The sequence below is a fragment of the Streptomyces sp. NRRL S-37 genome (assembly GCF_000721605.1).
Taxonomy (GTDB): Bacteria; Actinomycetota; Actinomycetes; order Streptomycetales; family Streptomycetaceae; genus Streptomyces.
The window spans coordinates 57,179-98,415 of record NZ_JOIZ01000032.1 but is presented as its reverse complement, the minus strand read 5'-3'; the positions used below and the strand labels follow the sequence as shown (position 1 = coordinate 98,415).

The 41,237-nt window shown below is 73.6% G+C and carries 36 protein-coding genes and 1 pseudogene (1 of these 37 cut by a window edge); 12 read left to right on the top strand and 25 right to left on the bottom strand.

The window, feature by feature from the left end; all coding sequences use genetic code 11:
• The 13 genes and pseudogenes from IH50_RS41830 to IH50_RS0134145 form a co-directional block, all read right to left on the bottom strand.
• Nucleotides 1-312 (bottom strand): annotated as a pseudogene (locus IH50_RS41830) (hypothetical protein); the annotation flags it as partial.
• Between the two features lie 498 nt (nucleotides 313-810).
• Complete coding sequence (locus tag IH50_RS0134200) at nucleotides 811-1,374, bottom strand: phage tail protein (protein WP_030871431.1); 564 nt, start codon at nucleotides 1,372-1,374, stop codon at nucleotides 811-813.
• Nucleotides 1,371-3,332, bottom strand: coding sequence for a putative baseplate assembly protein (locus tag IH50_RS0134195; RefSeq protein WP_030871427.1), 1,962 nt, complete (start codon nucleotides 3,330-3,332; stop codon nucleotides 1,371-1,373). The genes IH50_RS0134200 and IH50_RS0134195 overlap by 4 nt, the downstream gene beginning before the upstream one ends.
• Nucleotides 3,332-3,754 (bottom strand): GPW/gp25 family protein, encoded by a 423-nt coding sequence (locus tag IH50_RS0134190; RefSeq protein WP_030871424.1) that lies wholly within the window; start codon nucleotides 3,752-3,754, stop codon nucleotides 3,332-3,334. The genes IH50_RS0134195 and IH50_RS0134190 overlap by 1 nt, the downstream gene beginning before the upstream one ends.
• On the bottom strand, nucleotides 3,751-4,071 hold the full coding sequence (locus IH50_RS0134185) for a PAAR domain-containing protein (protein WP_030871421.1): 321 nt from the start codon (nucleotides 4,069-4,071) through the stop codon (nucleotides 3,751-3,753). Before IH50_RS0134185 ends, IH50_RS0134190 begins: the two co-directional genes overlap by 4 nt.
• Nucleotides 4,072-4,114: 43 nt before the next feature.
• Nucleotides 4,115-5,944: a VgrG-related protein gene (locus IH50_RS0134180; RefSeq protein WP_030871418.1), complete on the bottom strand. Its 1,830-nt coding sequence runs from the start codon at nucleotides 5,942-5,944 to the stop codon at nucleotides 4,115-4,117.
• Nucleotides 5,941-6,663, bottom strand: a complete 723-nt coding sequence (locus IH50_RS0134175; protein ID WP_030871414.1) for a LysM peptidoglycan-binding domain-containing protein — start codon at nucleotides 6,661-6,663, stop codon at nucleotides 5,941-5,943. The genes IH50_RS0134180 and IH50_RS0134175 overlap by 4 nt, the downstream gene beginning before the upstream one ends.
• Nucleotides 6,664-6,719: 56 nt before the next feature.
• Nucleotides 6,720-7,145, bottom strand: coding sequence for a phage tail protein (locus tag IH50_RS0134170; protein WP_030871410.1), 426 nt, complete (start codon nucleotides 7,143-7,145; stop codon nucleotides 6,720-6,722).
• A gap of 29 nt (nucleotides 7,146-7,174) precedes the next feature.
• Nucleotides 7,175-10,381, bottom strand: coding sequence for a hypothetical protein (locus tag IH50_RS0134165; RefSeq protein ID WP_030871407.1), 3,207 nt, complete (start codon nucleotides 10,379-10,381; stop codon nucleotides 7,175-7,177).
• A 4-nt stretch (nucleotides 10,382-10,385) separates the two neighbouring features.
• Complete coding sequence (locus tag IH50_RS42210) at nucleotides 10,386-10,544, bottom strand: DUF6760 family protein (protein WP_199822185.1); 159 nt, start codon at nucleotides 10,542-10,544, stop codon at nucleotides 10,386-10,388.
• Nucleotides 10,541-11,041, bottom strand: a complete 501-nt coding sequence (locus tag IH50_RS0134155; RefSeq protein WP_030871404.1) for a hypothetical protein — start codon at nucleotides 11,039-11,041, stop codon at nucleotides 10,541-10,543. The genes IH50_RS42210 and IH50_RS0134155 overlap by 4 nt, the downstream gene beginning before the upstream one ends.
• Nucleotides 11,038-11,478, bottom strand: coding sequence for a phage tail protein (locus IH50_RS0134150; protein WP_030829861.1), 441 nt, complete (start codon nucleotides 11,476-11,478; stop codon nucleotides 11,038-11,040). The genes IH50_RS0134155 and IH50_RS0134150 overlap by 4 nt, the downstream gene beginning before the upstream one ends.
• Nucleotides 11,479-11,513: 35 nt before the next feature.
• The gene (locus IH50_RS0134145; RefSeq protein ID WP_030871402.1) at nucleotides 11,514-13,076 is read right to left on the bottom strand and encodes a phage tail sheath family protein; all 1,563 of its coding nucleotides are present in this window, start codon (nucleotides 13,074-13,076) and stop codon (nucleotides 11,514-11,516) included.
• 240 nt (nucleotides 13,077-13,316) lie between these two features.
• On the opposite strand from IH50_RS0134145, the gene IH50_RS42205 reads away from it, so the two are divergent.
• Nucleotides 13,317-15,083 carry a DUF4157 domain-containing protein gene (locus tag IH50_RS42205; protein WP_063759520.1) on the top strand — a complete coding sequence of 589 codons (1,767 nt, stop codon included), beginning with the start codon at nucleotides 13,317-13,319 and terminating at the stop codon, nucleotides 15,081-15,083.
• Between the two features lie 52 nt (nucleotides 15,084-15,135).
• On the opposite strand, the gene IH50_RS0134135 is transcribed toward IH50_RS42205, so the two are convergent.
• From IH50_RS0134135 to IH50_RS0134120, 4 genes are all read right to left on the bottom strand, one after another.
• The gene (locus IH50_RS0134135; RefSeq protein WP_234328300.1) at nucleotides 15,136-17,241 is read right to left on the bottom strand and encodes an ATP-binding protein; all 2,106 of its coding nucleotides are present in this window, start codon (nucleotides 17,239-17,241) and stop codon (nucleotides 15,136-15,138) included.
• Nucleotides 17,238-17,945, bottom strand: a complete 708-nt coding sequence (locus tag IH50_RS0134130) for a DUF4255 domain-containing protein (RefSeq protein ID WP_030871396.1) — start codon at nucleotides 17,943-17,945, stop codon at nucleotides 17,238-17,240. The genes IH50_RS0134135 and IH50_RS0134130 overlap by 4 nt, the downstream gene beginning before the upstream one ends.
• A complete protein-coding gene (locus IH50_RS0134125; protein WP_037873413.1) occupies nucleotides 17,942-21,169 on the bottom strand; it encodes a DUF11 domain-containing protein in 3,228 nt (1,075 codons plus the stop codon). Before IH50_RS0134125 ends, IH50_RS0134130 begins: the two co-directional genes overlap by 4 nt.
• A 169-nt stretch (nucleotides 21,170-21,338) precedes the next feature.
• Nucleotides 21,339-22,076, bottom strand: coding sequence for a LuxR C-terminal-related transcriptional regulator (locus IH50_RS0134120; RefSeq protein ID WP_078914195.1), 738 nt, complete (start codon nucleotides 22,074-22,076; stop codon nucleotides 21,339-21,341).
• A gap of 189 nt (nucleotides 22,077-22,265) precedes the next feature.
• Here IH50_RS0134120 and IH50_RS0134115 point away from each other — a divergent pair, with 189 nt between their 5' ends.
• On the top strand, nucleotides 22,266-23,624 hold the full coding sequence (locus IH50_RS0134115) for a hydrolytic protein (protein WP_234328299.1): 1,359 nt from the start codon (nucleotides 22,266-22,268) through the stop codon (nucleotides 23,622-23,624).
• Nucleotides 23,625-23,775: 151 nt separating this feature from the next.
• On the opposite strand, the gene IH50_RS0134110 is transcribed toward IH50_RS0134115, so the two are convergent.
• Both IH50_RS0134110 and IH50_RS0134105 read right to left on the bottom strand, forming a co-directional pair.
• Nucleotides 23,776-24,651 carry a hypothetical protein gene (locus IH50_RS0134110; protein ID WP_199822184.1) on the bottom strand — a complete coding sequence of 292 codons (876 nt, stop codon included), beginning with the start codon at nucleotides 24,649-24,651 and terminating at the stop codon, nucleotides 23,776-23,778.
• A gap of 267 nt (nucleotides 24,652-24,918) precedes the next feature.
• Nucleotides 24,919-25,536, bottom strand: a complete 618-nt coding sequence (locus tag IH50_RS0134105) for an RNA polymerase sigma factor (RefSeq protein WP_030871380.1) — start codon at nucleotides 25,534-25,536, stop codon at nucleotides 24,919-24,921.
• 474 nt (nucleotides 25,537-26,010) lie between these two features.
• Here IH50_RS0134105 and IH50_RS0134100 point away from each other — a divergent pair, with 474 nt between their 5' ends.
• A complete protein-coding gene (locus IH50_RS0134100) occupies nucleotides 26,011-28,716 on the top strand; it encodes an FG-GAP-like repeat-containing protein (RefSeq protein ID WP_030871378.1) in 2,706 nt (901 codons plus the stop codon).
• 85 nt (nucleotides 28,717-28,801) lie between these two features.
• Here IH50_RS0134100 and IH50_RS43225 read toward each other — a convergent pair whose 3' ends face one another.
• From IH50_RS43225 to IH50_RS0134075, 5 genes are all read right to left on the bottom strand, one after another.
• On the bottom strand, nucleotides 28,802-28,933 hold the full coding sequence (locus IH50_RS43225; protein ID WP_267883286.1) for a hypothetical protein: 132 nt from the start codon (nucleotides 28,931-28,933) through the stop codon (nucleotides 28,802-28,804).
• A 100-nt stretch (nucleotides 28,934-29,033) separates the two neighbouring features.
• Nucleotides 29,034-29,429: a hypothetical protein gene (locus IH50_RS0134090; protein ID WP_030871376.1), complete on the bottom strand. Its 396-nt coding sequence runs from the start codon at nucleotides 29,427-29,429 to the stop codon at nucleotides 29,034-29,036.
• Nucleotides 29,430-29,502: 73 nt separating this feature from the next.
• On the bottom strand, nucleotides 29,503-30,060 hold the full coding sequence (locus IH50_RS0134085; RefSeq protein WP_030871374.1) for a hypothetical protein: 558 nt from the start codon (nucleotides 30,058-30,060) through the stop codon (nucleotides 29,503-29,505).
• Nucleotides 30,061-30,166: 106 nt separating this feature from the next.
• Nucleotides 30,167-30,673 (bottom strand): hypothetical protein, encoded by a 507-nt coding sequence (locus tag IH50_RS0134080; protein ID WP_030871371.1) that lies wholly within the window; start codon nucleotides 30,671-30,673, stop codon nucleotides 30,167-30,169.
• Between the two features lie 105 nt (nucleotides 30,674-30,778).
• A complete protein-coding gene (locus tag IH50_RS0134075; RefSeq protein WP_030871369.1) occupies nucleotides 30,779-32,392 on the bottom strand; it encodes a beta-N-acetylhexosaminidase in 1,614 nt (537 codons plus the stop codon).
• 173 nt (nucleotides 32,393-32,565) lie between these two features.
• On the opposite strand from IH50_RS0134075, the gene IH50_RS0134070 reads away from it, so the two are divergent.
• The 9 genes from IH50_RS0134070 to IH50_RS0134030 all read left to right on the top strand — a co-directional run bounded on the left by IH50_RS0134070 (nucleotide 32,566) and on the right by IH50_RS0134030 (nucleotide 39,444).
• Nucleotides 32,566-33,228: a 2-oxo-4-hydroxy-4-carboxy-5-ureidoimidazoline decarboxylase gene (locus tag IH50_RS0134070; RefSeq protein ID WP_078914194.1), complete on the top strand. Its 663-nt coding sequence runs from the start codon at nucleotides 32,566-32,568 to the stop codon at nucleotides 33,226-33,228.
• A gap of 178 nt (nucleotides 33,229-33,406) precedes the next feature.
• Nucleotides 33,407-33,787, top strand: coding sequence for a succinate dehydrogenase, cytochrome b556 subunit (gene sdhC, locus IH50_RS0134065; RefSeq protein ID WP_030871364.1), 381 nt, complete (start codon nucleotides 33,407-33,409; stop codon nucleotides 33,785-33,787).
• 5 nt (nucleotides 33,788-33,792) lie between these two features.
• Nucleotides 33,793-34,275, top strand: coding sequence for a succinate dehydrogenase hydrophobic membrane anchor subunit (locus IH50_RS0134060; protein WP_030871363.1), 483 nt, complete (start codon nucleotides 33,793-33,795; stop codon nucleotides 34,273-34,275).
• Nucleotides 34,276-34,294: 19 nt separating this feature from the next.
• Entirely contained in the window at nucleotides 34,295-36,049 is a 1,755-nt protein-coding gene (gene sdhA, locus IH50_RS0134055) for a succinate dehydrogenase flavoprotein subunit (protein ID WP_030871361.1), read from the top strand.
• Nucleotides 36,049-36,828: a succinate dehydrogenase iron-sulfur subunit gene (locus tag IH50_RS0134050; protein WP_030829816.1), complete on the top strand. Its 780-nt coding sequence runs from the start codon at nucleotides 36,049-36,051 to the stop codon at nucleotides 36,826-36,828. Before sdhA ends, IH50_RS0134050 begins: the two co-directional genes overlap by 1 nt.
• 156 nt (nucleotides 36,829-36,984) lie before the next feature.
• Nucleotides 36,985-37,596 (top strand): Uma2 family endonuclease, encoded by a 612-nt coding sequence (locus IH50_RS0134045; RefSeq protein ID WP_030871357.1) that lies wholly within the window; start codon nucleotides 36,985-36,987, stop codon nucleotides 37,594-37,596.
• Between the two features lie 126 nt (nucleotides 37,597-37,722).
• Complete coding sequence (locus IH50_RS0134040; protein WP_030871355.1) at nucleotides 37,723-38,139, top strand: hypothetical protein; 417 nt, start codon at nucleotides 37,723-37,725, stop codon at nucleotides 38,137-38,139.
• The gene (locus IH50_RS0134035; RefSeq protein ID WP_030871353.1) at nucleotides 38,136-38,639 is read left to right on the top strand and encodes a thiol-disulfide oxidoreductase DCC family protein; all 504 of its coding nucleotides are present in this window, start codon (nucleotides 38,136-38,138) and stop codon (nucleotides 38,637-38,639) included. Before IH50_RS0134040 ends, IH50_RS0134035 begins: the two co-directional genes overlap by 4 nt.
• Nucleotides 38,640-38,670: 31 nt before the next feature.
• Nucleotides 38,671-39,444 carry a TetR/AcrR family transcriptional regulator gene (locus IH50_RS0134030; RefSeq protein ID WP_030871352.1) on the top strand — a complete coding sequence of 258 codons (774 nt, stop codon included), beginning with the start codon at nucleotides 38,671-38,673 and terminating at the stop codon, nucleotides 39,442-39,444.
• Here IH50_RS0134030 and IH50_RS0134025 read toward each other — a convergent pair.
• Nucleotides 39,437-41,237: the 3' portion of an MMPL family transporter gene (locus IH50_RS0134025; RefSeq protein WP_030871349.1), read on the bottom strand. Its footprint extends 617 nt past the window's final position; the window shows 1,801 of its 2,418 coding nt (coding positions 618-2,418); the start codon falls outside the window, past its right edge; its stop codon occupies nucleotides 39,437-39,439. The genes IH50_RS0134030 and IH50_RS0134025 overlap by 8 nt on opposite strands.

The window sequence follows — 41,237 nt, the reverse complement described above, 5'->3', positions numbered from 1 at the left end:
GGTACGGGGAGCGGCCCCGGGTGCGGCGGGGGACGAGGGGGCGGTGGCCGCGGGCCGGGAAGGGGTGGCGCCCTGTCCTTCCGACGTGCCGGGCTCCTGGTCCGTACGGGCCGTGTCGTCGGCGTCGGCGGCGGCGTCCGGGGCGCTCGCCTCGTCGGACCCGCGGCCGGTGAGGCGGGAACGCAGTGACGCGCCGAGGGCACGCGCGGCCGACAGGGGTCCGCCCTCCGCCAGGGCCGCCCCGGACACCTCCGGCGGGATGACGTCGGGGAGGGCGGGGGGCGCCGGGACGGCCGGAGGGTCCAGGGGCACGGGGAGCTCGGGAGGTGCCGGTACGGCCGCCGAGGGGGCGTCGGGAATCCGCTCCGCCTCCGGTTCCGCCGCGGCCGGCCGGCCCGAGCCCCTCGACGCGGCCGGCGAGGCATCGGAGGACACCTGCCCCGCCCCGGACTCGGCGGCCGGGCGAGCGGCCCGCCGACCCGGATCCGCCGATGCGCCCGACCGATCCGGAACGCCGTCAGCCGCCGAACCCGCCGGCCCGGCGGTCACCGAGGCATCGGAGGGGACCGGCCCCGTCCCGGACTCCGCGGCGGCCGGGCGCTCCGGGGCGGTGGCGGGCCCCGCGGGTGGTGCCGGGGGCGTCGGGGGGTCCGTGACGGCGGGGGGCTCCTCGGGTGCCGGGGCCGCCGGAGTCGTCGCGCGGCCCGGGGCCGACGGTGTGTCCGACCAGCCCAGGTAGGTGCCGCAGTTGCCGCAGAAGTCGTCCGTGGGGTCGTTGGACGCCCCGCAGGCGGGACATGCGCGCATGCGTCAGCTCCCTTCCTCGGCGGGCGGGCCGGAGAGGACCTCCACCCGGAACGCCGTGTGCACCGGGCACATGGCCCGGACGATCTCGTGGACCCTGTCCACGTCCACCGGTGCGGCGCCGTCCGCCCGGACCCGGACCAGCACCTCCGCGGGCGGCTCCGGCGGCAGGCCGGAGCCCGCGGTGTGCGACCACACCGCACCCCCGTCGCCGGTCACCTCGGCGTGCACGCCGAGCGCCAGCCGCAGGGCCTCGACCAGCCCGCGCCGGGTGCCGCGCCACCGGTGCAGCTCCACCGCGCGGACGACGGCCTCACGGCGCCGCTCCACCGGCCACTGCGGGTCGTCCCCGGCCCCCACCCAGGACGCCAGCCACACCAGGAAGTCGACCGGCGTCACCCGGGGGTCGAGATAGGCGGGCAGGTTGTCGAGGGTGGAGAACACCGGGGCGAGGACCGTGTCGAGCCCGGCGGTGAACCGCTGCGCGAAGTCGTCGTCGGCGTACAGCGCGGGCAGTTGCCCGCCGATCGGGTGTCTGCTCGGCAGGCCGGGTATCGCGGCCCTGCTCATCCCCGGCCCTCCGCCCCGGCCGGCGTCACGACCACCTGGTGCTGGTACGAGAAGACCAGCGCGCCCGCCGCCAGGTCGATGCGGTCCGTCGGGGCGCCGCGCCGGCCGGTGACGGGGTCGGCGGGGAACAGCCGGACCTCCTCGACCAGGGCGTTGCCGGCGGCACGTTGCAGCACGCCGAAGATCTCGCCGTACTGGACGGGCCGCCCGAAGGGCCAGCCGGTGCCGTCCGGGCCGCCGGCGAGCGGGTTGAGGTGGGCGTAGAGCGCGTCGAGGGCGGCGGCGCGGACCCGGTCGGTGTCGCCGGGGGCCGCGGAGAGCCGGGCCACGACGGTGACGCCCTGGTAGACCGGCGGCTCCACCACCAGCCGGGTGCCGATCAGCCGCCGTTCGTCGAGGCTCGCGGTGATCGCCGCGAGCACCTGGTCCGAGGGGATCAGCTGCTCGAAGCGCAGCCGGTCGTCGCCCTCGTCGGCCACCGCGTCCGGCACCACCAGCACCCGTACCGCGCCCGGCGCGTCCGCGGCCGGCAGGCAGCGCACCCGGCGCACCGAGGGCGCGGCCTGGCGGCTGATGATCTCGTAGTCCTCGGCGGTCACCGCGCGGTCCTGCATGCGCAGCGCCTCCGGGGCGCGCCGCCTGGCGTTCTCGACGGTCTCCCCGGCCACCCCGCCGCGCGCCGCCTCCCTGTTGGTGACCTGGGCGATGTACGGCACGGAGCTGAGCAGGACGGAGATCGCACCGCGGGCCACGTTGCCGGCGGGGCCGCCGCCGGTGCGGTAGCGGGCCACCCGGATCCGGGCGCCCTTGGGCGGCACGGCGCCGCACTGCCGCAGTGTGCCGTCGGGTTCGCGCAGGGCCGGCGGGAAGAGGAACTCGCCGGTGGTGGCGTCCACCCGGACGTGCCGGTCGGCGGGTCCGGAGCGGCCGAAGTGTTCGACCACCTCCCAGCGCTGCCACCCCTCGTCGGAGGAGACCTCCACCACGGGCGGCCCGGCGTCGAGGAGGACCGGCGGGCGGCCGAGCCGGAAGGTCTGTCCGGCGACGCCCTCGGAGGTGCCGAGGGGCACGTCGGTGACGGTCTCGGCGTGTTCGACGGACATGGTGCCGCCGACGGTGAACACCTCGGCCTCGCGCACCGTCGGGGACTCCGAGTAGAACGGCTGGCCCGGCTCCGCCTCGGTGACCCGGCAGCGCAGCCAGCCGGCCCGGGTGCCGCCGATCACCGACGCGGTGTGCCCGGCCGGTACGTACACGATGACCTCGCCGGGCCGGTTCAGGCCGCCGGTGGTGTCGGTGCCGGTCTCGCACGTCCGCCAGCCGCCGCCGTCCCAGGCCTCCCACACCAGCGGGGGCTGGCGCGGGTCGACGCCGATGCCCTCGACGCGGCTGTCCAGGCGGACCGCGACGATGCAGCGCGGCACCGCCGTCGGCAGTCCGAACAGCAGCGCGTCGCCCGGTTCCGGCGTGGTCTGGAAGCAGCGGATGTCGAGGCCGTCGGCGAGCATGCCGGTCCGGTCGCTCTGCTCGCCGGTCCGCGGCGCGGTGACCAGGCGGGTCAGTTCGCTGGGCAGGACGCGCAGTTCGCCGGTGGTGGTGAAGACCACGGGTTCGTCGGACTCGCCGCCCGCGGTGGTCACCTCGGTGCCCGGGGGCAGGACGACCGTGTCGGGCTGCGGCGCCGACAGCCAGAAGTCGACGTCGGCGGAGGCGGCCGTCGGCGGGAACAGGCCGATGCCCAACAGGTCGAGGAACGCGGTGTAGTTCTTGTCCGGGACCCGGTTCAGCCGGTACAGCAGCTGGTCCACGAGGTAGGCGAACGTCTCGATCAGGGTGACGCCCGGGTCGGAGACGTTGTGGTCGGTCCACTCCGGGGCACGCTGCTGCACGTACCGCTTGGCCTCGTCGACGAGTTGCTGGAACCGCCGGTCGTCCAGGTTCGGGGAGGGCAGGGCCATCAGTCCGCGCCCGCTTCCTCGGTCCCCTCCTCGGAGGGGATCGTGTAGAAGGGAAAGACCAGGTTGCGCCGGTCGTTGGTGGATCGCAGGGTGTAGTGCACGTCGATGTAGAGGGTGCCGTCCTCGACGGCGTCGAAGGCGACGACCACGTCGTCGACCGCGATCCGCGGCTCCCACCGTTCCAGGGCCTCGCGCACCTGCTGCGCGATGCGTCCGGCGGTGGCACCGTCGCCGGGGGCGAAGACGTAGTCGTGGATGCCGCAGCCGAACTCCGGGCGCATGGGGCGTTCGCCGGGCGCGGTGCCGAGGACCAGCCGGATCGCCTCCTCGATCTCCCGTTCCCGTTCGACCAGGGCGATCCCGCCGGTGGGCCCGACCCGCAGCGGGAACCCCCAGCCGCGGCCGATGAACCGCTCGCTCACACCGCACCGCCGATCACGACGTTCAGGGCGCCGGGCAGGACCGTCGCGCCGCACGCGGTCCGGTCGCGGGCCCGCGCGGCGGGCAGCCCGCCGATGAGGACCTGTCCCGAGGCGAGCCCCGCCGGGTTGGGCAGGATCACGTTGGCGGGCCCCATGACCGCGTGCTGGGGCATCACGCAGACGTGCAGGCTGCCCACGACGGCGGCGGGGCGGCCGCCGATCAGGACGGTCGCCACCGACCGCGCGGCGGCGGGCGGCGGGGTGGTGATCCGGCCGCCGTGGTCGGTGGGGTCACCGGTACGGGCTGCGGCTGGCATGCGGCTCTCCTCGGAGGATGTCGGAAGACGGCGGCGGGCGGGGTCAGTTGATGCGGATGAGCTTGGCCTTGAGGACGCCGAGCAGACCGCCGTCGACGGTGACGCCCGAGCTGCCGGTGACGTTCACGTTGCGGCCACCGACCTTCACGTCGACCCGGCCCTGGATGTCCACATTGCGGCCGGACACGCTCACGTTCCCCCGTCCCGCGTCCAGGGTGATGCCCTTCTTGTCGAGCACGACGGAGCTGAGGGGCTTGCGGGCCGTGCCCTTGCCGGAGTACACGGTCAGCTCGATCCGGTCCTGGCGGTCGTCGAGGAACACCTCCATGTGCTCGTCGGCGGTCAGCAGCCGTACCCCCGAGCGGCCGGGCGCCCGCGCGTCCAGCAGTTCCACCCGATGCCCCGAACGCGACACGACGGACCGGCGGTTGACCTTCCCGGTGGTCTTGTCGATCAGCGGCACGTCGTGCGGCGAGGGCTTGTCCACGCCGTTGTAGAGCCCGCCGATGACGTACGGGCTGTCCAGCAGGCCCTGTTCGAAGCCGACCAGGACCTCGTCGTTGACCTCGGGGCTCACCACTCCCCCGCCGCCCTTGCCGCCCCACTGCACGGTGCGCACCCAGTCGGTGACGTAGGTGTCGTCCAGCCAGGGGAACGTGAGCTTCACGGCGCCGCTCTCGGCACCGCCGGGCTCGCGCACGTCGGTGACGACGCCGATCGCGAGACCGGGGATGCGCGGGCCGCGGGAGGGCGCGTTGGCGCCGGTGACCAGGCCGGTCAGGGAGCGGTCCGGGCTGGCGCTCACCCACACCGTCGTACGGTAGCCGCCGTGCGGTTCGAGGACGTGCTGCACGGCCGTCGCCGTGTACTTGCCGCTGAAGGCCTGCCCCACGTTGCCGAGCGCCACGGGTTTGCCCGCCCGCAGCTTCGGATTGCCCTCGGCCAGCACCTCCAGCTCGCCGAAACCGGCGCTCACCTGGTCCGCCACCGCGTCCGCGACCGCCTTCGTCTCGGCCTGGGTGCGGTACGGGGTGTCGGTGACCGTCAGCTTGGCTTTCCCGAACCGGGCGGCGAACGCCGGGCTCAGTCCCGGCACCACCACGTCGCTGTCCACCGAGGGCCGGGAGGCCACCAGCGGCCGCTTCGTGGTGACGTCCCAGCCGCGCACCTCCACCTGCTGCGCCCCGTCCGCGGCCGACAGGGAGGCCCGCAGCGCCAGCAGGTTCCGCCCGTACTCCAGCACCATCGGGTTGCGGGTGGCCGACGTGGACGGCGAGGGCGCGCCGGACGCCTTCTCCGGCTTGGTGAACTGGAGCAGGCCCTGGTCGTCGACGCGCACCTGCGCGCCGCTCTCGGCGGCCAGGAACTGGAGGAAGTCCCAGTCGGACACGTTCGCCTGAGAGAGCTGTTTGTAGGTGACCGGCGCGGCCTGCACGGTGCCGCAGGTCAGGCCCGCTCCGGCGGCCACCTTGCGGACGATGGCCGCCGCCGTCATGTTCCGGTACGCCACCACCTTCCGGCCGCGCTGGAGTCGGTGCGCCTTGGAGTAGGCGCGCACCACCGTGAACGAGCCGGTGCGGTCCCGGTCCAGTTCCAGGGCCGTCACCTCGCCGCTGAACAGCCGCTCGCGCGCCTGCCCGGACACCGTCTCCACCGACACCTTCAGCGGGGTGCCGATGGTGATGCCAGTCTTCTGGAGGAACTCGTGGTCGGGGTCGCGGAAGGTGAGCACCGCCGCGTCCGGCAGGCCCACGTTCTCGTCCACCACGCAGCTCACCAGCTGGGCGGCCCAGATCTGCGGGAGTTCGCCGGGCGTCTCCACGATCGGGTCCGCGGCGAAGGACCGGCCACCCCGTTCCACCGCTGTGCTCACTGCTCCTCCTCACCGTCCGCGTCCCGCAGCCCGGGCACCACCAGTTCGGTGCCGGGCACGAGGGCCATCGGATCGTCGATCCCGTTCGCCTCCGCGATGACCCGCCAGGCCGTCGCGTCGCCGTACTCCCGCCAGGCCAGCAGGGCCAGGCTGTCGCCCGCCACGACGGTGTGCGTGCTGCGGGCGGTGCGGGAGCCGGAGGTCGGGTTCTGGCCCGCCGGGTCGACGCTCGCCTCCTCGATGGACAGCTGGCAGGTGGCCCGCAGCGGCTTCCCGTCCACGTCGAACAGCGTGTACGACACCGACAGGCTGGAGAGCACCCCGTCGAACGAGGTCGTCCGCGCGGTCCCCCACTCGAACCGCACCCACGGACTGGCCGGCTTCTTGCGGCCGATGCTCGCCGGGGTCGGCACGCACCCCTTCATCAGCTTCTCCACCGCCTGCTCCACGGAGTTGTCGTGCTTGGCGGTGGCGTCCAGGAACACTTCCAGGGACAGCGTGCGCGGGCCGCTGCCGACGAACTCGGGCAGCGCCGACTGCCCCGCCATCCGGGACGGGGTGCGCCGCCACTCGGTGGTCTTCTGCAACTGGAGCGTGTTCGGGTTGAACTGGAGGTTCAGCCGCGCGATCGTCCCGCCCGGCTTCGCCCCGACGGACGCCGGGGGCTCCTTCAGCGTCAGCTGGGCCCTGGCCCGACTGGCGCGGGACACGGTGGACATGCCGGGACTTCCTTTCCGGGACGGGTGCGGGTGACGGCGCGGGACGGGCGCGGTGGTCAGGAGGGGCGCAGTCCCTCGTGGGCGATCTCCAGGGTCTCGATGGCCGCCTGCGAGTTACTGGGATCGAAGGACGGGCCCTGCCAGCGCACCGGCACGATCCCGAACACCTGCCAGCTGATGATCCGGCTGAGGTTCGGCTTCAGCGCCACGATCTCGCCGTCCTTGGGCTCCACCCGCTTCAGCGTCTCGTCCAGCCAGCGGCCGATCTTCGCCGTGTCGGCGGTGACCGGCCGGGTGAGCGTGATGTTCGACCAGGTCACACGGCCGGGCAGCTGCCAGGAGAAGCCGTTGTTGCCGCCCTCCGCGAAGCTCTCGATCTCCACCTCGGCGCCCATGCCGGAGCAGGTGTTGAAGGCGCCCAGGTCGTTGCCGCCGATCGTGAGCTGGAAGAACACGCTGCTCGCGAAGATGTTGTCCGTCATCCGTCCGTCATCCGTTCCGTGCCGTGCCCTCAGCGGCGTCCGTCGTAGGGGCGGCCCGTGCGTTCCCGGCCGCGCCGCAGTTCGGTGCGCAGCAGGCGGGCCAGGGGGTCGAGCAGGCGGCGCGCGAGGTCGTCCAGGTCGGCGCCGGGGGTCTGCGGGTTGTCCGCCGCCCGGTGGGCCTGCGTGCCGGGCCTCTCGGGTACGGCGAGGTCACCGGCGGCGGAGACCGAGGAGGAACGGGCGGGCGCCGGGCGCGACGTGACCGGTACGCCGGTGACCCCCGCGAGGTCACCGGCGGGAGAGGTGTCGCGCTGGACCGGGGTCGCCGCGCGGCCGGTTCCGCCGCGCGCCGCCGGTCCCGGCGTCACGGTCCTCGGGCGGACCACGGGGACGGGTCCCGCCGGTGTCGGGGCCGACGGGCCGTGGGCGAGCGGTGCCGTCTGCACAGCGGTCACGGGGAGGGACCGCGCCGGTGCGGGGGCGGGCGCCGTACCGGGAGCCGTGCGGGGCGGCTCGGGTTTGACGACGGGGACGGGCCGGCCGGCGCCGGTGCCCCGAGAGCCGGTACCGGTGCCCTGAGGGCCGGTCGGTCCGCCGGCCCGTGCCGCGGGGCCGGGTCGCCGCGCGCCCGGATCCTGCGGCCGGTGCGTCGTCACGGCCCGCTGGACGTGCGGCGGGGTCGCCGGGGAGCCCGGCGACGGGGCGGGCGCCGGGCGCGCGGGCGCGCCGGTGGGCGCGGCGGGGCCGGTGCCGGGGACGGCCGGGGTCGTGGTCCAGCGCGCGGCCACGACGGGACGGCCGCCACCGGTGCGGGACGCGGCCGCCGGTGCCGCGCCTTCGGGGGGCCGGGTGTTGAGGCCGAGCGGGCGGGCGGGGAGCAGCGCGAGGGTGCGGGGGGCCGCGAGGGTGGAGGGGGTTCCGAGGCGCGGACCGGCGCCGGGGATGGGTGTAGGTGTGGTGACGGGCCGGGCCGTCGCGGTGCTCCTGGCCGTGGGACGGGTGGCTCCTGGGCCGCCCGTCGTGGAACCCTCGCTCGCCGTGGAGCCCGTGTTCGCCGTGCCACCGGGCGTGGTGCGGGCGCCCGTGGGGGTCGCTCCCACGGCAGGGCTCATGGCACGGGCGACGACGGGACCCGGACCCGGTCCGGCCGACGCCGACGCCGTCGTCGGCGTGGGGCGTACGGCGTTCCCGGCCGGGCCTTCCGGTGCCGGAGCCGGGGACGCGGCGGACGGAGCCGGCGTCACCGGCGGTGTGGCCGGCCCGCTGCCGTGAGGACCGGCGGGACCGGGTGACGGGGTGCTCGGCGTACTCGGTGGGGTGGAGTGGTCCGCGAGGCTGCGCTGAACGCCGGTGGTCCCCAGCAGCGGTGCGGCCGCCGCACCCCCTCCCCGTGCCGGGGACGCCTCGGCGGGCGTCGTACGGGGGGTCAGGGTGCCGGACGCGGTGGCGCCGGGCAGGTCGGCGCTGGGGGGCAGCGCGGGCAGGGGCGCGCCCAGACCGCCGCGGGCTCGGGCACCGGAACGACGGGGAACGGAACCCGGCTCCGGGGGACGGCTGTCGGGGCCGGTGCCCGGAGCCGTTCCCCGTACGCCCCTGTCGGACGGGGCGCCGGCCGTGTCCTCGGCCTGGCGCTGGACGACGGGGAGCGCGGGGCCGGAAGCGGGCCCCGTGGCGGACACGGCGGGAGCGTCCTTCGCCAACGGTGTCGCCGTAGGCGGCAGTTCGGTGAGCGGGGCGCCCAGGGGCGGCCGGCCGGCCGCACGTTGGACGGGGGCGGCCGGGGGTGCCTGGGAGGCGGCCGGGGCGGTCGGGGCGGGGGCGGGGGCGGCCGAGCCGGATGATGCGGAGATCGTGGCGTCGCCCGGCGCAGGGGCGGCGGCGGTGACGGCGGTGGCGGGGCGCAGGGCGGGTACACGGCGTACGGGCACGGCCACGCGGCGGGCGACGGTCAGCCGGGGGCCCACCGGTCGCGGCCGGGCGACCGGGCGGGACGCCTCGGCGTCGGGGGCCCGGGAGGCCTCCGGGCGGCCGTCGCCGCTCCGTTCGGGCGACGCCCCCGTGACGGTGCGCCGCACGGACGGCCCGGACGCGGACCCGGGGTTCGCGACGTGTCCCCCGGAGGGAGTCCGCGAGGAAGCGGAGGAGGCGGCGGCGCCGGAAGCGGGCCGGGCACCGGCTCCCCCGGCGGACGCACCGGGGACCACGGAGACGCGTCGTACGAGCGGAATCGGTGGAGTGGCCGACGGGCGGCCGGAATCGGAGGGGGTCACGACCGGGGGGTTGCCCGGTGCCGCGGCCCGCTGCACGGCGGGAGCCGACGAGGAGAGCACGGCGGGGGACGTCGTGGACGTGATGCCGCGGGTCCGCGGGGCGCCGCCCGGACTCCCCGTGCCAAAACCGCTGCCGGTGCCGTCGGCGGAACGGGCCACCACGCTCTCCGCCCCGGAACCCGCACCCGCCGCCCGCGCACCACCCGAGCCGCCGCGGGACGCCCCCGGACCGGAAGACGCCGAACCGGAAAACACCGGACCGGAGGACACCGGACCGGAGGACACCGGACCGGAGGACACCGGACCGGACGGCTCGGGACCAAAGGCCCCGGAGCCGGAAGACGCGGAGCCCGAGGTCCTCGAATCCGAAGGCCCGGAGCCTGAAGACCTCGAACCCGAAGATCCGGAGCCCGAGGACCCCGAACCCGAAGACCCGGAGCCCGAAGACCCCGGACCGGACGAGCGCACCCGGCGCGCGACCGGCGTGGCCGACGCCGCGCCGTCCGTACGCACCGTGTCCGGCCGCACTGCGTCCGGCGCACCGTCCTGCGGGCCGTCCCCCTCCCTCCGTACCGCACGGAGCAGCAGTGGCCCCCCGCCGGTGCCGGTGGCCCGCGGGGCGGCCGGACGTGTGACCCCCCGTACCAGGCCGGTCGGGGCGTCGGGCAGCAGGGCGTGGCCGAGGCCGCCGTCGAAGGACGGGTTCTGCCAGGCGGCGAGCCCCGCGCGGAAGGAGAGGCCGTCGCTCACGCCCAGCGGGGCGCGGGAGACGGTGAGCGGGGGCGCGGCGGTGCGGCGCCAGCCGCCGTCCCAGTCGGCGGGCACGGCGGGACCGGAACCGCCGGGCGCGGCGGGACCCGGGCCGTCACCGGGCACGGCAGCGGCCGGGACGCCGTCCGCGCCCCGGTCCGCGCCCGCGCCGGACGGGCCGGCGGCCCGGCGGCGCAGCCTGTCCCGCCATGCCATGCGCTCAACCGCCTTCGTTCATGCGTGTGTTGATACGGGCGATCTCGGCCACCCACTGCTGCCGCTCGCCGTGGGTGAGGTCGAGGATCTCCTCGCGCGGCCAGTGGAAGTGGTAGGCGACGTACGCGATCTCCTCCCGGAGCCGGGGAAGCGCGTACGTCACGATTCCCCCAGGCGCCCACCCGAGAGGTCGACCTCGAAGGCGCCCTCGCAGTGCGGGCAGGTCACCGCCGCACGGGTGTGGCCCTCGCTGTTGATGCGGCGGTAGAAGTCCTGGAGGAAGGCGACGTCGGTGGCGTACATCCGCTCCACGACCCCGGCGTGCACATCGGTGACCGAGCCGAGCCGGGTGATCACCTGGCTCAGCAGCACCACGCTCAGATACGCCGGGTTCTCCTTGACCCGCAGATCGATCTGCGGCCGCAGTTCGTCGCGGGCGGTGGCCAGGCGCATCGTGCCGTGCCGGTGCACCGTGCCCTCGTCGTCCACATAGCCGCGCGGCAGCTCGAACTCGAACTCGGTGCGCAGCCCGTGGTCCTCCCGGCGCGGCGGGGCGGCCGCGGCCGGGGGGTCCGCCACCGCCTGCTCGGACGCCTGGGCGGGCGCCGTCGCCTGGAGGAGCTCCTCCAGGTTGCCCGCCGTGACCGTACGACGCCTCATTCGACGACGATCTCCTCGAACACGATCGTGACGGACTCGGTGGCCGGGGAGGACTCGCCCGCCTTCAGCGAGGGGCCCTCCCACTTGGAGGCCCAGCCCTGGAGCAGCTGGATGCGGCGGACCGTGTTGCCCTCGGTGTCCTTGATCTCGATCGTGAGGTTCTGGCGCGCGGAGTTCACGGCCCCGTTGTTCAGGGTCTCCTTGATCCAGTTGGTGAACTCGCTGCTCTGGTCGAGTCCCCGGGTGATCGTGATCTCGCCGGCCTGCCGGGCGCCCGGCTGCTTGCGGATGATCTGCTTGCCCTCCGAGGTCACCTGCTTGACCTCGACGACATCCTCCTCGACGGTGAACCCGCTGATCTCCTGGATCGATTCGACCAGGTACCCGCCGAGCTGCACGCCGAAGACGTGGGTGGAAAGAGCGTCGCCCGTTGCCATGACTGTCTGTCAACCTTCCCTTGCGGACCCGCGGGTCACTCGTCGATGAGGCTGGTGGTGTCGGAGAACTGGGCCAGCCGGAACACCACGAACTCCGCGGGCTTGACCGGCGCGACGCCGATCTCGCAGACGACCCGGCCCTGGTCGATGGACTCCTGCGGGTTGTTGTCGCGGTCGCACTTCACGTAGAACGCCTCGGCGGCGGTCCGGCCGAACAGCGCGCCCCGGCGCCACTCCTCCTGGAGGAACGCGGTGACGTTGCGCCGGATGCTCGACCACAGGCGGTCGTCGTTCGGCTCGAACACCACCCACTGGGTGCCGAGCAGGATGGACTCTTCGAGGTAGTTGAACAGACGGCGCACGTTCAGGTAGCGCCAGGCCGGGTCGGAGGAGAGGGTGCGGGCGCCCCAGATCCGGATGCCGCGGCCGGGGAAGGCCCGGATGCAGTTCACGCCGATCGGGTTGAGCAGGTCCTGCTCGCCCTTGCTGAGCCGCAGCTCCAGGTCGACCGCGCCGCGGATCACCTCGTTGGCGGGCGCCTTGTGCACCCCGCGCTCGGCGTCGCTGCGCGCCCACACACCGGCGACGTGACCGCTCGGCGGGACGGTGGTGTTGCGTCCGAGGGCCGGGTCGAAGACCCGCACCCACGGGTAGTACAGGGTGGCGTAGCGGGAGTCGTAGCCGGCCTCGTCGTTGCGCCAGGTGCGCACCTGCTGGGCGGACATCCCGGGCGGGGCGTCGAGGACGGCGACCCGGTCGCCCATCTGCTCGCAGTGCGAGATGACGGCGAGCTGCACGGTGCGCACGCCCTCGGCGTCGATGTCACCGCGCTGGTAGGCGCCCATCAGATCCGGCACCGCGACCATGGTGATCTCGTCGATGGTCTCCAGGCCGCCGAACCCGGTGCGGGCGGAGGCGTCGCCGACGTACTCGGCGGGGTCGAGGCGGGCCGGTTCGCCGGAGCCGTTCACGGCCGGCGCGCCCGGGGCGTCGGGGACCGCCACGGTCTGCGCGGCGGGCTTGGTCTGGCCGGCGCCGCGCTGCTCGGTGACCTCGATCAGCGCGGAGGAGCGGGCCTGGGTGACCAGGTACCCCTTGACGTTCTTGCGGGTGGAGGCCTCGTAGGTCTCCACCACCTGGTCGCCGCGGCGGACCAGGACCTTGAAGCGGTCCTCCGGCGGGTTCTCGCCGTCCGCGTCGGCGATCTCCACCGACACCCCGGTCACGCCCGGCCTGGCCGCGATCAGGAAGCCGCCGAGCTCCACCGGCTGCACGGCCCGACCGGCTCCGCGCGGACGGCCGTCGCCCGCCGCCGGGGCGGAGGTGTCCTCGGCGGACCCGCCGATGCGCACCACGTACGCGGCGCCGCCGCCGTTGGCGAAGTACCCGTAGACGGCGTGGGCCAGATAGGTGCCCTCGGTGAAGCCGCCGAACAGCTGGGAGTACTGGTCCCAGCTGGTGACCAGCGTCGGCGCGTGGAACGGGCCCTTCTCGGCGAAACCGACGAACGCGGCGACGGCCGTGCCGACCCCTTCGATCGGCCGGGCACCGGACTGCACCTCCTCCACGTACACGCCCGGGGTGAGGTACGTCGGCATGCTCGCTCCTTAACGTCCTTGCGGTCACCTGTGTCCAGGCCGAGTCTGCGCGGCGCGCCGGGCGGGACGGCAGGGACCTGCGGACCTGAACAGGGGCAGGACCGCTGCCTTTCCGGGCTTCCCGACCGCCCCGCCGTCACCCGGTGTTGCCCTCGCGCTGCCCGCGCCGCCCTGGACAGGGCGGCCGGCCGCGCGGTCCACTGGAGCGGCCGCGAAGGTGTACGGACGAGGAGGCACCAGGTGCAGACGCCCAGACCGCGCACCGAGCGGGCCGGAAACCGGCAGCCGGGGCGTGAGGTGTCCCCCGCCCGGCGGGAGACCTCCGCGGGCGCCTCCGTGCCGCCGCCGCTCACCGCCGTGGCGCTGCGCACCGCCCAGCGCGACGCCGGCAACGCGGCCGTGACCCGTATGATCGCCCGCCGGGTGCGCCCCGCGCCCGCCCCGGAGCAGCACGACACCGGGGTGAACGAGGTCCTGAAGTCGGGCGGCACGCCGTTCGCCGGGCCGGTGCGCCAGGAGATGGAGGCGCGGTTCCGGACCGACTTCTCCGGCGTACGGCTGCACACCGGTCCGGCCGCCGCCCGTTCGGCCCGTGCCATCGGGGCCCGTGCCTACACCTCGGGCAGTCATGTCGTCCTCGGTGACGGCGGCGGTGACAAGCACACCCTCGCCCATGAACTCACCCACGTCGTCCAGCAGCGCCAGGGCCCGGTCTCCGGCACCGACCACGGCAACGGCCTGCGGATCAGCGACCCGGGCGACCGCTTCGAGCGGGAGGCGGAGGCGAACGCGCACCGGATCATGTCGGGGCCCGCGCCGGTGCAGCGGGCGGAGGAGTGCACCGGGGAGCACTCCCCTCCGGTGACCGCGGCTCCCGGCGTCCCGCAGGGGGCCGAGGCGCAGGTGCAGCGGAAGGTCGGCTTCGAGTTCGAGGTCACCGACACCAACTGGAAGTTCCGCGAGAACGGGCGCCTCAAGAAGGACACCAAGAAGTCGCTCATCGACCTGCCCGGCAATCTGGCGTACGTCGCCGCCGACAACGGGAACGTCGAGTTCGTCACGCACCCGCTGGCGACCCTCGGGGACGTGCGGAAGGCTCTGCTCTCGATCGTCGCGTTCCACGACAAGGCCTCCGCGGCCGGGAAGTACACCGAGGGCGCCTATGAGATCGAGGCGCGCGGACCGGGTCAGGCGAAGCCGCAGGCCACTTTCGGCATCGGCATGCAGAGCGTCAACCAGCTGGTGGCGAAGCTGGAGACCCTGGAAGGGCAGGCGAACGACGACAGCCTGCCGACGAAGCGCCGGCGCGTCCGGAACGCCGACGACGGGCTCGAGAGGGAGAAGGACTTCAAGAAGCGGGTGACCGGAATGGTGCCCGGTCTCGGCCAGGCCCGTGATCACGCCGGTGCGGTCCTCGACCGGCTCGCCGCCACGGCCGCCGAACCGCTGGACGCGTCCTTGCGGGAAGAGGTCTCCGGGTTCCTGACGGTGATCCTGAAGACCCTCTACGACCTGGAGGGCAAGAGCGCCGCCGGCGAGGACCCGAAATACTTCTTCTCGATGATGCCGCGTACGGACTTCGTGAGCATGCGCGGCACTCTGGCACCGGCGGCGCAGGCGTGGCTGGGCAGTCATCTCCAGGGCCTCTACACGGCCCTGCACGACGTCGCGGACGGGGGGATCGACGGCCCCGTGTTCCCCGGCCGGTACAAGGAGAAGCCGGGCGGTGCCGCCCTGACCAGGCGCCAGTGGCTGGACTCGGTCTTCCAGGGACCGGACGCCTCGGACCCCAAGGATCTGCTCTCTCCCCCGCCCGGCTATCCGCGGCACCACGAGACCACGGAGCGGGAGGGGGTGGGCGCCATGGGCACGGACGGGCCCCTGTCGCTCTTCGAGATGCGCGATCTGGGCGGGCCCCTGGAGAAGGAGAGCTGGCTGGGTCTGGCCGAGCTGATCGCCCGGACGGTCGGCGAGGTCACCGGGGACGAGGCGCTCACCGAGGAGTGACGGAGCACGGGCCGCGCCGTGACCTTCCCGGCCGGGCGGCGGCCCGTCCCCGTCACGCGCCGGCCGCCTCCGCCGTGTACGGTCCGAACTCGCTCTCCAGGACCAGGCGTCCGAGCTTGCGGTACTCCTGGGCGATCGCGGTCACCGTCTGCCGCATGGTGAGCGGGGCGCCGGACTCGGCCGCGAGGTAGGCCGCGGTGACGGCGCAGGCGCGGATGGAGCCGCCGGCCAGTTCGAAGCGGTCCGCGCAGAAGGCGAGGTCGAGGTCGTCGGCCCGGGGCAGCCGGTCGCCCAGGCACCGGTCCCACAGGGCGAGCCGCCGGCCGGCGTCCGGCATCGGGAAGTCCGCGACCACGTCCAGGCGGCGGGTGAACGCCTCGTCCAGGTTGGCCCGCAGATTGGTGGTCAGCACGGCGATGCCGTCGAACGACTCCATGCGCTGGAGCAGGTACGCCGACTCGATGTTGGCGTGCCGGTCGTGGGCGTCCTTCACCTCCGAGCGCTTGCCGAAGATCGCGTCGGCCTCGTCGAAGAGCAGCACCGCGTTGACCGCCGACGCCTCGGTGAAGATGCGCTCCAGGTTCTTCTCGGTCTCCCCGATGTACTTGTCCACGACCGTGGACAGGTCGACGACGTACAGGTCCATGCCGAGGTCCGCGGCGACGACCTCGGCGGACATGGTCTTGCCGGTGCCGGACTCGCCGGCGAACAGGGCGATGACGCCGCGTCCCCGGCCGCCGCCGGGCCGCATCCCCCACTGCCCGAGCACCCGCTCGCGGTGCCGGGCGCGCAGCGCGAGTTCCCGCAGCCGCCGGTGGGTGGTGGGCGGCAGCACCAGGTCGTCCCAGCCGACGCCCGGCTCCACCCGCCGGGCGAGCCGGTCGAGGCCCGCGCCGTTCTGGGCCCGTACGGCGAGGCGCAGATCGTCCGGCCCGACGGGACGGCCGTCGAGGGCGGCCGTCCGCACCGCCACGTCGGCGGCCCTGCGCAGCTGCCCCGAGTCCAGCCGGTGCGCGGCGACGGCCTGTGCGAGCGCCTCGACGTCGGGGGGAACCCTGCCGGGGTCGCCGGCCGCGCCGGCGGCCCGGGTGAGGGCGTGGTGCCAGCGGCCGGCCCGGAGTCCGGGGGCGGGGGGCGGGACCGTGAGGGTGACGGGGGTGTCGGGGGCCCACCTCGGGTCCCAGGGCGTCGTGTCGTGGGTGACCAGGGGGATGCCCCGCAGTGCGGTGCAGAGCGCCCGGAGCGTACGGGTCCGTTCGGCGGGTTCCCCGGGCAGCGCCGCCAGCGGCCCGAGCACCACGCCGGCGCCGGTCAGCCGGGCTTCGAGGGCGACGACCCGGGCCAGTGCCGGCACGTCGGCCGGGCGGCGGGCGAGGGCCGCCGGGTCCAGGACGAGGGGGCGGGGACCGGCCAGGCGCAGGGCCGCGACGGCCAGTCCCTCGGCGTCGCCGCCCCGGCTGCGCAGATGGACGAGGCCGGTTCCGGTCCCGGCCGCGGCCGCCGCCCGGCGCACCTCCGCCGGTTCGGCGGTGGGGTCCTCCCGTACGTCGTCGAGCACACCGGTGAGCCGGGCGTCGGGCCGCGGGTCGCCCAGGAGGTGGGCGGTGACCCGGTCGGGGACCACCAGGACCCGGGAGAGCGGGGGCCGTTCCGGTTCGGTGACCTCCAGCAGGCCGCCCGCGATCAGCGGGGCGCCGGGGGCGAGGCGGAACCGGGCGGGGGACGCGCCGCCGAGCCCGCACAGCTCCAGTGCCAGCCCGACCGTGGGCCGGCGGCGGGTCAGGTCGTCGTTGAGGTAGCCGTACAGCCGCTCGAACCGTGCGTCCAGGTCGGGCGCCACGGCGACCAGCAGCAGGTCGAGGTCGAGCGGCGACAGGCCGAACCGGCGGGCGAGCGTGCCGAGCACGGAGTCCGCCGGCGGCTGCCAGGGCCCCTGCGCGGGCATGTCGAGGCCGCCCGGCTCGTCCAGGATCCGCGCCGCCGCCTCCGGGGTGAGGTACTGGCCGCGGTAGGGGTCGTCGGGGTCCGGATCGGCGTCCCGGCGTACCGCCACGGCCTCCCGTACCCGCCGCTCGACCGCTCCCAGCCGCACCCAGAGGTCGTCGGGGACGGAAGGGGCGTCGGGGGCGTCGAGCGGGGGCTCCACGGTGTGCGTCACGGCTGGCGGTCTCCCTTGCGGCGGCGTCGGGCCGGGGCCGGCGGGCGTTCGCGCGGGCCGGTGAAGCCCTCCGGGCCGGGGTCGTCGACCTCCGTGTAGCGCAGCCGGCGTCCGGGGCCGGCCTGTCCGCCCTCGCGCGCGGCGGCGGAGCGCACGACGAGGCCCTCGGTGACCGGGGGCGCGGCGACCCGGGTCACCCCGGCGAGCGGCGCCCGCACCCGGACCCCGAGGGACGCCTTCAGCTCCCCGCCGAGCGCCGACCACACGTCGGCGGCGGCCGGCGCGTCCATGCCCGTCCCGGCGGTGTCCAGGCCCACGGTCAGGCCGAGTTCGGCGAGCGATCCGGTGAGCAGCGCCGGGGGCAGCACGTCGTGGGCCACCAGGGTGCCGAGCACCTGCGACAGCAGCCGGTGCTCGTCCTGCGGGCGGTTCGCCCACGCCGTGACGAGGTACGTCAGCTGGAACCAGCGCGGCGGGGAGCGCCGGGCGACGACGTGCCCGTCCTCGTCGTACACCTCCCCCGCGCCGCTGCCGCGCCGCAGGGCGTCCTCCCGGATGTCGTACAGGAAGACGCAGACGGTCGGGGCGCTGCGCCGGGCCGCCCAGTCCCGGGTGGGGGCGTCGAAGACCACGTCGACGCCCGACGCCTCCAGGCCGCTCCCGGCGAGCAGTCGGCGCAGCCCCTCGTCGACCTCGTGGATCACCGGCGGGTCACCTCGTCCGGGGGCTGCACGCTGCCGTTGACGACCAGGAAGTCGGTCTTCACCGGGGAGAATCCGGGGCCGCTCGCCGTGATGACGCGCGGTCCGGTCTGGTCCTTGGCGAGGATCAGCAGCTGGCCGATGAACGTGCCGTCGGCCAGCGGGACGGTCGGCGCCGCGGCCGCGGTGATGCCCGGCTTCCACTTGAAGCGCACCGGCACGCCCGGCGGGAAGTCCTCGCCGCGCACGGAGGTGACGAAGCCGGGCTTGCCGATGTCCGGCACCGCGACGATGCGCGGCTGGAGGATACGCAGCCGCTGCCGGGCGGTGTTGTCGCTGCGGTCGGCGTCCGTGCCGGTGGTGGTGAGCACGCCGGTGACCTGGCCGGTCATCGCCTTGTCGGGCCTGAGCACGACCCGTACGACGGTGCTCGCGCCGGGCGTGAGGTCGGGCAGCGCGCACACCCAGTTCCGGTCGCAGCCGGCCGGGCGCCCGCTGTCGGGGATGCCCGCGGGCAGGCCGACGCGCAGCCGCAGTCCGGTGGCGAGCGCGTTGCGGCCGTTGCGGACGGTGTACGTCACCACGACGCGCCCGCCGACGTAGCCGGGGTTCGGCTGGGCGGTGACCCGCACCCCGGGACCGGCCTCGGGCTCCGCCGGCTCCGGAGGCACCGTGGGGGTCGGCGTCGGGGCGGGGGGCGCGGGCGGCGCGGGAGTCGGGGACGCGGGCGGCGTGGGCGTCGGCGTCGGCGTGGGGGGCGGTGTGGGCGTCGGCGTGGCCTCGGCCACCGGCACCACGGTCCGGCCCGCGTTGTCGCTGGGCTGCGGGTCGATGACCGTACCGTCGACCGACCAGTCGACCGGCGCGTCGCCGGGGACGACTCCGGTGAGCGTGACGTCCACCGGGACGGTGGTGCCGGGTTCCACCACGTCGAGGCCGCACTGGAGGGAAGCGGCGTCGCAGGTGCCGTCGGGCCGGCTGATCCGGGTGACCCGCACGCCGGCCGGCGGGACGACGGTCAGACGGGTGCCGGGGGAGACGGCGGGGCCGTTGTTGACCACCTCCACGGTGACCGTGGTGGTGTCGCCGACGGTGACCCGCGGGGCGGTGCCGGGCGCCCGGACGGCGAGGTCCACGGACTGCTGGACGGCGGGTTCCTTCTGCCGGCCCGCGAGGTCGCCGGTGAGCGTGGTGACGTCGCCGGAGGCGAGGTCGAGGCGGTTCAGCTTCTCGGGGCTGTTGACCGCGGCCGCGGTGCGGGAGCTGAACACGAGCCCCTTGCCGTCGGCGGTCCAGGCGGCGTCGCGGGGCTGGTGCGGGCCGGTGACCGAGGTGTCCGGCAGCTCCCGGCCGCAGGCGCCGGGCACACCGCGGGCGGCGGCCGGCAGCAGCACCCGGCAGGTGCCGCCGGACAGGGAGGTGAGCAGGATGCCGTTCTTCTCGTCGATCAGGCCGGCGCCGTTCTTGCGGTTGAAGGCGATGGAGCGGCCGTCCGGGGAGAACGCGGGGCTGTCGTCGATGACCTCGCAGTCGCCCGGGCAGTTCTCCTTGCTCAGGTCGTCCTGCTGGGACAGGCCGTCCTGCTGGGACAGGTCGTCCACCGACGCGGTCCACACGTGCTTGTTGCCGCCGGCCCCGTTGATCTCCTCGGCGCGGGTGAAGGCCAGGGTGGTGCCGTCGGGGGACCAGGTGGGCTGGGCGTCCCGGCCGGTGAGCTCTCCGTCCGGCGGGACGACCTCGCCGGCGATCTCGCCGGAGGCGGCGTCCGCGATGAGGATGTGGCCGGCTCCGCCGACGCCGCCGGGCGAGGTCCGGGTGAAGGCGAGGTACTTGCCGTCCGGGGAGAACGTCGGGTCGGTGTCCCAGTCCGTGTCGGCGCGTCCCTCGAGCTCCATGGGCTGCGGCTTGGAGCCGTCGGCGTCCACCGTCCAGATCCGCTGGATCCGCTGTCCGGCGGCGTTGTCCTCGAAGCGGGTGACGACGATCCGGCGGCCGTCGGGCGTGTAGCTCTGCCGTTCGGTCCACGGGTCGTAGCCGGGCCCGGGATCGAACAGCGGGTCCTTGGCGGTGTCGATGTTGGTGTCGGCCTCCGGATCCTCGTTGAGGATCGTCAGCCCCAGGTCGCGGGGGTCGGAGCCGTCCGTCCGGGCGTCCTGGAGCGTCACCACGTGCGGGCCGGCCGCGGAAGTGCGCTCGACCACCGCTTTGCCGCCGTCGAGGGGGCCGAGCCAGGTGGGCGAGAGGACGTCCCGGTTCTCGTTGAGCACCAGCGAGGGGACCTGGTCGGAGTGGGCGGTGGACCGGAACACGTGGTCCCAGTCGCTCTGGCACTCACAGGTGTTCTCGGGGCTGAGGAACACCAGACCGTCCCCGTCGGGCAGCCACGCCGCCCCGTGGGCGCGCCAGCCGGCCCTCGCGCCCCCGAACAGCGGCTCGTCGACCCTCCCGTCGGTGATCCGCAGCCGGCGCTTGGACTCCCCGTCCTCGGTCGTGGTGGCGGTGTACGCGATCCATTCGCGGTTGACGCCGTCGTCGACCGGGTTCCACGCCGGTTCGGAGGCGGTGCCGTTCGCGGGATCGGTGATCCGGGTGGCGGTGCCGCCGTCCAGGTCCCGTACGTAGATCTGCCGGCCGACCGACGGGCCGCCGTCGGAGACGTACGCGATGCGCTTCCCGTCGGGGGAGACCGTCGGGTCCTCCTCGTCGTCCGGGGTGTCGGTCAGCGGGGTCAGACCGGTGCCGACGGTGCCGTCGGTGCGCACCAGCCACAGGTCGCGCTGCGTCCCGCCGCCCGCGGTGGGCTCGGCCGCGTCGAACACCACGAACCGCCCGTCGGGCGTCAGCTGGGGGTGTGCCGCGTCCATGCCCTCGGTGAGCCGCCGTATCTTGCCGTCGGCGGCCCGCAGATAGATCTGCGGGTTCTTCTCGTCGCGGCGGCTGGCGAAGACCAGCTGGTCGTCGAGGGCGGACGGCTGCACGTCGTAGTGGGCCGGACCCTCGCCGGACAGCGCGGTGCTGGAGGTGGTGGTGGTGACCTCGCCGAGACTGCGGTGCCCGGTGCCGGCGTACGCGATCCGGGTCTGGGCGGCGTCCGCCGCGGCCGTCGGCCGCGGATCGGCGCTGCCCGGGCCGGCCGCCGCCGTCACCCCGAGGAGGGGGACGACCAGCAGCAGCGACATGCCGAGTCTCCCCAGGCGGTACCGCCCGCCGGAGCCAGCGGTTTCCATCACGGTCCCCTTCACAGTCTGGTGCGGCAGCTGGATGTGCCCTCCCCACCGTGCACCGGCCGCGCGCACGGCGGCAGGGCGATGGGGCCGCACCCGGGGGAAGCACCGGGTGTGCTTTCGGGCAGCGCGGGGTTCCCCGGCGCCGTCGGCGGGGTCGCCCGGCCGGCCCTCAGATCAGCCCGTTGCGCAACGCGTAGCCCACGGCGTGGGCCCTGTTGCGCAGTTGCAGCCGGGTGATGACCTCGTGCAGGACGTTCTTGACGGTGCGTTCGGAGTACGAGGTCTTGCGGGCTATCTCCGCCGTGTCCAGGCCCTCCGACACCAGGCGCAGCATGTCCGCCTCGCGCGTGGTGAGCGTGGACAGGGACAGGGCACCGGGGTCGAGCGCGGAGCGCTGGAGGCTGCCGACGTGGCTGAGCAGTTCGCCCAGCAGGTCGCCGGGCAGCATCCCCTCGCCGTTGCCGGTGGCCAGGACCAGACGGAGCAGCTGGTCCTGATCGGCCTCGGCGCGGCGCAGCACCGCCGCGACACCGCACTCGATGACGCGTTGCAGCCCGCCGGCCCCGAGGGTGCCGATCACCAGTCCGGTCCGGGTGGCGCTGTTGTGCCGCAGCCGGTTGAGAAGGGCGGCCACGTCGTCGTCGACGGTGTCCGCGACCACCAGGGACACCCGCGCCGAGTCCACGTCGTCGGTGTCGACCAGGTCGATCTCGGGGCGGTGCCGTAACTGCTGGACGACGCCCACGCGCAGCACCGGGTCGGCGGCGTAGACGGCCAGGGACACCCGGGCCGGGGGGCCGGAGGGTGAGGCGCGGTGGATCCAGCCGGCCCGGACGGGATCGGGGGGCGGGGTGTCGGGCGGGGCGAGTCTGTTCTCATCTGCGCGGAACACGGTTACCTGTTTCATGAGTCGGTGGGGGGTTACCGGGGAAGACGTGAGGTGACCACGGGCACGGTGGTGCACGCGAGGCTGCTCGCCACATTAAGAGCCAGCCATCAATAGGGAGTTGACGGCGCCTTGACGGGCAGCACCACTGCCCGCGCATTGCCCTCGCGTTCCTCGCCGCGTTCCCGGGCGCGCTCCTACGGTGAGAGCGTGACGCCTTCCGCAGCCTCTTCCCGTCCCGGTGCGCCCGGCCTCGACATACCGGCCGTGACGGTGACTCCGGGCGACATCGCCACCACCACCCTCACGGTGCGCAACGACAGCGACATCGTGGAGGCGTACGACCTGACGGTCGTCGGCGACTGCGCCGCCTGGACCACGGTCGAACCGGCGCGCGTCTCCCTGTATCCCGGCACCTCCGAGACGGTGACGCTCCGCCTGGAGCCGCCGCGTTCGCCGGAGATCCGGGCCGGTGAGATGCCCCTCGGTGTGCGGGTGCTGCCGAACGAGCACCCCGACGCCGTACGGGTCCTCGAGACCACGGTGCACGTCGGAAAGTTCCGTGAACTGCGGACCGAGCTGTCCCCGCGCCGCCGGCGCGGCTGGCTGCGCGGGCGCTATCTGCTGGCCGTACGCAACCAGGGCAACACCCCGGTGCGGGTGCGCTTCACGCCCGGTCAGGCGGGCGAGGAGCTGGCGTTCGCCTTCGACCCGGCGCAGCCGAAGCTGGAGCCCGGCGAGTCGGCGGAGGTCCGGCTGCGGGTCCGTACCGCCAAGCCGGTGTGGTTCGGCGCCCCCGCGGTGTGGCCGTTCACCGTGGACGCCACGGAGGCCGTCGAGCAGGAGGAGCCGGCGGAGGCCCGCGGGGACGATCCCGTCGTACGGCCGCCGCTGGACGCGGAGTTCGTCCAGATCCCGATCTTCCCCAAGTGGCTGCTGGTGCTGCTCGCCGCGCTGCTCGCGCTGCTGCTCGCCTGGTTCGCGCTGGTCCGTCCCGCGGTGCGCAGCGCCGCCGAGGAGGCGGCGACCGAGGCGGTCCAGCCCCGGCCGACACCGGCCGGGGAGCAGGAGGCAGGCGGGGAAGGGGCCCCGGGGACCGGTGGCGCGACGGACAGCCCCGGGGGCGGCGGCCAGGAGCCGGGGGCCGCGGCACCCGGGACGGGCGGCGGCGGAAGCGGCTCGGCGGCCGGGGGCGGTATCGCGGCCGGCGGGCGGCAGAGCTCGGAGACGATCGACCTGAAGACGCGTACGGGGGCGACCGAGTCCGGCACCTACAAGGTGCCCGAGAACAGTGTCTTCGGGGTCACCGACATCGTCGTCGCCAACTTCCAGGGCGACGAGGGCGTACTGACGATCAGCTTCGGCGACCGCAAGATCACCACGATCGCGCTGGAGACCTTCCGCAATCAGGACTACCACTGGGTCACTCCCATCGAGATCCCGGAGAACGACACGGTGACCATCAGCGTGACCTGCGCGAAGCCCGGTACGCCGGCCACGGGACGTCAGGCGTCGGAGTGCCATGAGGTCCTGAACGTGAGCGGAGTACTCGGCACCACCGCGCGATGAATCGGACGCGCCGCTTCCGACTTCATCCTCAATCAGTGGCTACTGCATTCGGAAAGTTCCGAAAGCCTTTCGGCCGGAAATGAATAACCTTGGTCTCAAAACCGGCATCCGGCCCCAGGGGTCCCGTGGAACACGGGGCCCCTGACGGACGTCAGGGGCGACCGGCGCCCGAGTTGTCGGACTTCTCCGGCTTCCCGGGCCTGCCGCCGCCGGAGACCTCACTCCCGCCGCGCGTGGCGCTGTCGCTCCCGTTGCGCGTGGCGTTGTCGCTCCCGTTGCGCGTGGCGTTGTCGCTCCCGTTGCCCGTGGAGCCGTTGCCGTTCCGCCCGGCCGAACCGTTGCCGTTCCGCGCGCCCGAACCGTTGCCGTCCTGCCCGGCCGAGTCGTCGCCTTCCTTCTCCGGCCGCCGCGCCGTACCGGTCCCCGCCGGCCGCTCGGCGCAGTAGGCGTCGACGTTCGCCGCACCGCCCGCCGCCTCGACGAGCCGCTTCCAGGCCGTCGAGTCCAGCGCCCCGCCCCGCCCCCGGACCCGGTCGTAGGCACGGCAGTGGGCCTCGGTGTCCCCGGCCGTGCCGGGACGGCCGGGCAGGCCGGAGCCGGTCTCCAGGCCCGCCGAGTCACCGGCGGACGGGCCGGTGGTACCGGGCGACGGGGCATGGGTGCCCTTGACGTCCTCCGCCGGTTCGTCCGTGGACGAGCCGGCCGCGCCGATGCCGGCGACCGCGACACCGCTCAGGGTGAGACCGGCGACCAGCACGGACAGCGTCGCCTTCAGCGAGTGGCGGCCGAGCCGGCCGCGCCGGGTCCGCCAGTCGTCCCGGCGCCGGGTGCGCGCGCCGAGCGCCCCCGCCTCCCGGGCGGCCAGGAACGCGGCGACGGCCCGCTGCTCGGCCCCGGCGTCCACGCCGCGGCGGATCAGCGCGGCGGCGAGCAGCGCCTCCAGGTCCGCGGCGTCGACGACCCGGCGCCCGCCCGTGATGGAGTCCGGACCGCCGGACCTGGGCGGCGCGCCCCTCTCAGGGTGCACACGCCGACGGCCGGCCGGCCCGCCGTCGTTCTGCCGTTCACCCATGCCCGTTCCCGTTCCTGCTCGTTCCGCTTGATACCCACGCCCGGCCCGCCACGTCCGTGCGGAGCGGCCGCACCAGCGGTACCGCCCGGACCGACGGATACGTTCCGGATGTCCGCCCCGTTCAGCCGGTGGCCCTCGGGGGCCGGCGTGGGCCGCCGGGTGCGGCCGGCCCGGGCCGGACGCCGTCGCGCCGCCCGCCGTGTCCGCCGTCCCGGCCGACGTTCATGTCGACTCACCCAGCGTCCGCGAGGCCTCATCCGTCACACTCCCGGCGCCGAGCTGCTTCGCCAGACGCTTCAGCCCCCGGTACGCGGCCGTCCGTACCGCGCCCGGCCGCTTGCCGAGGACGCGGGCGGCGGCGGGACCGTCGAGGCCGACGACCACCCGCAGCAGCACGGCCTCGGCCTGGTCCCGCGGCAGGCCGCCGACCAGTTCGAGGGCGTACTCGGTGGACAGGGACTCCATGGCCTGGTCGTAGGTGCTGTGCGGTCCGGGCAGGTCCAGGACGTCCTGTTCCAGCGTGGAGGGCCGGGGCCGTACCCGCTGCCGGCGCAGGTGGTCCAGCGCCCGGTGCCGGGCGATGGTCGCCGTCCAGCCCCGGAACCCGGCCCCGTCGCCCTTGAACCTCCCCAGGTCGCGGGCGATCTCCAGCCAGGCGTCCGACATGACGTCCTCGGCGTCGTCCCCGACCAGCCCGCGCACATAGGCGAGCAGGCCGGGCTGTACGAGCCGGTAGGCCGCGGCGAAGGCGGCCTCGTCGCCCTGCTGGGCCCGCGCGACGGCCGCGCCCAGTTCCCCGTCGTACGCCTGTGCGCGGCGGGGTTCCCCTCCGTGGCCCAAGAACCGTCCTCGTCCGTACCGAGCGCGTAGCGCACCGCCATCGCTTGGCGTGGGCACGTCCAGCAGTGTCCACACCCCCATGGTCATCAGCGTCCGGCGCCATGAAAGTGTCACAGCTCGTCACACGCCCCGTACGGCACACACGGGCGCTCCGATTCGCCCCCGGCATCCGCTCGTTCGCCGCCTTCGTGCGACACCGCCCTTCAACGCGCCCCGGGGGAGCGTTCGTTCGCATCCTCCGGAAGACCGGGCGGACATCGGGCCGCGATCATCACGTGTCATGGACGTGGCGATCACCACGCGGTCAGCTCACCGTGCGCATACAACCTTTCCGCTTCTCGTACGTCCGTGAGACTTCCCGGGGGATGTGTGGGTCCGGTGACACCACGTGTGACGTTTGGTGCGCGCTCGGCGCTGGATGAGTGCCACCTGTGGGACAGGTGGTGTTCATGTTTATTTCTAGGGGTGGGGTAGTTGAGTCCACGCAGGACCCATGCGTACAAGCCGCTCGGCCTGAAACGGCGGGCCTGGCTGACCGTCGGAGCCGTCGTGCTCAGTGGCGCGGGTGTCGTCACGTACGCGGTGGCCGATCCGTCGTCCGCGCCGGCCGGCCCGCGGGAAGAGGCCCGCGAGCCGAGCATCCACACGCTGGAGCTGGAGAACCGGGGCGCGGGCCGCCGCGGTCTCGACCGGCAGGAGACTGAACGTTTCAGCGCAGTGCTGGTGACCTGGGACAACCCGGAGGCGGACGCCAAGGGCACGCCCGAGGTGCGCACCCGGGACCTGGAGACCGGCACGTGGTCCGGCTGGCAGGAGCTGGAGGACGAGCCGAACCAGGCCGAGGGCGCGGAGGGCGAGCGGGCGGCGACCCGCGGCGGCACGGCGTCGCTGTGGACCGACGACGCCGACGGCGTCGAGGTACGCGTGGTGAACGACGACGGCACCCAGGTGGGCGGCCAGCCGGCCGGTATGGACGTCAAGCTCCTCGACCCGGGCACGGACCCCGAGGGCGCGCCGACGGTCGCGACCATGGAGCCGGCCGCGTTCACGGCGGAGACCACGGCACCGGTGACCACGGAGCCGGCACCGGCGCAGACCACCGGGACGCCGTCGGAGCCGGCCGCCGCGGAGACGGCCGGCCCCGCGGACACGACGTCCGCGGAGCCCACCGGCGCCCCGTCGGAGACGACGGCCACGGACACCGCGTCCCCCGAGCCGACGCCCACCGTCCCCGAGCCCCGCCCGTCGACGGTCGTGAAGCCGCCGATCATCACGCAGGCCGAGTGGGGCGCGTCCACGGACTACGACGGCACACCGAGCTACGGCACCGACATCAAGGCCGCCGTCATCCACCACACCGGTGTCGACAGCGACAACAGCGTCTCCTGCGCCGACTCGCGGGCCCGGATGCGCTCCATCCAGCAGGAGCACTTCGCCCGCGGCTACTACGACATCGGCTACAACTTCGTCGTCGACCGCTGCGGCCAGATCTTCGAGGGCCGCAGCGGCGGCATGGACCTGCCGGTGGTCGGCGCGCACGACATCGGCTTCAACACCGACACGCTCGGCATCTCCTACATCGGCAACTTCGAGAGCGCCCACCCGAGCCGGGCCGCGCTGGACTCGATCGCGCGGGTCGTCGCCTGGAAGTTCGGCATGTACGGCATCGACCCGGCCGGCAAGGTCACGCTGACCTCCGGCTCGGAGGCCGGCGACAGCGGCAACAAGATAGACAAGGGTGAGTCGGTCACCCTGCCGCGGGTCTTCGGCCACCGGGACACCAACAACACGGCCTGCCCCGGCAGGAACCTGTACCCGAAGCTGTCCCGGATCGCCGCGCTCGCCAGGACCCCGGGCATCTCGCACGCCCTGGCCACCTCGGACCACAACCGGGACGGCCTCGCCGACCTGGTCGCCGGCACCCCGAAGGCCTCGGGCGGCGGCAGCGTGACCGTGATCCCCGGCGGACTGAACGGCCCGGTCACCGGCGCCAGGAAGACGATCACCCAGAGCAGCGCCGGCGTCCCCGGCTCCAACGAGTCCGGTGACGGCTTCGGCACCTCCACCGCCTGGGGCGACGTCAACGGCGACGGGTACGCCGACCTCGCGATCGGCATCCCCGGCGAGGACGACACCACCGGCGACGCCGACCGCGGCGGTGTCGCGGTGATGTACGGCCCGGAGCTGGACACCGGCTTCTCGTACGGCACGACGGGTGTCACGGAGGCCGGCGCCAGGTTCGGCACCACGGTCGCCGTCGGCGACTTCGACGGCGACGGCAAGGCGGACGTGTTCGCGGCCGGCACCGGCCGGGGCGGCAACTGGAACGCCCGTCACACCGACGGCGCCACCAAGTACGGCACGCTCACCGGCGCCACGGGCGCCGTCTCCTACCTGGACGCCGCGAGCGGCGACTTCAACCGGGACGGCTACGCGGACATCGCCCTCAACTACCGCGACACCGGTGGCATCAGCCGTGTCGTCCGCTTCGCGGGCTCCGCGTCCGGCCTGACCAAGGCGGGCGTCATCTCCGTCAAGGGCGGGCGCTCCCTCGCCGCGGGCGACTTCGACGGCAACGGCTACGACGACATCGTCATCGGCCAGCCGGCGGCCGCCGAGTCCGGCGGCACCACGCCGGGCGGGCGGATCACCATGGTGCCGGGCACGTCGTCCGGGTTCACCACCACCGGCATGAGGACGATCCACCAGGACACCTCCGGCGTCCCCGGCGCCAACGAGTCCGGTGACGGGCTGGGCACCTCGGTCTCGGCCGGCGACCACAACCGTGACGGCTACGCGGACGTCCTGGCCGGCGCCCCCGGCGAGGACCTCTCCCGCAGCGGCACCCGCAGGGACGCGGGCCAGGCGATCCTGTTCCGCGGCGGTCCCTCCGGTCTCACCGGCTCCGGCGCGACCGGCGTCTCCCAGGACACCTCCGGCATCCCCGGCTCCACGGAGTCCGGTGACCGGTTCGGCTCCGCGGTCTCCCTGACGGACCTGTCCGGCTACGGCCGCGCGGACCTGTCGGTCGGGGCCGAGGGCGAGGACACGTCGGACGGCGTGCTCCTGTACCTGCCGAGCAACGGCTCGGGCCTCGGCTTCGGCGACTCGTACGTCTTCGGCAGGGGCACCCTCGGCCTGGCGGCGGACGTGCGGATCGGGCAGACGCTGACGCCGTAGCACCGCACCACCGCGTCACCGGTACGACGACGGCCGGGGTCCCGCGCGCCATGCGGGGCCCCGGCCGTTCCGTGCCCGTCGCGGGCTACCGCCCGGCCATGATCAGCCAGGCGCCCGGCCCGGCGGCACCGGCCGCCAGGAGCACGACGAGCAGACGAGCCGTCCGGTTGTCCTTCTCGATCGCCAGGCGGATCGTCCGCCAGAACTCCTTCGCCATGTGGCCCCCAGCCGTCCGTGGTCATCGACGGCGAGGGACCAGTCGGCTCACCGGCCACTGCGCCGCGACGCCCGGGAACGTCACACCGCGGGACGCCGGGCTACGGGCGCGGTCCCCCGCCGGAGGCGTCGCGGCACAGCAGGCGCAGGGAGCCGTCGCCCGTGTAGCAGCGGCGGGCCTCGTCGATGGGGTCCCAGAGGTGGCCGTCGGGGGTGCGGACCCAGTGGTCGCCGCCGGAGGACCACCACTCGCCGCCGGTCTGGCGGGCGATCACCTCGCCGGCGTAGGCGCCGAATCCGCGCAGCACCAGTTCCACGGCGGCGAACGGGGCCGCCTCCTGGCGTATGTCCTCGATCATCCGGTCGACGCTCCACAGACTGCGCGCCGAGTAGTCGAGGCGCAGCCGGGCCCCCTCGCGCATCGCCGCCACCGCGTCCGCCGCCCAGCGGACCGGCTTGGTCGCGGCCGAGGGCCTGGTCTCCTGCTGTGTGGTCACAGTCGTCGCAGTCGTCACATCCTGGTAAGCGCTCCGGAGAAGCGTTTCGTCACCCTGGTGCGCGGGCGGCCGCTCAGCCGTCCCTGCGGCTGCGGCGGGAGACCACGGCGCGCAGGATCCGGCGCCCCTCCGTCGAGACCTCGAGGGCTCCGCGCAGGCCCCCCGGTCCGTGGGCGGCGAGGAGTTCCAGGACCGTGAGCTGGCGGCGCAGTTCGGCGGCGAGCAGCGGTGACAGGCCGTCGGGGCGGTCGTCACGGCGGGCGCCGGCGAGAGCGGAGTCGTCGCCGGAGCCGTCCAGCAGCCGGTGGATCCGCAGCGCGGCGACGGAGCAGTCGTCGGCCCACTCCCGCAGCCCGGCGGCGGAGCGCTCGGCGGGGGCGTCGGCGAGCATCCGGTGCGCGAGGGCCACGGCCTCGTCCGCGCCGTCGGCCGCCGGGTCCAGCGTGCCGCGGGCCTGCTCCAGCCGCCGCGCCCAGTCACCGGCGGGCGCGGCCTGCGCGAGGCTCGCCCACAGCGGCCGCAGCACCTCGTCACCGCCGCCCAGCAGCGGCACGCACCGATCCAAACAAGCCAGCCCGCTCACGGCCAGTCCGCGCTCGTCGGCCCGTGCGATCAGCTCCACCAGGCTCATCCACGCCTCCTCAGGGAATGTTCGCGGGCCCCGGACGAGGCCCTCACGTGCCCCATCCCTCACGGAGCCCGCATTTCCCCTTACTGCGTGCGACGGGCCCGGAGTGTCACAGGGGCACCACGCCGAGCCGGTCGAGGAGGCGGAAGAGGAGGTTTTCGGCCATCGGGTCCGGGTCTGCGGTCAGCACCTCGGCCAGGTCCTCGGCGGAGGCGGTGCGCCCCGCCTCCTCGGCCCAGAAGACGGCCCGTTCGGCGGCGTCGGCGGGTTCCAGGAAGTAGTCCTCCAGCGTGAGCCCCTCCTGCTGCCCTTCGAGGTAACCGGCCATGCGGGCCCGCCCCAGACAGGTCGTCCACGCCCCGCTCTTTGGTGACGCCGCCTCCACCACCACGCAGTCGCTGTTCATGACGTATCCGAACAGCGCGGGCGCGCCGGTCTCCCGGGCCAGGTCGTTCATGTTCCCGACGTCGCCCTGGCCGCCCGGGTACTCCCACACCTGCCAGCCGTCGGGCGCCGAGGTGCGCAGGGTCATGCCCCCGGCCGCACCGGCCAGCGTGTCCAGCCCGGCGAGCGGCCGCTCCCCGCGGCCCACGACGAAATACCCCCAGTAGCCCATGTGCCGGTGTTCCCCCCTGGTGTCGCGGTCGGTTCGTCAGAACACCACCACAGCCGTACGGGGGTGCGCAGCCGTATGCGGCAATCCGCCCCGCGAGGGGGGCCGTCAGTCCAGCTCGCCCGCCAGGTCCCGGAACTCCGCCCACGACAGCTCCGGCTCGTCCGGGTCCCAGAGCTTCTGGACGGTCGCCGCCAGCGGCAGCCGGATCCCGTCCGCGACCTGTTCCTGGGTCTGGGCCCCGGGGATGTCGCCCCAGACCGCGAAGGACCCGCCGAGGATCCGGTCGTCGTACCGCTCCGGGACGGCGGTGGTGCCGCGCAGCACCAGGGGTGTCCACTGCTCGTAGATCCGCTCGCCCGTCGGGTAGACGAAGGTCAGGGGCTCCCCGAGGACGTAGTAGAGGAACTCGTCGTTGTAGTTGACGACCTCGCGGCCCTCGCCCAGGTACTCCGCCGGCTGCCGGGCGCCGATCTCCTTGCCGGTCCAGTAGGCGACCCGGATGTCCTCGGCCGCCCGCACCGAGCCGCCCCGGAAGAAGCCGTCGTTCCACGCGCGGGGCGTGCGGTCGTGGGCGCGGACGGTGGCGGCCCGGTCGTTGAGCCAGCCGGTGGTCAGGTCCTCCACGGTCGCGCCGGAGCCGTACTTCTCCCGCGCGGCGGCGGCGAGGCCCGGGAACGACACCTCGGGGTCGGGGACCACCAGCGCCTGGTACTCGTCGCCGCCCAGGTGCCACTGGCCGCCCGGGAAGAGCCCGGCGTACTCGTCCAGCAGGTCGTCGACGATCTCGGCGGACCCGGGCTTGGAGATGTCGATCGCGCCGCGCACCGCGTCGCCGTCCACGTCGCGCAGCTGGAGGTCCGGGTGGGCGGCGAGGACCGCGCCGAGGTGTCCGGGCGAGTCGATCTCGGGGACGACGGTGATGTGCCGGCTCTCCGCGAGGCGGACGATCCTCTTCACCTGCGCCTTGGTCAGGTGGTCCGCCGAGACGATCTCCGGGTGCGACCCGGACTCGATGCGGAAGCCCTGGTCGTCGGAGAAGTGCAGGCCGATCTCGTTGAACTTCAGGTCGCCCAGTTCGCGGATCCGGTCCTCGATCCAGCCGGCGTCGTAGTGCTTGCGCGCGATGTCCAGCATCAGCCCGCGCCGCTGCTTGGCGGGCTCGTCGCGCACCACGCCCTCGGGGGCGGTGCCGGCCCCCTCGATCTCCTGCTTGAGCGTGCGGGTGCCGTAGAACACGCCCGGCTCGCCGGGGGCGCTCACGGTCACGCTCCCGCCCCGCACGGTCATCGTGTACGACTCCGGGTTCGCGCCCCCGTCCCGGTTCAGCTCCAGCCGCAGGTCCCCGGCCCGCCGGTCGTCCTTCTCCCCCGCGTACGCCAGTCCCAGCTCGCCGGCTATCAGGCGCCCCTCGTCGGCCAGCGCGGGGTCGTCGACGACCACCCGGTGGTCCTTCGCGGGGCGCCAGCCCGGGCCGCGCTCCGCGGTGTGGTCGCGTACGGCGGGTATGGTGCGCGGCGCCTCGGACAAGGGGTAGGTGCGGCCGGGGCTCGGGCTGCCGCCCGGTGCCGTCCCGGCGGCCTCGCCGGAGCCGGCGGGGGTCCCGGCGGAGGACGCCGCCGCCGGGCCCGCGGGCGGGCCGCCGTCGTCCGAGGCCGCCCAGAGTCCGAGGCTCACGCCGGACGCGGCCACCAGCGTGCCCGCGGCGACGGCCGTGACCAGCACCCGTCGCCGGTGCTGCCTGGGGTGCCGGTGCTGCCCGTGCTGCCTGTGCTGACTCACCCGGCCAACGTACGACCCGAACGGGTGAAGCGCGTCGTCAAGCCGCTCCCAAACTCTGCCGTCCGGGTGAATTCGGGGTACCGATCGGACACGTCTCGGACTCACTCGATAACGTGTCGTCAGAACTGTCACAGCATCTTCCACCGACACACACGCGACGCCCACGAGGACCCACGCTGCCCGCGCACCGTCTCCCAGACCTCCCCGGCCGAGTCGCCATACCCGGACAGTCCCGCGGCGCGCCCGGCGTCCCGCCCGCGCTGGAGCGGTTCAACACCGCTCCCCCCGCGGACGCCGAGCGCGCCCTCCTGGCCTGTCTGCGCAGCCCGCGCTGGGCCCTGCGCCTCTCCGGCCACCGCCCCTACCCGGACGTGCCGTCCCTCCTGGCGGCCTCCGACGAGGCGGCGTACGACCTCTCCGCCAAGGAGCTGGCGGAGGCCCTGGCCGCGGAACCCCGCCCCGCCCTCCCCGACGGCACGTACTCCGCCGCCCACACGGCCCTGACCGCGGCCCACACGGCGTACGAGACCAAGTTCGGCCACGTCTTCGTCATCTGCCTGGACGACGTCCCCGAGGAGGAGACCCTGGACCGGGTCCTGGAGGACATCCGGTCACGATTGGCGAACGATCCGGACGACGAACGCGCGGTGGCGGCGGAAGAACTCCGGCGCCTGGCGAGAGAGCGGCTGGCCGGCCTCCTGGGGGCGCGGGGAACCGTGCGACCGGCCGCCGACGGGCCCGTATCCGGCACGGACGACGAAGCCCCGCACCGGTAGCCGCCAAGCACCGACGCGCACCCCTTCGAGTGCAAGTTTGATCACACCGGTAGGCCCCCTGTCCGCGCCGCCGACTCGCGTCGCTAACATGCTGGGGGCCGGTGGACCGTACCCGGCCGGGCCCGACCGACAAGGAAAGCCGGCGCGGCCCCGAACCCCGCTCCCGGAGGAAACTTCCGTGCCGGCTGGAACGCTGTACCGCGGCCGGGAAGGAATGTGGTCCTGGGTGGCTCACCGAGTCACCGGCGTCCTCATCTTCTTCTTCCTGTTCGTTCACGTGCTGGACACCGCTCTCGTGCGGGTGTCCCCCGAGGCCTACGACGAGGTCGTGGCCACGTACAAGACGCCGATCGTCGCGCTGCTGGAGTACGGCCTCGTCGCCGCCATCCTGTTCCACGCGCTCAACGGCCTGCGTGTCATCGCCGTCGACTTCTGGGTCAAGGGCGCCCGCTACCAGAAGCAGATGCTCTGGACCGTCGTCGCCATCTGGGTCGTGCTGATGCTCGGGGCGATCTACCCCGTCCTCGGCCACGCCGCTCGTGAACTGTTCGGGAGCTGACACCCATGTCCACGACTGACACCACCGCCTCGGGCGTCGGCCCCGTCGAGGGCGCCCCGCTCTACTCCGTCGACAACCCGGCGCCGGTCATCGAGCCCCCGCGCAAGCGGACGAAGAAGACCCCGAAGTCCACCCGGGGCAACTTCGAGCTGGCCGCCTGGCTGTTCATGCGCCTGTCCGGCGTCGTCCTGGTCGTCCTCGTCATCGGCCACCTGCTGATCCAGCTGGTCCTCGACGGCGGCGTCTCCAAGATCGGCTTCGCCTTCGTGGCCGGCCGCTGGGCCTCGCCGTTCTGGCAGGTGTGGGACCTGCTGATGCTCTGGCTGGCGATGCTGCACGGCGCCAACGGCCTGCGCACGGTCATCAACGACTACGCGGAGCGGCCGAACACCCGGCTGTGGCTCAAGGGCCTGCTCTACACCGCCACGGTGTTCACCATCCTGCTGGGCACGCTGGTGATCTTCACCTTCGACCCGAACATCCGCTAGGCACGGGGCTGCGAGAATCATGAAGATCCACAAGTACGACACCGTCATCGTCGGCGCCGGTGGCGCCGGTATGCGCGCCGCCATCGAGTCGACGAAGCGCAGCCGCACCGCCGTGCTGACCAAGCTCTACCCCACCCGCTCCCACACGGGCGCCGCGCAGGGCGGCATGGCCGCCGCGCTGGCCAACGTGGAGGAGGACAACTGGGAGTGGCACACCTTCGACACGGTCAAGGGCGGTGACTACCTGGTCGACCAGGACGCCGCCGAGATCCTGGCGAAGGAGGCCATCGACTCCGTCCTCGACCTGGAGAAGATGGGCCTGCCGTTCAACCGGACCCCGAACGGCACCATCGACCAGCGCCGCTTCGGCGGTCACAGCCGCAACCACGGCGAGGCCCCGGTCCGCCGCTCCTGCTACGCGGCCGACCGCACCGGTCACATGATCCTCCAGACGCTGTACCAGAACTGCGTCAAGGAGGGCGTGGAGTTCTTCAACGAGTTCTACGTCCTGGACCAGCTGATCACCGAGGTCGACGGCGTCAAGAAGTCCGCCGGCGTGGTCGCGTACGAGCTGGCGACCGGCGAGATCCACGTCTTCCAGGCGAAGGCCGTGATCTACGCGTCCGGCGGCACCGGCAAGTTCTTCAAGGTGACGTCGAACGCGCACACGCTGACCGGTGACGGCCAGGCCGCCGTGTACCGGCGCGGGCTGCCGCTGGAGGACATGGAGTTCTTCCAGTTCCACCCGACCGGCATCTGGCGCATGGGCATCCTGCTCACCGAGGGCGCCCGCGGTGAGGGCGGCATCCTCCGCAACAAGGACGGCGAGCGCTTCATGGAGAAGTACGCGCCGGTCATGAAGGACCTCGCCTCGCGTGACGTCGTCTCGCGCTCCATCTACACGGAGATCCGCGAGGGCCGCGGCTGCGGTCCCGAGGGCGACCACGTCTACCTGGACCTCACGCACCTCCCGCCGGAGCAGCTCGACGCCAAGCTGCCCGACATCACGGAGTTCGCGCGGACCTACCTCGGCATCGAGCCGTACACGGACCCGATCCCGATCCAGCCGACCGCGCACTACGCGATGGGCGGCATCCCGACCAACGTCCAGGGTGAGGTCCTCGCGGACAACACCACCGTCGTGCCGGGCCTGTACGCGGCCGGCGAGGTCGCCTGCGTCTCCGTGCACGGCGCCAACCGCCTGGGCACCAACTCGCTGCTGGACATCAACGTGTTCGGCAAGCGGGCCGGCATCGCGGCGGCGGAGTACTCGCAGAAGGCCGACTTCGTCGAGCTGCCGGAGGACCCGGAGTCGTTCGTCGTCGGACAGATCGAGCGGCTGCGGTCCTCCACCGGCACCGAGCGGGTGGCCACCATCCGCCGTGAGCTGCAGGAGACCATGGACGCCAACGTCATGGTGTTCCGCACCGAGCAGACGATCAAGACGGCGGTCGAGAAGATCGCCGAGCTGCGCGAGCGCTACAAGAACGTCGCCATCCAGGACAAGGGCAAGCGGTTCAACACGGACCTGCTGGAAGCGATCGAGCTGGGCAACCTGCTGGACCTCGCCGAGGTCATGGCGGTGTCCGCCCTCGCCCGCAAGGAGTCCCGCGGCGGTCACTACCGCGAGGACTACCCGAACCGCGACGACGTCAACTTCATGCGCCACACGATGGCGTACCGCGAGGTCGGCGCCGACGGCACCGAGACCGTCCGTCTGGACTACAAGCCGGTCGTCCAGACCCGCTACCAGCCGATGGAGCGTAAGTACTGATGGCTACCCCTGTTCTGGACAAGGCGGACGCGGCCGGTTCCCCCGAGCCCGGTTTCGCCGACTCCCCCTACATCACCGTCACGATGCGGATCCGCCGGTTCAACCCGGAGGTCTCGGCGGAGGCGGTCTGGGAAGACTTCCAGCTGGAGATCGACCCCAAGGAGCGTGTCCTCGACGCGCTGCACAAGATCAAGTGGGACCTGGACGGCACGCTGACCTTCCGCCGTTCCTGCGCCCACGGCATCTGCGGCTCCGACGCCATGCGGATCAACGGCAAGAACCGCCTGGCGTGCAAGACGCTGATCAAGGACATCAACCCCGAGAAGCCGATCACGGTCGAGGCCATCAAGGGCCTGACGGTCCTCAAGGACCTGGTCGTCGACATGGAGCCGTTCTTCCAGGCGTACCGGGACGTGATGCCCTTCCTGATCACGAAGGACACCAACGAGCCGACGCGCGAGCGGCTGCAGTCCGCCGAGGACCGCGAGCGCTTCGACGACACGACCAAGTGCATCCTGTGCGCCGCGTGCACGTCGTCGTGCCCGGTGTTCTGGAACGACGGGCAGTACTTCGGCCCGGCGGCCATCGTCAACGCGCACCGCTTCATCTTCGACTCGCGTGACGAGGCCGGCGAGCAGCGCCTGGAGATCCTCAACGACCGCGACGGCGTCTGGCGCTGCCGCACGACCTTCAACTGCACGGACGCCTGCCCGCGCGGTATCGAGGTCACGAAGGCGATCGCGGAAGTGAAGCGCGCGCTGATCACGCGCCGCTACTGAGGCACGTCGCCCGTACGTCCGTGAGGGCCCCGTCTCCCCTGGAGACGGGGCCCTCTGGCATATGCCACACGTTTGGGTGAACGCGGCTGAGACGGACGTGAGGGCGTCCTCCGCCCTACGATGATGGTCTCGACACCAGCCCCTGGGAGGCACGTGATGTCCGCAGCATCCGTCGAGCGGCCCCATGACGAGCGTCCGCTGATCGCGGAGGCGAACCGTCTCATGGACCGCAATCCGGGCTACCGCGTCGAGATCATCGGAGGCCAGATCCTCGTGACCCCGCCACCGGACGGCCCGCACGCCCGCGCCCTGACCACGCTGATGCTCCCCTTCTTCACAGCCGGACTGCACGGCGGGGAGGCCGAAGTGCTCCAGGGCGTCGGCCTCTGGCTTCCCACCGACACCGAGGACTACGCGATTCCTGATCTGGTGGTCGTGGACTCCGACATCGACGACCACCTCATCGAGAACAACTGCTACGACCCGGTCTGCTTCCGCCTCGTCCTGGAGGTCACCTCCAGCAACTGGAAGAACGACCTGAAGGCCAAGGTCGCCGCCTACGCCGAGGCGAAGGTCCCCGTCTACGTCATCGTCGACCGCAAGCACCAGCGTCTCCACGTCCTGACCGACCCGGTCGGGAACGAGTACGCCGGCCACCGCTTCCACTCCCCCGGCCAGCAGGTCACCCTCCCCGACTCGATCGGCGCCAAGGTCACCCTGGACGTGACCGAGATCCTTCGGGCGGGACAGCCCCGCACGTCCGACTGAGCCACACACCGAGCACGGCCGATCCGTGACGCAGCCCACTGCATCCTTGAGTTGAACACGTTCAAAAGATGGGTCTAGAGTCTCTCCTGTCAGCGTTTTGAACGTGTTCAAGAAGGGCTGGGGGACATGGACCGTACGGTCATCGCCTACGTCATCTACCTGGTGGTCAGCATCGGGCTGACCGTGTGGGTCGCTCGCACGCTCAGCAGCAACGGGCGGATCTTCCTCTCCGACGTGCTGCACGGCAACGAGAAGCTCGCCGACGCCGTCAACCACCTCCTGGTGGTCGGCTTCTACCTCGTCAACCTCGGCTTCGTCGCGCTGTACCTGAGCGACGACGACACGATCACCGACACGCGCGGCATCTTCGAGGCCCTGTCCACCAAGCTCGGCGTGGTGCTGCTGGTGCTCGGCGTGATGCACCTGGGCAACGTGTACGTGCTCAACAAGATCCGGCGGCGCGGGGTGATGGAGCGGGAGCAGGTCCCGCCGGTGCCGCCGCAGGGCTGGGCGGCCCCGGCGGCCCCGCAGGCAGGGGCGTGAGCGGCGTGGCGGCCGCACACGGGGACCGGGGCGCCGCGCGCGTCCCGGTCCGCCGGCTCACCGTGCTGTACGACGCCGAGTGCTCCCTGTGCGCCTTCGTACGGGACTGGCTGGTGCGCCAGCCCCAGCTGGTGCCCCTGGAGCTGGTCCCGGCGGCCTCGGAGGCGGCGCGGGCCCGGTTCCCCGGCCTCGACCACGCCTCCACCCTGGAGGAGATCACCGTGGTCGGTGACGGCGGGCAGGTGTACCGGGGCGCCGCCGCCTGGGTCGTCACCCTGTGGGCGCTGCGCGAGTACCGGCGGCTGGCCCACCGGCTGAGCACCCCGTCCGGCGCCCTGCTCGCCAAGGGCGCGGTGCTGGCCGCCGCCAAGTGGCGCGGGGCGGTGTCCGGGTGGGGCGGCGGCGTGTACCGCCGGGGCGACGGGTGGACGTACGATCCGCGCGACGGCTGGAGCTACACCGCGCCCGGCTGCGACGCGGGCACCTGCACCGCCCCGTAGGGCGGGCCCTCCCTGGCGTTAGGCTCCTTCCGTGCCCGCGAAGAACGACGGCCCCGGTGACGGCGCCACCCTCAGCAAGTCCGAGCAGACCCGCGCCCTGATCCTGGAGACGGCCATGCGGCTGTTCCAGGAGCGCGGGTACGACAAGACGACCATGCGGGCCATCGCCAAGGAGGCGGGGGTCTCCGTCGGCAACGCGTACTACTACTTCGAGGGCAAGGAACACCTGATCCAGGGCTTCTACGACCGGATCGCCGCCGAGCACCAGGTGGCGGTCCGGGAGGTCCTGCGCCGGGAGACCGACCTGGAGGCCCGGCTCGCGGGCGTGCTGAAGGCGTGGCTGGACATCGCCACGCCGTACCACGAGTTCGCGGTGCAGTTCTTCAAGAACGCCGCCGACCCGGACAGCCCGCTCAGCCCCTTCTCCTCCGAGTCGGAGCACGCGCGCGTGGAGGCGATCAGCGTCCACCGCGCGGTGCTCGCCGGGACGAAGAGCAAGGTGCCCGAGGAGCTGCGGGACATCCTGCCCGAGCTGATGTGGCTGTCCCAGATGGGGCTCGTCCTGTACTGGATCTTCGACCGCACCGAGGGCCGGGAGCGCAGCTACCGGCTGGCCGAGCGCGGCGCCCGGATCACCGCGCGGGGCGTCGCCCTGGCCCGTTTCCGGGTGCTGCGGCCCCTGGTGCGCGAGGTGCACGAACTGTTCACGGAGTTCCTGCCCGGGATGACGAAGGCGCTCCCCGACCCGGCGAGGAAGGGGAACGGGGCGCCCGCCGGCGACGGACGCCCCGACGCCGTCAGTTGACGGCGTCCACCTCACCGGGCGTGAGTTCCACGTCGTGCACCAGAGGGCCGTCGGTCACGGACACGTGGGCCGCGCGGGAGCCGAGCGAGGCCGCCGTGACCGCGAGCAGATAGGTGCCCGGGGCCGGTACGGAGACGATGTACGCGCCGTCGGCGAGGGAGACCACGCGGTCCAGCTGACGGCCGCCCGAGGTCAGCAGGGTGACGGCCGCGCCCTCGACGGGTTCGCCGTCGGCCGTGCGGACGAAGCCGTGGACGACCGAGGAGGGGCCGCCCGGAACGCCGGAGGGCGTCGTGGGCGCCGCGGTCTCCTCCTCCGCCGGTTCCACCGCCAGGTGCGGCAGCCGCTTCTCCAGACCGGCCGGCAGCCACCAGTTGGACTTCCCGAACAGGTGCATCACGGCCGGCACCAGTGCCGTACGCAGGATGAACGCGTCCAGGGCGACCGCGGCGGCCAGCCCCACGCCCGCCATGGCGGCGCCGTAGTCGCCGCTGAGCACGAAGGCGAGGAAGACGCAGACCATGATCAGGGCCGCGGAGTTGATGACGCGGCTGGTCTCCGCGAGGCCGACCCGCACCGCGCGGGCGTTGTCCCGGGTGTGCACCCACTCCTCGTGCATCCGGCTCACCAGGAACACCTGGTAGTCCATGGAGAGCCCGAACAGCAGCGACAGCATGATGATCGGCAGGAAGGACGCGATGGGGCCCTCCTTGCCGAGGCCCAGCAGGTCCAGGCCGTAGCCCCACTGGAAGATCATCACCAGGACGCCGAAGGAGGCCGCCGCCGCGAGCAGGTTCATCACGGCGGCCGTCAGCGGCACCACCAGGGAACGGAACGCGAGCAGCAGGAGCAGGAAGCCCAGGCCGATGATCGTGCCGATGAACAGCGGCAGCCGCTCGCCGGTCACCGTCGCGAAGTCCTTGGACACCGCGGTCACCCCGCCGACGTGGGCCTGGACGCCCGCCTCCGGGATGACGTCGTCGCGCAGGGTGTCGATGAGCCGGTCCGTCTCCGCGTCCTGCGGGGAGGTGGCGGGGACGACCTGGATGACGGTGACGCCGTTCGCAGGCGGCACGGCGGCGACCTGGGCGACGCCCTCGGTCTCCTTCAGGACCGTCACCAGGCCGTCGGACGCCTCGCCGTCCACGACCACCTGGAGCGGGCCGTTGAAGCCGGGTCCGAAGCCCTCGGCGAGCAGGTCGTAGGCCTTCCTGGTGGTCATGGAGGCGTCGTCGTTGCCCTGGTCCACGGTGCCCAGGCGCAGCGACAGCAACGGGACCGCGAGCGCCGCCATCAGCACCACGGCGAGGACGGCCACGGACCGCGGGCGGCGCTGGACGCCGGCGGACCAGCGCGCGGCGAGTCCGCTCGCCGTCTCGGTCCGCGGGCCCTGCTCCGCGAGCCTGCGGCGCTGGCGGCGGCTGAGCACCCGGTGGCCGAGCAGGCCGAGCAGCGCGGGCAGCAGGGTGACGGCGGCGAGCACGCTCAGCACGACGGTGAGGGTGGTGCCGATGACCACGCCGTCCAGGAACCGCAGGTTCGTCACCAGCATCCCGGCGAGCGCGATGCACACCGTGCCGCCCGCGAACAGCACCGCGCGGCCGGAGGTGTTGAGGGCGGTGACCGCCGCCTCCTCCGGGTCGGCGCCGCGCAGGATGCCGCGCCGGTGCCGGGTGACGATGAACAGGGCGTAGTCGATGCCGACGCCGAGGCCGATCAGCGTGGACAGCAGCGTGGCGAGTTCGGGGACGTTGGTGACGTGGCTGAGCAGCTGGGTGCCGAACATGCCGGTG

Coding starts and splice junctions, on each gene's coding strand:
- IH50_RS0134050 (WP_030829816.1), top strand. CDS start 36,049: ATGGCTACCCCTGTTCTGGACAAGGCGGACGCGGCCGGTTCCCCCGAG.
- IH50_RS0134045 (WP_030871357.1), top strand. CDS start 36,985: ATGTCCGCAGCATCCGTCGAGCGGCCCCATGACGAGCGTCCGCTGATC.
- IH50_RS0134040 (WP_030871355.1), top strand. CDS start 37,723: ATGGACCGTACGGTCATCGCCTACGTCATCTACCTGGTGGTCAGCATC.
- IH50_RS0134085 (WP_030871374.1), bottom strand. CDS start 30,060: ATGAGCCTGGTGGAGCTGATCGCACGGGCCGACGAGCGCGGACTGGCC.
- IH50_RS0134195 (WP_030871427.1), bottom strand. CDS start 3,332: ATGGCCCTGCCCTCCCCGAACCTGGACGACCGGCGGTTCCAGCAACTC.
- IH50_RS0134145 (WP_030871402.1), bottom strand. CDS start 13,076: ATGCCGACGTACCTCACCCCGGGCGTGTACGTGGAGGAGGTGCAGTCC.
- IH50_RS0134150 (WP_030829861.1), bottom strand. CDS start 11,478: ATGGCAACGGGCGACGCTCTTTCCACCCACGTCTTCGGCGTGCAGCTC.
- IH50_RS0134175 (WP_030871414.1), bottom strand. CDS start 6,663: ATGTCCACCGTGTCCCGCGCCAGTCGGGCCAGGGCCCAGCTGACGCTG.
- IH50_RS0134170 (WP_030871410.1), bottom strand. CDS start 7,145: ATGACGGACAACATCTTCGCGAGCAGCGTGTTCTTCCAGCTCACGATC.
- IH50_RS0134125 (WP_037873413.1), bottom strand. CDS start 21,169: ATGGAAACCGCTGGCTCCGGCGGGCGGTACCGCCTGGGGAGACTCGGC.
- IH50_RS0134060 (WP_030871363.1), top strand. CDS start 33,793: ATGTCCACGACTGACACCACCGCCTCGGGCGTCGGCCCCGTCGAGGGC.
- sdhA (WP_030871361.1), top strand. CDS start 34,295: ATGAAGATCCACAAGTACGACACCGTCATCGTCGGCGCCGGTGGCGCC.
- IH50_RS0134120 (WP_078914195.1), bottom strand. CDS start 22,076: ATGAAACAGGTAACCGTGTTCCGCGCAGATGAGAACAGACTCGCCCCG.
- IH50_RS43225 (WP_267883286.1), bottom strand. CDS start 28,933: ATGGCGAAGGAGTTCTGGCGGACGATCCGCCTGGCGATCGAGAAGGAC.
- IH50_RS0134185 (WP_030871421.1), bottom strand. CDS start 4,071: ATGCCAGCCGCAGCCCGTACCGGTGACCCCACCGACCACGGCGGCCGG.
- IH50_RS0134165 (WP_030871407.1), bottom strand. CDS start 10,381: ATGGCATGGCGGGACAGGCTGCGCCGCCGGGCCGCCGGCCCGTCCGGC.
- IH50_RS0134200 (WP_030871431.1), bottom strand. CDS start 1,374: ATGAGCAGGGCCGCGATACCCGGCCTGCCGAGCAGACACCCGATCGGC.
- IH50_RS0134080 (WP_030871371.1), bottom strand. CDS start 30,673: ATGGGCTACTGGGGGTATTTCGTCGTGGGCCGCGGGGAGCGGCCGCTC.
- IH50_RS0134155 (WP_030871404.1), bottom strand. CDS start 11,041: ATGAGGCGTCGTACGGTCACGGCGGGCAACCTGGAGGAGCTCCTCCAG.